At 60.4% G+C, this 57,671-nt stretch carries 54 protein-coding genes and 1 riboswitch (2 of these 55 cut by a window edge); of the genes, 20 read left to right on the top strand and 34 right to left on the bottom strand.

The features are described 5' to 3' along the window. Positions 1-266, bottom strand: the 5' portion of a protein-coding gene (locus GR212_RS20450; RefSeq protein WP_163988789.1) for a GT99 family glycosyltransferase N-terminal domain-containing protein. The gene continues 1,564 nt to the left of window position 1, outside the view; 266 of the gene's 1,830 nt are visible here — the first part of the coding sequence; it begins with the start codon at positions 264-266; its stop codon lies beyond the left edge, outside the window. Between the two features lies 1 nt (position 267). Beyond that, positions 268-1,266, bottom strand: coding sequence for a glycosyltransferase (locus tag GR212_RS20445; RefSeq protein WP_163988788.1), 999 nt, complete (start codon positions 1,264-1,266; stop codon positions 268-270). A 441-nt stretch (positions 1,267-1,707) separates the two neighbouring features. Between GR212_RS20445 and GR212_RS20440 the strand changes: the two genes are divergently transcribed. Then, the gene (locus tag GR212_RS20440) at positions 1,708-3,429 is read left to right on the top strand and encodes an ABC transporter ATP-binding protein (protein WP_163988787.1); all 1,722 of its coding nucleotides are present in this window, start codon (positions 1,708-1,710) and stop codon (positions 3,427-3,429) included. A 165-nt stretch (positions 3,430-3,594) separates the two neighbouring features. Here the strand turns inward: GR212_RS20440 and GR212_RS20435 are convergent, their stop codons facing one another. Continuing rightward, positions 3,595-5,007, bottom strand: a complete 1,413-nt coding sequence (locus tag GR212_RS20435; RefSeq protein ID WP_163988786.1) for a helix-turn-helix domain-containing protein — start codon at positions 5,005-5,007, stop codon at positions 3,595-3,597. A gap of 206 nt (positions 5,008-5,213) precedes the next feature. Here GR212_RS20435 and aceA point away from each other — a divergent pair, with 206 nt between their 5' ends. Further along, positions 5,214-6,503: an isocitrate lyase gene (gene aceA / locus GR212_RS20430; RefSeq protein WP_163988785.1), complete on the top strand. Its 1,290-nt coding sequence runs from the start codon at positions 5,214-5,216 to the stop codon at positions 6,501-6,503. A 26-nt stretch (positions 6,504-6,529) separates the two neighbouring features. Then, positions 6,530-6,775 carry an SMc00767 family acetate metabolism repressor gene (locus tag GR212_RS20425; protein ID WP_163988784.1) on the top strand — a complete coding sequence of 82 codons (246 nt, stop codon included), beginning with the start codon at positions 6,530-6,532 and terminating at the stop codon, positions 6,773-6,775. Positions 6,776-6,966: 191 nt separating this feature from the next. Here GR212_RS20425 and GR212_RS20420 read toward each other — a convergent pair whose 3' ends face one another. The 9 genes from GR212_RS20420 to GR212_RS20380 all read right to left on the bottom strand — a co-directional run bounded on the left by GR212_RS20420 (position 6,967) and on the right by GR212_RS20380 (position 16,176). Then, a complete protein-coding gene (locus GR212_RS20420; RefSeq protein WP_163988781.1) occupies positions 6,967-7,443 on the bottom strand; it encodes a hypothetical protein in 477 nt (158 codons plus the stop codon). Between the two features lie 218 nt (positions 7,444-7,661). Further along, entirely contained in the window at positions 7,662-9,107 is a 1,446-nt protein-coding gene (locus GR212_RS20415) for an aldehyde dehydrogenase (RefSeq protein ID WP_163988779.1), read from the bottom strand. A gap of 22 nt (positions 9,108-9,129) precedes the next feature. Continuing rightward, positions 9,130-9,921, bottom strand: a complete 792-nt coding sequence (locus GR212_RS20410) for a coniferyl-alcohol dehydrogenase (RefSeq protein ID WP_163988777.1) — start codon at positions 9,919-9,921, stop codon at positions 9,130-9,132. 37 nt (positions 9,922-9,958) lie between these two features. Beyond that, entirely contained in the window at positions 9,959-10,978 is a 1,020-nt protein-coding gene (locus GR212_RS20405) for a branched-chain amino acid ABC transporter permease (RefSeq protein ID WP_163988775.1), read from the bottom strand. Further along, the gene (locus tag GR212_RS20400) at positions 10,975-11,871 is read right to left on the bottom strand and encodes an ABC transporter permease subunit (RefSeq protein ID WP_163988773.1); all 897 of its coding nucleotides are present in this window, start codon (positions 11,869-11,871) and stop codon (positions 10,975-10,977) included. The genes GR212_RS20405 and GR212_RS20400 overlap by 4 nt, the downstream gene beginning before the upstream one ends. Continuing rightward, complete coding sequence (locus GR212_RS20395) at positions 11,868-12,596, bottom strand: ABC transporter ATP-binding protein (protein ID WP_163988771.1); 729 nt, start codon at positions 12,594-12,596, stop codon at positions 11,868-11,870. The genes GR212_RS20400 and GR212_RS20395 overlap by 4 nt, the downstream gene beginning before the upstream one ends. Continuing rightward, a complete protein-coding gene (locus tag GR212_RS20390) occupies positions 12,593-13,345 on the bottom strand; it encodes an ABC transporter ATP-binding protein (RefSeq protein ID WP_432444385.1) in 753 nt (250 codons plus the stop codon). Before GR212_RS20390 ends, GR212_RS20395 begins: the two co-directional genes overlap by 4 nt. 7 nt (positions 13,346-13,352) lie before the next feature. Further along, a complete protein-coding gene (locus GR212_RS20385; protein ID WP_163988769.1) occupies positions 13,353-14,663 on the bottom strand; it encodes an ABC transporter substrate-binding protein in 1,311 nt (436 codons plus the stop codon). 61 nt (positions 14,664-14,724) lie between these two features. Beyond that, positions 14,725-16,176, bottom strand: coding sequence for an aldehyde dehydrogenase (locus tag GR212_RS20380; RefSeq protein ID WP_163988767.1), 1,452 nt, complete (start codon positions 16,174-16,176; stop codon positions 14,725-14,727). A 244-nt stretch (positions 16,177-16,420) separates the two neighbouring features. Between GR212_RS20380 and GR212_RS20375 the strand changes: the two genes are divergently transcribed. Continuing rightward, entirely contained in the window at positions 16,421-17,317 is an 897-nt protein-coding gene (locus GR212_RS20375) for an AraC family transcriptional regulator (protein WP_163988765.1), read from the top strand. Between the two features lie 19 nt (positions 17,318-17,336). Here the strand turns inward: GR212_RS20375 and GR212_RS20370 are convergent, their stop codons facing one another. The 6 genes from GR212_RS20370 to GR212_RS20345 form a co-directional block, all read right to left on the bottom strand. Continuing rightward, a complete protein-coding gene (locus GR212_RS20370; protein WP_163988763.1) occupies positions 17,337-18,557 on the bottom strand; it encodes a DUF1501 domain-containing protein in 1,221 nt (406 codons plus the stop codon). 2 nt (positions 18,558-18,559) lie between these two features. Continuing rightward, the gene (locus GR212_RS20365) at positions 18,560-20,068 is read right to left on the bottom strand and encodes a DUF1800 domain-containing protein (RefSeq protein ID WP_163988761.1); all 1,509 of its coding nucleotides are present in this window, start codon (positions 20,066-20,068) and stop codon (positions 18,560-18,562) included. 75 nt (positions 20,069-20,143) lie between these two features. Beyond that, positions 20,144-20,593 carry a periplasmic heavy metal sensor gene (locus GR212_RS20360; protein ID WP_163988759.1) on the bottom strand — a complete coding sequence of 150 codons (450 nt, stop codon included), beginning with the start codon at positions 20,591-20,593 and terminating at the stop codon, positions 20,144-20,146. Then, entirely contained in the window at positions 20,590-21,039 is a 450-nt protein-coding gene (locus tag GR212_RS20355) for a hypothetical protein (protein WP_163988757.1), read from the bottom strand. Before GR212_RS20355 ends, GR212_RS20360 begins: the two co-directional genes overlap by 4 nt. Then, entirely contained in the window at positions 21,032-21,604 is a 573-nt protein-coding gene (locus GR212_RS20350) for an RNA polymerase sigma factor (protein ID WP_163988755.1), read from the bottom strand. Before GR212_RS20350 ends, GR212_RS20355 begins: the two co-directional genes overlap by 8 nt. A gap of 354 nt (positions 21,605-21,958) precedes the next feature. Further along, positions 21,959-22,804, bottom strand: coding sequence for an EF-hand domain-containing protein (locus tag GR212_RS20345; protein WP_163988753.1), 846 nt, complete (start codon positions 22,802-22,804; stop codon positions 21,959-21,961). Between the two features lie 496 nt (positions 22,805-23,300). Between GR212_RS20345 and GR212_RS20340 the strand changes: the two genes are divergently transcribed. Beyond that, a complete protein-coding gene (locus tag GR212_RS20340; protein ID WP_163988751.1) occupies positions 23,301-23,942 on the top strand; it encodes a TetR family transcriptional regulator in 642 nt (213 codons plus the stop codon). Positions 23,943-24,152: 210 nt separating this feature from the next. Here the strand turns inward: GR212_RS20340 and GR212_RS20335 are convergent, their stop codons facing one another. After that, positions 24,153-25,244 (bottom strand): porin, encoded by a 1,092-nt coding sequence (locus tag GR212_RS20335; RefSeq protein WP_163988749.1) that lies wholly within the window; start codon positions 25,242-25,244, stop codon positions 24,153-24,155. Positions 25,245-25,793: 549 nt separating this feature from the next. Between GR212_RS20335 and GR212_RS20330 the strand changes: the two genes are divergently transcribed. The 7 genes from GR212_RS20330 (at position 25,794) to GR212_RS20300 (ending at position 31,792) form a co-directional block, all read left to right on the top strand. Further along, positions 25,794-26,537: a hypothetical protein gene (locus GR212_RS20330; protein WP_163988747.1), complete on the top strand. Its 744-nt coding sequence runs from the start codon at positions 25,794-25,796 to the stop codon at positions 26,535-26,537. 131 nt (positions 26,538-26,668) lie between these two features. Next, a riboswitch (TPP riboswitch) is annotated at positions 26,669-26,800 on the top strand. Between the two features lie 92 nt (positions 26,801-26,892). Further along, the gene (thiC, locus tag GR212_RS20325) at positions 26,893-28,719 is read left to right on the top strand and encodes a phosphomethylpyrimidine synthase ThiC (protein WP_163988745.1); all 1,827 of its coding nucleotides are present in this window, start codon (positions 26,893-26,895) and stop codon (positions 28,717-28,719) included. Between the two features lies 1 nt (position 28,720). Continuing rightward, entirely contained in the window at positions 28,721-29,701 is a 981-nt protein-coding gene (gene thiO, locus GR212_RS20320) for a glycine oxidase ThiO (RefSeq protein ID WP_163988743.1), read from the top strand. Continuing rightward, a complete protein-coding gene (gene thiS, locus GR212_RS20315; RefSeq protein ID WP_163988741.1) occupies positions 29,692-29,889 on the top strand; it encodes a sulfur carrier protein ThiS in 198 nt (65 codons plus the stop codon). The genes thiO and thiS overlap by 10 nt, the downstream gene beginning before the upstream one ends. A 3-nt stretch (positions 29,890-29,892) precedes the next feature. Continuing rightward, positions 29,893-30,666: a thiazole synthase gene (locus tag GR212_RS20310; RefSeq protein ID WP_163988739.1), complete on the top strand. Its 774-nt coding sequence runs from the start codon at positions 29,893-29,895 to the stop codon at positions 30,664-30,666. Then, positions 30,663-31,271, top strand: a complete 609-nt coding sequence (locus GR212_RS20305; RefSeq protein WP_163988737.1) for a thiamine phosphate synthase — start codon at positions 30,663-30,665, stop codon at positions 31,269-31,271. Before GR212_RS20310 ends, GR212_RS20305 begins: the two co-directional genes overlap by 4 nt. Positions 31,272-31,432: 161 nt before the next feature. Beyond that, positions 31,433-31,792 carry a hypothetical protein gene (locus GR212_RS20300; protein ID WP_163988735.1) on the top strand — a complete coding sequence of 120 codons (360 nt, stop codon included), beginning with the start codon at positions 31,433-31,435 and terminating at the stop codon, positions 31,790-31,792. A 106-nt stretch (positions 31,793-31,898) separates the two neighbouring features. On the opposite strand, the gene GR212_RS20295 is transcribed toward GR212_RS20300, so the two are convergent. Then, positions 31,899-32,759: an urea carboxylase-associated family protein gene (locus GR212_RS20295; RefSeq protein WP_163988733.1), complete on the bottom strand. Its 861-nt coding sequence runs from the start codon at positions 32,757-32,759 to the stop codon at positions 31,899-31,901. A 127-nt stretch (positions 32,760-32,886) separates the two neighbouring features. Here GR212_RS20295 and GR212_RS20290 point away from each other — a divergent pair, with 127 nt between their 5' ends. After that, on the top strand, positions 32,887-33,747 hold the full coding sequence (locus tag GR212_RS20290; protein ID WP_163988730.1) for a LysR substrate-binding domain-containing protein: 861 nt from the start codon (positions 32,887-32,889) through the stop codon (positions 33,745-33,747). A 250-nt stretch (positions 33,748-33,997) separates the two neighbouring features. Here the strand turns inward: GR212_RS20290 and GR212_RS20280 are convergent, their stop codons facing one another. Then, positions 33,998-34,882 (bottom strand): LysR substrate-binding domain-containing protein, encoded by an 885-nt coding sequence (locus GR212_RS20280; RefSeq protein ID WP_163988726.1) that lies wholly within the window; start codon positions 34,880-34,882, stop codon positions 33,998-34,000. Between the two features lie 96 nt (positions 34,883-34,978). On the opposite strand from GR212_RS20280, the gene GR212_RS20275 reads away from it, so the two are divergent. Beyond that, complete coding sequence (locus tag GR212_RS20275; RefSeq protein WP_348643492.1) at positions 34,979-35,182, top strand: 4-oxalocrotonate tautomerase; 204 nt, start codon at positions 34,979-34,981, stop codon at positions 35,180-35,182. Positions 35,183-35,228: 46 nt separating this feature from the next. Here the strand turns inward: GR212_RS20275 and GR212_RS20270 are convergent, their stop codons facing one another. Continuing rightward, positions 35,229-35,495 carry a hypothetical protein gene (locus tag GR212_RS20270; RefSeq protein ID WP_163988724.1) on the bottom strand — a complete coding sequence of 89 codons (267 nt, stop codon included), beginning with the start codon at positions 35,493-35,495 and terminating at the stop codon, positions 35,229-35,231. Positions 35,496-35,628: 133 nt separating this feature from the next. Next, positions 35,629-36,090: an Lrp/AsnC family transcriptional regulator gene (locus tag GR212_RS20265; protein WP_163988722.1), complete on the bottom strand. Its 462-nt coding sequence runs from the start codon at positions 36,088-36,090 to the stop codon at positions 35,629-35,631. Between the two features lie 185 nt (positions 36,091-36,275). Between GR212_RS20265 and putA the strand changes: the two genes are divergently transcribed. After that, entirely contained in the window at positions 36,276-39,980 is a 3,705-nt protein-coding gene (gene putA, locus GR212_RS20260; protein ID WP_163988720.1) for a trifunctional transcriptional regulator/proline dehydrogenase/L-glutamate gamma-semialdehyde dehydrogenase, read from the top strand. Between the two features lie 110 nt (positions 39,981-40,090). On the opposite strand, the gene GR212_RS20255 is transcribed toward putA, so the two are convergent. From GR212_RS20255 to GR212_RS20205, 11 genes are all read right to left on the bottom strand, one after another. Then, positions 40,091-41,212: an HPP family protein gene (locus GR212_RS20255; protein WP_163988718.1), complete on the bottom strand. Its 1,122-nt coding sequence runs from the start codon at positions 41,210-41,212 to the stop codon at positions 40,091-40,093. A 49-nt stretch (positions 41,213-41,261) separates the two neighbouring features. Further along, on the bottom strand, positions 41,262-42,161 hold the full coding sequence (locus GR212_RS20250) for a LysR substrate-binding domain-containing protein (protein ID WP_163988716.1): 900 nt from the start codon (positions 42,159-42,161) through the stop codon (positions 41,262-41,264). A gap of 320 nt (positions 42,162-42,481) precedes the next feature. Further along, positions 42,482-43,225: an amino acid ABC transporter ATP-binding protein gene (locus GR212_RS20245; protein ID WP_163988714.1), complete on the bottom strand. Its 744-nt coding sequence runs from the start codon at positions 43,223-43,225 to the stop codon at positions 42,482-42,484. Beyond that, the gene (locus GR212_RS20240; protein WP_163988712.1) at positions 43,222-44,196 is read right to left on the bottom strand and encodes an amino acid ABC transporter permease; all 975 of its coding nucleotides are present in this window, start codon (positions 44,194-44,196) and stop codon (positions 43,222-43,224) included. Before GR212_RS20240 ends, GR212_RS20245 begins: the two co-directional genes overlap by 4 nt. 60 nt (positions 44,197-44,256) lie before the next feature. Then, entirely contained in the window at positions 44,257-45,090 is an 834-nt protein-coding gene (locus GR212_RS20235; RefSeq protein ID WP_163988710.1) for a transporter substrate-binding domain-containing protein, read from the bottom strand. A 152-nt stretch (positions 45,091-45,242) separates the two neighbouring features. Beyond that, on the bottom strand, positions 45,243-45,632 hold the full coding sequence (locus tag GR212_RS20230) for a carboxymuconolactone decarboxylase family protein (protein ID WP_163988708.1): 390 nt from the start codon (positions 45,630-45,632) through the stop codon (positions 45,243-45,245). After that, positions 45,625-46,434: an alpha/beta fold hydrolase gene (locus tag GR212_RS20225; RefSeq protein WP_163988706.1), complete on the bottom strand. Its 810-nt coding sequence runs from the start codon at positions 46,432-46,434 to the stop codon at positions 45,625-45,627. Before GR212_RS20225 ends, GR212_RS20230 begins: the two co-directional genes overlap by 8 nt. 1 nt (position 46,435) lies before the next feature. Continuing rightward, complete coding sequence (locus GR212_RS20220) at positions 46,436-47,512, bottom strand: LLM class flavin-dependent oxidoreductase (protein ID WP_163988704.1); 1,077 nt, start codon at positions 47,510-47,512, stop codon at positions 46,436-46,438. A gap of 39 nt (positions 47,513-47,551) precedes the next feature. After that, positions 47,552-49,063 carry an aldehyde dehydrogenase gene (locus GR212_RS20215; protein ID WP_163988702.1) on the bottom strand — a complete coding sequence of 504 codons (1,512 nt, stop codon included), beginning with the start codon at positions 49,061-49,063 and terminating at the stop codon, positions 47,552-47,554. A gap of 10 nt (positions 49,064-49,073) precedes the next feature. After that, positions 49,074-50,057 carry a flavin reductase family protein gene (locus GR212_RS20210; protein WP_163988700.1) on the bottom strand — a complete coding sequence of 328 codons (984 nt, stop codon included), beginning with the start codon at positions 50,055-50,057 and terminating at the stop codon, positions 49,074-49,076. A 163-nt stretch (positions 50,058-50,220) separates the two neighbouring features. Beyond that, a complete protein-coding gene (locus GR212_RS20205) occupies positions 50,221-52,026 on the bottom strand; it encodes a helix-turn-helix domain-containing protein (protein ID WP_163988698.1) in 1,806 nt (601 codons plus the stop codon). A 167-nt stretch (positions 52,027-52,193) separates the two neighbouring features. Here GR212_RS20205 and GR212_RS20200 point away from each other — a divergent pair, with 167 nt between their 5' ends. The 5 genes from GR212_RS20200 to GR212_RS20180 all read left to right on the top strand — a co-directional run. Then, a complete protein-coding gene (locus tag GR212_RS20200) occupies positions 52,194-52,787 on the top strand; it encodes an amino acid synthesis family protein (RefSeq protein WP_163988696.1) in 594 nt (197 codons plus the stop codon). 360 nt (positions 52,788-53,147) lie between these two features. After that, positions 53,148-53,642, top strand: a complete 495-nt coding sequence (locus tag GR212_RS20195) for an Lrp/AsnC family transcriptional regulator (protein WP_163988695.1) — start codon at positions 53,148-53,150, stop codon at positions 53,640-53,642. Positions 53,643-53,761: 119 nt separating this feature from the next. After that, the gene (locus GR212_RS20190) at positions 53,762-55,258 is read left to right on the top strand and encodes an NAD-dependent succinate-semialdehyde dehydrogenase (protein WP_163988693.1); all 1,497 of its coding nucleotides are present in this window, start codon (positions 53,762-53,764) and stop codon (positions 55,256-55,258) included. A gap of 31 nt (positions 55,259-55,289) precedes the next feature. Next, positions 55,290-56,669 (top strand): aspartate aminotransferase family protein, encoded by a 1,380-nt coding sequence (locus tag GR212_RS20185; RefSeq protein ID WP_163988691.1) that lies wholly within the window; start codon positions 55,290-55,292, stop codon positions 56,667-56,669. A gap of 146 nt (positions 56,670-56,815) precedes the next feature. Beyond that, a protein-coding gene (locus GR212_RS20180) for a PLP-dependent aminotransferase family protein (RefSeq protein ID WP_163988689.1) crosses the window boundary here: on the top strand, positions 56,816-57,671 show its 5' portion. The gene runs 575 nt beyond the window's last position; 856 of the gene's 1,431 nt are visible here — the first part of the coding sequence; its start codon is at positions 56,816-56,818; the stop codon falls past the right edge of the window.

Below are 57,671 nucleotides of genomic sequence, written 5' to 3'. Positions count from 1 at the left end.
CGCCTATCTATCTCTGCTTCCGTCCATTCGCAGAGCGACTTATCGATAAACTCGTTTTCGAACGACGTAGGTTGCAATAACCTTTCACCATAGTCTGTCGCGATCTTAAGTTCTTGCAGTACATATTCATTCGAAAACAGCTTCCAATTCAAATCAGGCGACATTGAATTAAGCATGTCTGCCATAAATTTAGCCACTGAATAATATTCAGTAAACGAGTTTCTAATAGGATGCGGCTCAGCGTAAATAAGAATATTTTTTATCATTTCACGAAATTCTTTCCAGCCATTTCAGTGCAACTGTATCTGAGTCGACCAATCGGCAAACTGCTTTCGCCGCGTTTTCGACTTGCCGTTCACTAAGCTCAAAAGGTCGCAAGAGCGCCTCGGACCATTCATCGAAACCATTAACTTTGCGCAAAAGAGGGGATTCAAATCGCTCTATATCGGGTATAGGCGTAGCAACAACGGCACAGCCAACTGCCGCTGCTTCAAAGAACTTCAAGCCGCTCTTACATCTAGTAAAATTATTAATTTCTAGCGGAGCAATAACAGTTTGAACTTGGGCCATAACCGCTGGAAGCTGATGGAAAGGTACGACTTGCTTTCTGTGCTCGATCCTAGCCTCAAAACCCTTAAAAGGATCGGGCAACTTTATGGGCCCTAATATTAGCATCCTAGCATGCTTATCAGCCTTCAAAGCCTCAACAATCGCAGGAGCAATCGAGGCTAGGTCTGAATCGTGTGTTGCCGTTCCCGCAAAGTAGCCGAAACGATAGGCACGATCTTTATTAGACACCTTTGTTCGATATATATTTGCAATGCCTTGGAAGGCAGGATCCAGCGAGTTGGAAGAGACTACAACATTCTTTGGAGTAAATATTCGGAATACTTCATCCGCAAGCGGACTAGTCGACAATGAAAAATTTGAGAAATATCGTGATGCACTAGCGTTCCTTGCCAAAAATCGAGCAGTATCTGTCAGCGATACTCCTCTAAACCGATGAGCAGGCATGAGTTTAGCAAAGCGGACATCGAATATAAAATCGTCAAAATCAGCTACAATTTTTTCAGATTGCTGTTTTTTATGCAGAAAATTACCTAATATATCGCTTATCATAGGGCGATGAAAAATATATCTATCAAAATCACCAAGCAAATCTATATTTTTTTCAAATCTACTTTGAGAAATAACTGAAACTTTTAGACCATTTCGAGCTAAAGCAGCAGCAACATTAAAGCAGCGATAGCGCGTTGATGGATCCATGAACGGGCGATCTACTTGAGTTGTATGGCTTATAAAGAGTATTGAGCGCAAATTTACACCCTGAATCCTTGATTGAATTGGTCCAATTAACTGTACTACGCAGTGATTGTAAACCCTTATCGGCATCACCCTAATCACTTATTGCATAACCTGCATCTACACCGGCTTTTACAAGGTCAGGCACTAATAAGGGCCATACTTGCGCGGAGGACATATCATTCAAGCTCCGAGTCCCTCTCTTTAACAGGAAGGCCAATACCCATCGCTTACAGAGATGACAGAATTGCACTCGTCGGCTATACCGAGCGCGACTCAAGCAGGAGGAACGCCAGATGAGAAATTTCGGCTCAAACTAACGCTGAACGGCACCGCCGATTCCGGGCTGCTGTTCAGTCCGTCCTTCTCCCATCTTATCCTCGTCGATGCCCATGGAGGGCATTCATGCTACGTCGATTCTTTTCCTATTATGCACGTTATAAAAGGCTGTTTTTCCTCGACTTCGGCTGCGCGGTACTTGCAGGCCTGCTCGAGCTCGGCTTTCCGCTGGCGGTTAAGCTGTTCATCGATCAGTTGCTTCCGAGCCGCGACTGGGGTCTTATTTTCGGCACGGCGGCGTTGCTGCTCGTCGTCTACGCGGTGAACACCGGCCTTTCGGCGATCGTCAACTATTGGGGGCATGCGCTCGGCATCTCGATCGAGTCCGACATGCGGAGGCAAGCCTTCGACCATATCCAGAAGCTGTCCTTCCGCTATTTCGATAACAACCGCACCGGCAATCTGATCACCCACGTCACCAGGGATCTCGAGGAGGTGGGCGAGATTGCGCATCATGGCCCCGAGGACATGTTCATCGCAATCATGACCTTCATAGGCGCCTTTCTTTTGATGTTCAGCGTCCATTGGAAACTGGCGCTGCTGACGACGACCATCGTGCCTTTCATGACATGGCTGGTCAGCCGCTACGGCTCCAAGATGACCCTGAATTCGCGCAGCCTCTTTGGCAAGGTCGGCAACTTCAACACGCGCATGCAGGAAACCGTCGGCGGCATCCGCGTGGTGAAGGCTTTTGCCAACGAGCGATATGAGAGCCAGCTGTTTGCCAGCGACAACGAGGACTACAAGGCGACCAAGCTGGACGGCTATGCCTATATGACGGCGAGCATCGCGCTCAGCTACTTCAGCACGCGCCTGGTGCAGCTCATCGTCATGATGGCTGGCACCTGGTTCGTGATATCGGGTGAACTGAGCTATGGCGGCTTTATCAGCTTCCTGTTGCTCATCAATGTCTTCTTTCGGCCGATCGACAAGATCACGTCTGTGATCGAGACCTATCCCAAGGGCATCGCCGGCTTCAAACGCTTCCTGTCCCTGATCGACACGGAGCCGGACCTTGCCGATCGGCCGAACGCGATTGCCGCCGATCATCTCAAAGGCGATATCGCCTACAAGAACGTCGCTTTCGGCTATTCCGACCAGGCTGCGATCTTCACGGATCTCAGCCTGACGATCGCCGCCGGCGAGACCGTAGCATTCGTCGGCGCCTCCGGCACCGGCAAGACCACCATCTGCTCGCTTCTGCCGCGCTTCTACGACGTGACATCGGGTAGCATCACGATCGACGGCATCGATATCCGTGACATGACGCAAGCCTCGTTGCGCAGCCAGATCGGCATCGTGCAGCAGGACGTCTTCCTGTTCGGCTCGACCATCCGCGAGAACATCGCCTATGGAAAGCTCGGTGCAACCGACGAGGACATTATGAAGGCGCTCCAGCGGGCCTCGCTCGATGAATTCGTGCGCTCCTTGCCCGGCGGCCTCGATACGCCAACGGGCGAGCGCGGCGTCAAGCTTTCAGGCGGACAGAAGCAACGCCTCGCGATCGCCCGCATTTTCCTGAAAGACCCGCCGATCCTCATCCTCGATGAGGCCACCTCGGCACTCGATACGGCCACCGAATACGCGATCCAGCAAGCCTTGTCGGAGCTTGCGAAAGGGCGAACCACGTTGGTCGTCGCGCACCGGCTGTCGACGGTCCGCAACGCGGACCGCATCATCGTCATGGGCGATAATGGCGTCATCGAGCAAGGCTCGCATGACGAGCTGCTCGCTCGTCGCGGCGCTTATGCGCGGCTGCACAATGCGCAGTTCGGTCTCTATGCCTGATCTGCATGCAGCAGGAGCTATACAGAGGAGCCGAGGTTCAACGCCTCGGTCTCCATCATATCCCCGGCGGATCGACCATATTCGAGCGACTACGCATTCGGGCGATTGAGCAACGGCCTCGATCTACCCGGTTGACCTCGTGCTGAAGGAGGCTTGTCAGGGCGATCACTGAAAATCGAACACGCTTAAGCCCGCGGCCATTTCATCGAGGCCAAGCGGGCGCGTGACAGGCGGCTCGGCTCTCGCCAGACAGCCCTGGCGTTCGCATAGACGACAGGCCGGACCGATCAAGACATCGGCGGCGCCCAGCGCTTTCCCATAAATCACCTCGTCGCGATGGGCGATGTCACAGCCGAGGAGAAGCGCCGTGCGGCGGACCCTTTCCCCGAAATCGGCCTGCGGCCCGTCGATCGTCCGCGATATCGTGAGAAAACCCATGCTGTCGGGCATTTGCGCCGCGTCCACCAAGATCTGTCCTGGCTGAGCGAAGGCGGCATGGATGTTGAGCTTGGGACAGCCGCCACCAAAGCGCGCCTGCGGAAAACCCTGGGCGCCTGCCTTGCGCAGACGATGGCCGGCGGTGTCGATCTCCATCAGGAAAAATGGGATGCCCGCGGCGCCCGGACGCTGCAGGCAGGTCAGTCGTGTGGCGGCCTGCTCATAAGACACGCCGAAGCGGGCACCGAGACCATCGATATCATAATGCATACGCTGTGCTGCCGAAAGATAAGCCCCATAGGGCATCAGAAGCGCATGTGAGGCGTAGCGCGCCAGTTCGAAGCGGGCGATGCGATTGGCCTCCGGCGTGGACAGCGCAAGTGCATCGAGTTCAGCCGCAATTTCCTCTCGCATAGCCAGAAGAGAAACTTCGGTCGCTATCTCCCGCAGTTGATCGAAAGGCGACAGCCTCTCCGACAGGAAAAGCCGCATGGAATGGCGATCATAGCGCCGGCGCAGGCCGGGCATGGCGCGCACCGGCAACAGGCGCACCGCGATACCGTGCTCCCCCTTCAGCCAGGCTTTCAACGCGGCGAGCATATCGTCGCCCGGGGAAAGGCGTTCATGCAAGGCCTCGGCGGCATCCTCGATGCGAAGGAAACAATTGGCGCGCGATTGCAGACGGTCATGCACCTCGTCGAGCGGCAGGCGCGGCCCGGCGATGTCGGCAACTCTGCCGTCGCGGGACAGAAGCTCAGCAAGATCGGACAGCCTTGCCGCCTGCTCGCGATAGGCACGATAAAGCCGGATCATGCCGTTTGCCGCATTCGGCGCGGCTTCGGCAAGCTCGATCAGTTCCTGATCGCCAGGGATCTCGCCGGCAAGCAAGGGATCGGCAAACACTTCACGCAATTGCCCCGCACTACCGCCCTGCTCACCCTGCAGTTCGTCGAGATCGACCTTATAGACCGCCGACAGCTTCAACAGCAGTTGCACAGTCAGCGGCCGCTGATTGCGCTCGATGAGATTGAGATAGGACGGCGAGATGTCGAGCGCCTGCGCCATCATCGTCTGCGTCAGGCCGAGCCCCATGCGAATGCGTCGAACCCGCGGCCCGGCAAAAATCTTCCGCTCAACCATATGTCAAACCCTTTACAAAATTCTGCCGGTTCGAAATTTACAAGATTTACAATTTTACTGTGAGTTGATGTCAATGACAACACATCCTAACCCTTTTATATAGCGGGAAACTCCGGTTCTCATAGTCACAACAGCATCGATATTGTAAAAACAGTCATGCGATCAAGATCCATCGCAGGATCGAAAAAAGGTATCAGGAGGACTGCATGACAGATTTTTACAAACTGGTTCCAAGCGCGCCCGCCGGGCGCTTCGATGGTATCGAGCGCCCTTATAAGGCCGAGGATGTGGAGCGGTTGCGCGGATCGATCACCATCCGCCACTCGCTGGCCGAAATGGGTGCGAACCGGCTCTGGCAGCTCATTCATGAGGAAGACTTCGTCAATGCGCTCGGCGCACTGTCCGGTAACCAGGCCATGCAGATGGTTCGCGCCGGATTGAAGGCGATCTATCTTTCCGGATGGCAGGTCGCGGCCGACGCCAATACGGCCTCTGCCATGTACCCGGACCAGTCCCTCTATCCAGCCAATGCAGGTCCGGAACTGGCGAAGCGCATCAATCGAACCCTGCAACGGGCCGACCAGATCGAAACCGCCGAGGGGAAAGGGTTGTCCGTCGATACCTGGTTTGCCCCGATCGTCGCGGATGCGGAAGCAGGTTTCGGTGGCCCGCTTAACGCCTTCGAGATCATGAAAGCCTATATCGAGGCGGGCGCCGCCGGCGTTCATTTCGAGGATCAGCTGGCATCGGAGAAGAAGTGCGGCCACCTAGGCGGCAAGGTTCTCATTCCGACGGCTGCTCATATCCGCAACCTCAACGCAGCCCGGCTGGCTGCCGACGTCATGGGCGTGCCGACCCTCGTGGTTGCGCGCACGGATGCGGAAGCAGCCAAGCTCCTGACGTCGGATATCGACGAGCGCGACCAGCCCTTTGTCGATTATGACGCCGGCCGCACGGTCGAAGGCTTCTATCAGGTCCGCAACGGTATCGAGCCTTGCATTGCCCGCGCCATCGCCTACGCGCCGCACTGCGATCTCATCTGGTGCGAGACGTCGAAGCCGGATCTCGAACAGGCACGGCGGTTCGCCGAAGGTGTGCATCGCGTCCATCCGGGCAAGCTGCTCGCTTACAATTGCTCGCCGTCGTTCAACTGGAAGAAAAATCTGGACGCTGCGACGATCGCCAAGTTCCAGCGGGAGCTGGGCGCGATGGGCTACAAGTTCCAGTTCATCACGCTTGCCGGCTTCCACCAGCTGAATTTCGGCATGTTCGAGCTTGCCCGCGGCTACAAGGCCCGCCAGATGGCCGCCTATTCCGAGCTGCAGCAGGCCGAATTTGCCGCCGAGGCCAACGGTTACACCGCCACAAAACACCAGCGCGAAGTGGGCACCGGCTATTTCGATGCCGTGTCGCTGGCGATCACCGGCGGCCAGTCATCGACAACCGCCATGCACGGATCGACCGAACATGCCCAGTTCAAGCCGGCAGCAGAGTGATATCGAGATCATAGGAGGAGAATGAAATGCCATCCATAGCACGCGTTCGCGAGAGGGCCGAGGAGCAATCTCTCACCATGAATACCGATCAGCAAGCGGTCATCCGCATGTTGGCCAACGAGCTGCATCGCCTCAATCAGGCCGTCATGAATGCGGTCGAGGCCGGCGTTTCCGTCGAGCTTGTCCGCTCGGCACGCCACCATGGCGGTAACGGCAATTGGGGCGATCTGCTGATCCCCGTCGTCGTCGCCAATGCCGTGCATCCGGCCTGACCCGCCACATTGTCGAGCCAAAGCCAGGGCCGCGCCGTGCTTCAACGGCCGGCCCGTTTTCATCGCCCGTCCTCATGGCCCGATCAGGCCACGACGTAATCGCCGAGGCCGACAAACCACCTCGACATCAAGCGGCCAAACGTTATCCCGTCCCATTTGCCTTGCAAGCCAGGTCTCCACGCGGGTGACATTTACTTGCAGTGCGCTGGGGCCTTGAGCGTCTGCACCAACCGCTCGATCAGGGGGCCATAACGCTTCTGCTCGGAAGCCGGATATTCAATCGAGAAATTTCCCATGGCATCGTCACAAAGTGCGATCTCGCGCATATAGAGAATGCGGTCGTCTTTGATCCCGGAGAAGCTCGCCCAGGCGGGCCCTCGCTTCTCGTAGGTGAACTTCCAGCCCTTTTCGGCTTGCAGCTTGCGCCTGAGGTCGCTTTCTGCCCTGAAGCTGTCTTCGGTGATGTTATTGCCCCAGACAGACAATTTCACCGAGCCATCTACACTCTCCAGTCCTACACCATCGCCGTTGTCCGGGATCAGCACCGTCTTGAAATCCGACGGCAGGTCGATCACGTAGCCAAAGCGGCCGTTTTCGTACGGTGTGAAGCTGGCGGCGTTTGCGGACGTGGCGAAAGCGCAGGCAAGAAAGATTGCGCGCAGGAACATGTGATTCCTCCTAAGGTGTCTCCGTTACGAGACCTAGCGAACACACGGCCATGGTCAATGCTCTTCGTGCGAACTGGCACAATGACTGATATCGGGCGCAACGCTGCGGTGAGTGCAGCCGTCGGGGATGGCATATCCTGCCGAATTCTGAAAAAGCTGCTGCAAGCGAGAGCAAGGGCGGCGGCCAACCGACCGTTGGCCACCGCAATTTCCCATGATCAGAAGGGATAGTGTTGTGCCGGATCTTCGATGGTGATCCAGCGCAGATCCGTGAATTCGGCAATAGCCGCCTTGCCGCCGAAACGGCCATAGCCGCTGCCCTTCACGCCACCGAACGGCATTTGCGCCTCGTCATTCAAGGTCGGGCCATTGATATGGCAGATACCGGACTGGATACGGCTGGCGACGGCAAGCGCCCGCTGCACGTCGCGGCTGAAGACGGCGGACGAGAGGCCGTATTCGGTATCGTTGGCGACACGCACGGCCTCGTCCTCATCTGCCACACGGATGATCGGCTTTACCGGCCCGAAGGATTCTTCGGCGTAAACGCGCATATCCGGCGTGACAAAATCGAGCAAGGTCGCCTCGACCACCGTGCCGGTGCGCTTGCCGCCAGCCACCAGTCTGGCGCCCTTGGCCTGCGCGTCCGCGATCAGCTCTTCCATCTTCTTCGCCGCCTCCAGGCTGATCAGCGAGCCGAGGACGACATGGCCGCGCGGATCGCCCGCGGGCAGAGCCCCGGCGCGCGCGGCAAGCTTGGCAACGAAAGCGTCGGCGATCGCCTGATGCACGATGATACGCTCGGTCGACATGCAGATCTGGCCCTGATGCATGAAGGCGCCGAAGATTGCCGCATTGACGGCGCCATCGATATCCGCATCCTCCAGCACGACCAGCGGCGCCTTGCCGCCAAGCTCCAGGAGAGCGGGCTTCAGATGCTTGCCGCTCAGCTCTGCGATGATCTTGCCGACCTTGGTCGATCCGGTGAAATTGACGCGGCGGACGCCTGGGTGGGCAATCAGCGCTTCGACGATCTGAGGCGCATCCTCGGGCGCATTGGTGATGACGTTGATGACGCCGGCAGGCAAGCCGGCCTCCGTGAGCGCCGTTGCGATCAGCCGCTGCGTGCCGGGGCACTGTTCGGAAGCCTTCAGGATCACGGTATTGCCGCAGGCAATCGGCATGGCAATCGCGCGCGTCGCAAGGATCACCGGCGCGTTCCAGGGCGCAATGGCGAGGCAGACACCGGCCGCCTGGCGCACGCCCATGGCGAGCGTGCCCGGCTTGTCGGATGGAATGATCTCGCCGCCGATCTGCGTCGCCATTGCCGCAGCCTCGCGCAGGATATTGGCCGCCAGCATGACGTTGAAGCCCGCCCAGGGTGCCGTTGCGCCTGTCTCCTCCATCATCAGCTTCGTGAACTCGCCGACCTTCGCATCCATGATGTCGGCCGCCTTCGCCAGGATCGCGCGCCGCGGGCCGGGGCCGGTGCTCGACCAGCCGGAAAAGGCATTGGATGCCGCCTCGATCGCGGCGGCGACATCCTCCAGCCCTGCTGCCGGCGCCGTGCTGGCCAGCTCTCCCGTGAAGGGATCCAGGCGGTCATAGGTCCGCCCGCTGGCCGCCGGCCTGTCAGCGCCATTGATGAGAAGCGAAATGTTCATCTCTTGTCTCCTGATGAGGATGCTATGCTAAAAAACCGAGCACGTCGGCATTGATGGAGGCCTCCAATCCGCCGTCAACCGGAAGATTGGCGCCGTTTATCCAGCGCGCGCCGTCCGAGCACAAGAACAGGATTGCAGGCGCGATATCGGCCGACGTCCCGGCTCGACCGACCCGGGTGATATCGCTATCGACACGGGCATCGCCGAGCACCGCACGGAATTGTTTCAGGATCGGCGTCTCGACCGGCCCCGGACTGACGGCGTTGACGCGAATGCCGCGATCCTTGAAGCGTGGCTGGTGCGCGGCACGCATCGTCCAGAGCAGAAGCAGCTCCTTGGAGAGCGGATAGCCCTCCTCGTTCTTCAGGCCATGGTCGCTGACGAGAGACGCCACGTCCGGAAAGCCTTCGATGCCTGTCAACGTCTTCGCCCTTTCCAGATTGGCGCGCCAGCCATAGCCGGCGATCGAGGCGACATTGACGATCGCTCCACCCTCGCGCAGGCGAGGCGCGACGGCTTCCGAAAGAGCGCGAAGGCCATAAAAATTGACCGCCAGCGTCGCCGTGATGCCGGTGCTTCCGGAAAGTCCGGCGACATTGGCCAAGGCATCGATGCGATGGGGCAGCTGCCTGACGATCTCCTGAACGCCGGCCGCGGTCGCGATGTCTCCCTTGATGAAGGCGCTGACACCCGAAGACGGTTCGCGGATGTCGACGCCGATGACGTCGGCACCCATTTGCCCCGCAAGCTCGGCGGCGCGTGCACCGATACCAGAGGCAACGCCTGTAATGAGGATGGTCTTGCCGAAAAGCATGATTTCACCTTTCTCGTGAAACGCGACGCAACCGCCGCTATTGTTTATCCTGGGAGAGATCCGAGACTTTCAGCCGGTAGCCGACCGGCAGAAGCTGCAGATCGAAGCGCCGTTCGATTTCGCCCCATAGACCCCGCGGCACATAGAGAGAAAAGAGGACGGCCGTCGCACCAAGGCCGACCAGATACCAGACCCCTGCTCCGCCGAAGACGGTCTCGATGACGAAGAAGAGGATGGCGCCAAGGATCGCGCCTTCGAACTTGCCGATGCCGCCGACCAGCACCATGAAGATCATGTAGGCGGTCCACTGCACGCTGAAATAGGTCTTTGGCTGGAAGGTGACCGCCGTTGCCAGCCATAGGCCGCCGGCAACGGCAATGCCGAACGCCGCCAGCACGAAGAGCAGCCGTTTCGTTGCGGCGACCCGGACGCCGACGGAGGTTGCCGCGTCTTCGTTGTCGCGGATCGCCTGCATGGCAGCCCCTGCCCGACTGCGCAGCAGAGCAAAAAGCGCGCCGAGCAGGATGACCATGGCTGCCAGTGCCAGCCAATAGATCACCACGCGCCGCGTGCCGCCGTCATAGGCGTTCAACGAGATCAGCGAGGTTCCGGTTTCGCCCTGAATGAGCCGATCGAGATTGACGAGCAAATGGGCAAGCTCGGCGAGCACCCACATGCCGATGGCAAACTCGCCTCCCTTCAATCGTAGCATCAGCCAGGAGAACGGCAGCGATATCGCACCGGTGACAAATGCAGCGGCGATGAGCGAGACGAAGGGATCGAGCCCCGCATCCGCCAGCCGAATGGTGAAATAGGCGCCAAGTCCGAAGAAGATCTGCTGCCCGACGGAGACGAGGCCGCCGAAACCCGCCAGCGCATTCCACATGGCCGCCAGGATCACGTAGATGAAGAGAGCCGTCATGCGGTCAGTGACGCCGACGCTCGATATGGCAGGCAAGGCGGCGAGCAGCCCGATTGCCACGATCATCGCAGCCAGGGTCAACCGCGAGGATGCGGTCCAGCGCTCGACGGATATTCCGGGTGCGATCGTGCTCATGACGGGCTCCGAAGAAGCGTGCGGATTTTGCCAAGTCCGGGAAGGCCAAACTGGTGTAACCGAACGAAAAGAACGAGAAGGAAGGCGATATGGCCGCCGATCAGGAAGCCCTGCGGATGGACTTGAGCGCCGATCGATTGCGCCAGCCCGAGCACGATGCCGCCAAGCAGCGTTCCCCAGAGCGAGCCGGCGCCGCCGATGACCGCCGCCTCGAAGGCAAATAGCAGCTGCGGGCCGCCCGAATAGGGATTGAAAGTCGCCCGCATGGCAAGGAACGCGCCGGCGATGCCGACCGTGACCATGGTGATGGCAGTCGCAATGGCGTTGACGCGGCGCGCATCGATGCCGACGAGGCCGGCCGTATCAGGGTCCTCCGCCGTGGCACGGATGGAACGGCCCATTGCAAAGCGGCTGAGGAAGAACTGCAGGGCGCCGATGATGACGATCGCCGCCACCATCATAAGGACGGCCAGCTTGCCGACGAAAACGTGCCCTGGCAGTTGCCAGGAGGCATAGGATAGATTGCCGATGAAGGGAGCAAGCGAACGCGTATCCGCCCCGAATTGCTCGAACAGCAGGTTGTCGATGACGATCGACAGGCCAAAGGTCGTCAGAATCGGCAGCAGCGTCCCTCCCCGGGCGCTGCGCTCCAGAACGAAGCGCTGCAGAAGCCAGCCAAGTGCGGCCATGACCGGCAGGACGATCAGCAGGCCGGCAAAGGGTGGGATGCCGAGTTTCGATGCCAGCAACCAGAGGCCATAGGCGGCAACGACCGCAAGGCTGCCATGCGCGAGGTTGATGACGCGCATGACCGAGAACATGAAGGACAGGCCGCAGGCAATGACCGCATAATAGCCGCCGAGCAGGATGCCTTGAATGAGGGTATTGATCACGAGACGCTCCTTTCGGCTGTCGCCCGGTGCAGGCCGAAATAGGCCTGGGTCACCTCCGCGCGTGTCACCCCGCTTGCCGGCCTGTCGAGTACGATCCTTCCCTCGAGCATGCAGATGACGCGGCTCGCGACGGTCATGGCACGCGCCAGATCCTGTTCCACAAGCACGACGGTCGTGCCCGATGACAGGAGGCCCTGCAGTTGCTGGTAGACCCGGTCGACCACAAGCGGCGAGAGGCCGAGCGACACCTCATCGATGAGAAGAACGTCCGGATTGCTCATCAGCGCCCGGCCGATTGCGGTGGCCTGTTGCTCGCCGCCAGACAGATGGCCAGTCTTGGCGTGCCGGCGCGGCTTCAAATTCGGAAAGGCGTCGAAAATCCGCTCGATCGTCCATTCGCCCTTGCGGCCGGCGCTTTTGCCGAGCAACAGATTTTCCTCCACGGACATCTGCGAAAACAACCGCCGTCCCTCCGGCACCAGCGCAATGCCTCGGGCGATCCGCTTATGCGAGGGAACGGCCGTGACATCTTCGCCATCGAGCAGGATCTGACCGGATGCCGGCAAATGCGCGCCGGCGATCGAGCGCAGCAGCGTCGTCTTGCCGGCGCCATTGGCGCCAACAAGCGCAAGCACCTGCCCCTTGGCGAGATCGAAACTGACGCCGCGCACCGCCGGCAGCAGCCCGTGACGGACATCGAGATTGCGAACGGAAAGAATGCTCATGCCGGCGTTCCTCCAAGATAGGCACGCACAACTTCGCCATCGCTCATGACGGCCTTCGGATCACCATCGGCGATGATCCTGCCGGCATCCATGCAGACCAGCCGTTCGACGACCTGCAGCAGGACATGGACGATATGCTCGATCCAGACGATGCCGATGCCGCGTTGCCTGAGCTCGAGAATGATGCCGACGAGTTCACTTGCCTCACCGTCCGTCAATCCGCCGCCGATTTCGTCGAGAAGCAGCAGCCGGGGGCTGGTCGCAAGCGCACGCGCCAGTTCCAGACGCTTGCGATCGAGCAGGCCGAGCGTGTCGGCGCGGCGATTGGCAACACCCAGCATGCCGCAAAGCCGCAAGGAATCGACGACGCGCCCATAGACCTCATCGCAGCTTGATGCCTTACCCTGTGAGGCGGCGACAAGGACATTCTCGAATGTCGTCATTCCGCCGAAAGGTTTTGGAATCTGATGCGTCCTGACAAGTCCAGACCGGCAGCGATCTGCCGCCGCCAGGGCGGTTACGTTCCGTCCGTCGAAGGCGATCGTTCCGGCGTTCAACGGAAAGGCTCCCGCCAGAGCGCCCAGCAATGTCGTCTTGCCCGCTCCGTTCGGGCCGACGATGCCGACCGCCTCGCCGCCTCCCATGGAAAAGTCGATGTTTTCGAGAACCACAAGCGCCCCGAAGCGCTTGTGGATGCCTCTTGCCGACAGGAAATCCTGCCCTTGCCTCTGTCGTTCTTGCCGCTGCACGATAGCCTTACCCGTTGTAAGCGATGAGTTTGGTCCCCACAGGCACGTTCGGATCGGTGGCGTTTTCCGTCACGACATAGTCGAGCGCGAATTTCGAGCCGGAAGGTGCCTTGACCCATTGCGTACCGATGATCGGGCCGGGAGAGACATTGGCGACGGGGCCTGCGGTGAAATCCACCTTGCCGGCAATCGTCGTGGTCTTCAGCGTGCTCAGCGCCTTGGCGACAGCCTCCTTGCTCTTGACGTCGGACGCTGCCTTCAGCGCGTCGAAGCCGGCGTCGAGAAGCGAAAGGCTCGCGCCAAGCTGTTGCGTCCATTGCTTGCCGCTCGCCGCCTCATAGCCATCGGCAAGCTCGGGCCCGGATACGCCTGTCAGCGCCGACTTGTAGGGAAAGGCCTTGTGCCAATAGGCAGCGCTGGCGATATTCACACCGAGATCGCCAAGCGCCTCGATGTCGGAAGGGAAGAGCCCGGTCTTGGCGACCTGGCAGATCTTGATCTGCTGGATGAGGCCCTGCTGTGCGGCCTGTCGCCAGAAGGCCGCAAAGTCGGGCGGGATCGGGAAGCTGTTGAAGATCTCGACGCCTTCCTGCCGGAAGAGCGCAATCTGAGAGGAGAAATCCGTCGTCCCCGTCTCGTAAGCGCCTGGATCGACGATGGTGAAGCCGGCCTTGGCAAGCGCCGGCGCCAGATTGGCGCGGATCGCGTTGCCATCGGCATCGTTCGGATACATGACCCCGACCTTCTTGTTGGTCTCGATCAGGTTCCATTGCGAGATGTATGTCTTCAGGAATTCGCCGACGCCGAAACCGAAGTGATAGGTCCATTTGAACGGAGATGGCGCACCCGGTTTCGCGCCGCGGCCGAAATACCAGGCTTCCCACGGCATGACCGTCGACAGGCAGGGCACGCCTGCCGCCTCGCACGCGTCGGCAACCGGGTTGATCGTTTCCGGCGTCGACACCACCAGCATCAGATCAATGGCCTGATTGTTGATCAGATCCTTTGCCAATTGGCCGGCTCGCGACGGGTCGGACTGTGTGTCACGGTCGAGGATCTCGACCTTCCAGGTCTTGCCACCAGCCTGGAGTCCGCCCGCCAATGCCTTTCGCGCAAGATCGAGAACATAGCCGTCGGTCTCGCCGAAGCCGCCGAGCGGTCCTGTGCGCGGGCTGATGAAGCCGACCTTCAGCGTGTCGTCGGCAGCAAAGGCTGCACGCCCGCCCAAGGTCAATGCGGTCGTGCCGGCCGCAGCCACGGTCATGAAGTCACGCCGCGTCAATCCCGCGCTCAAAATCTGCTCTTTGAAACCAGTCATGCGATTTCCTCCCTCTTCCTCGGAGTCCTCTTACCCCGTGTCTCTCATGATCCATCGCGGCTCAGATCGGATAGTCGCGCCTGCCCGAGGCAAGCGTGACCCAGCGCAGCTCCGTGAACTCATCGATCGCCGCCTTGCCGCCGAACCGGCCGTAGCCGCTCGATTTGACACCGCCAAAAGGCATCTGCGGTTCGTCCGCAACGGTCGCTTCATTGATGTGACAGATGCCCGTCTCGATGCGCCGTGCCACCGAGAGCGCCTGATTGATGTCGCGGCTGAAAATGGCTGACGACAGGCCGTATTCGTTATCGTTGGCGACGGTCACCGCTTCGTCGATGCTGTCGACGCGAATGATCGCCGCGAGCGGCCCGAAGCTCTCCTCGCGGTAGATCCGCATGGCCGGCGTGACGTGATCGATGATCGTTGCGTCGATCAGCGTGCCGCGCGCCTGGCCGCCGCAAACGACGAGCGCGCCCTTCTGCGAGGCATCCTCGACCAGCATGCGAACGCGCCTTGCGGCTTCGGCCGTAATCATCGTTCCGAGCGGCGTGTTCCCGTCGCGTGGATTGCCGGCAATCAGCGTCTGGGCTTTCGCCTTGAATTTCTCGACGAATTCATCGGCGACCGCCCCCATGAGGATGATCCGCTCCGTCGACATGCAGATCTGGCCCTGGTTCATGAAGGCGCCGAAAGCGGCAGCCCGCACCGCCTCGTCAATATCCGCATCGGCGAGTACGATGAACGGTGCCTTGCCGCCGAGCTCGAGAAGGCAACGCTTGAGATGGCGCGCGGACGCTTCGGCGATCAGCCGCCCGACGCGGGTCGAGCCGGTAAAATTGATCCGGCGTACCGCCGGATGCGCAATCAGCGCCTCCACGATGGCGGCGGCATCCTTCGGCGCATTGGTGACGACGTTGACGACCCCGGGCGGAAATCCCGCCTCCCGCATGACATCGCCGATCAGGCAGTGGGTCTTGGGACAAAGCTCGGAGGCCTTGAGAATGACCGTATTGCCGCAGGCAAGCGGCATGGCGATGGAGCGCACGCCAAGGATGATCGGCGCATTCCACGGCGCGATCCCCAGGCAGACGCCGGCGGGCTGCCGAACGGCCATGGCGAGGCGTCCGGCCTCGCCGGACGGTATGATCTCGCCGGCAACCTGCGTCGTCATGGCACCTGCTTCCCGCAGGATATCTGCCGCAAGACCACAATTGATCCTGGCCCAGAGCGCGGTCGCCCCGGTTTCGCCAACCATCGTCTCGACGAATTCGGCCGTGCGGGCTGTCAGAATATCGGCCGCCTTGTTCAAAAGCGCCCGTCGCTCGCTGGGCCCAATGTCGGACCAGATGGGAAATGCCGCGGCGGCCGCGTTGGCGGCATATGCCGCATCGGCCAGGGAAGCCGCGGGCGCGACGGTTGCAACATCGCCGGTCGCGGGATCGATGCATTCGAATGTCGATGCATCCGACGCATCAAGTGCTTCGTCATTGATCAGCAGTTTCGCGACGAACATGGCGATTATCCGCTCTCCGGCAGGTCAAGCCTGCAACGATCTGAATGGGGAAAGGCGCGCACGGATCGACGCGGCCGGGATGCAGCCTCGCCAAGCATATGTTCCGTGTGAAAACCTCCTCCCAAAGGCCCATGAGAGGAGATTACGCGGTTGGAGCGGGCTTTGAATGTGATTTTCTGGGTTAATATTGTAAATATCTGGCAATCATGTCACGCTCCGGTCACGTCATGCAAAGGAGGGTGGATTGGTTTCGGATAGCGGCATCCATCTTCACGCTCGTGGGGAATGGCGCGAGCCGTCGCTGACGCATCGCACCATTCGTTTTCAGAAAGGTCTCTACGCCCAGTTTCATCACCTCTTCCTGTTGAAGGCGGGTAAAGCGACATTCGTTCTGGATACAGAGGAAGAGAGAAGCCTACAGGGACCGACCCTCGCCTACCTCCCGCCGCAATCGCGATGCGCGCTGCATATGGCGGCAGGGGCTGCCGGCTTCCTTGTCGGCGCCTCGCCGCAGATCATGGTCGATGCCATCGGCGACCGGGCGGAATCCTACGCGCTCAGGATATTCGGCGAGCAGGCCTGGTTCATGGCCGAACCGAATATCGATGCCGTTAACGAGATACAGCCGCTCACAGCCGGCTTCGTTCGCGAACTGGACGATCCATCGCGGGCCTCCTGGATGGCGATTACAGCCTATATGCGACTGATCCTGATGGCGCTTTGGCGCGCCGGCGGCGCAGAGACCTCAGAGCAGCGCGGACGCGGCGGCAATGCATCGATCCTGCAGAGATATCGCCAGCTTGTGGAAGCCTGGTTCCGGCAGCATCGGCCGATGACGGACTATGCGCGCGAGCTCGGCGTAACCACCGACCGGCTGCATGCCATCTGCCGGAACGCGCTTGGCCGCTCGCCAGTGCAATTGCTGCACGAACGGGTGGTGCAGGAGGCAAAATTGCGATTGGAGCGCTCGGCCCGTACGGTGCAGGAAATTTCGGACGGGCTCGGCTTTCGCGACCCCACCTATTTCAGCCACTTCTTCAAGAGGAAAACCGGCTTTTCGCCGGCCGCCTATCGCAACGTCGCCCGCAAGAGCGAGGTTGCCGAAAGCACCTTGTCATCAGGCTATGCCGACTGGCCCTGACGTCAAGCATCGGAGCTGGTCAGACGATCAGCCCTTTCATCGGCATGACATGATCGGATCCGGGGAAGACATCGCGCGCCAAGACCACGGAAGATGCGCCGAGCAGATCGACCGCGATGCCCTTGACGACGGCGCGCAGGTCTGTGGTGGCGGCAAGATCACGGCCGTCGCGCAATTGCGCCGGTTTCAGACCGGGCCAATCGGCAATCACCCGGCCGCCCCTGATCGCGCCACCGGCAAGAAAGGCAGTCGTTCCTGTGCCGTGGTCCGTGCCTTGCGTACCGTTGACCTGAGCCGTGCGGCCGAATTCGGTCGCAACGAGGATCGCGGTATCCTTCCAGGCGGAACCGAGCTCCTGCTGGAACGCAGCGAACGAATTGTCGAGACCCACAAGCAGTTTGTTGAGCCGATCCACCTCGCCGGCATGGGTGTCCCATCCCTCGAAGGCAAGTGCCGCGACACGGGGACCATCGTCCTGCGCCAGCAGACGGGCCGCACCTCTGGCCATCTGCTCCATGCCGGTCGGATCGCCCGGGCCGCCCCGCGCCTTGACGTCGAGACCGGCGGCGATCTTGCCGGTCGAAATACCCTCGGCAAGAATTTTCGCAAACAGCGGGTCGGTGTGATTGTAGAGATCCATGAGGCGCGGTGGCAGATCGTCGCTGACCGGCTGCAGGTTGGATGGCGACCAGCCCAGAACCGGCGCCTTGCCGCGAATGACGAGCGGTGCATTTGCGCCAACGGACAAGCCGCGAATCTGCGATGCGGCGGGCGAAACCTTGTCGCCCTTGGGCAGCCCCTCCAGCATTCGGTTCAGCCAGCCGGACTCGACACGGCCTGGCGTCTCATAGCCGGATTCCAGCACGTCCTGACCGTCGAAATGCGACCGGTCGCGATAAGGCGTTGCGCTGGCATGCACGACTGCCGCCTGACCTGCGCGATAAAGCCGGTTAAAGTTCGGCATCGACGGATGGAGCGCAAAGAAGCTGTCGAGCGTCAGCGCGGCGTTAGGGCCGCTTGTGGTCATGGCGATCGACTGCCGCAGCATCTGATAATCGGGGTCGCCAACGGGGGGCACCGCCGTCAAACCATCGAGCGCGCCGCGCAGGATGATGGTGATGAAGCGCGGATCGCGTCCACCGGCGGCATGGGCAAAGCGCGGGATGAAGGCCCAGGCAAACAGGGCGCCTGAAGCGCCCAGCACGGCACGACGGGTGGGTGTCATGAGTTCACAGGTCATGGTCAGCGCCTTTGGAATTCGGGGGAAAGATAAGCGATCACCAGCCCTTGTTTGCGGGTCTCGGCACGCGATACGGCCTGGAGCGTTTCACTTGAAAGAAGCGGCCCCAGGCAATCGGAGACGAAACGACGCGGATCGACCTGGGGCGGCACCGCATTCGCGATCATGTTGGCGACATCCATGCGCATGCTGAGACCCTCGCTGGAGGCCCAGGCATCGGCGGTATCGGCAAAGCCGTTGGGTCCGGCAGGCGCCCAGAACGGCTGGCCCATCGCCGTCAGGGTGCCGAGGATGACATTCGGTTTCGGCGTCTCGCCACTTGCCCGTAGAAGTGCGGCCATGAATTCCAGGGGCGAGCGAACCTTTGAGAGCGTCGGGTTCCACGCATCCTCGGAGCTGACCAGGGCGCGATAGACAGCCGATAAATCGCCGTCCGTCTTGCTGAAGGTCGCAGCAACAGTCTGGACAAGCGCAGGCGGCGGGATGTCAGCGACGAAATGCCGGACGAGCTTGGTGGCGATATGTTGCGCGGTGGCAGGGTGGCGGGCAAGATCCCGCAACGCTTCCCGCCCCTGTTCGACGCCCTTGTCCGCATAGGTCAGGCCGAGCAGCGTCTTGTCACCGGGTTCATGAGCGCCCGCGTTGAAAACAAAGGTGCCGGACGCACCGAGCTTGCCGTCGGCGCGTGCTACGGTCCAGCCGGTGATGATCCCGGCAAGCGTCGTCACGTCGGCCTGCGTGTAGCCACCATTGACGCCGAGCGTATGCAGTTCCAGCGTCTCGCGGGCGAGGTTCTCGTTGAGACCGCGCTTCTTATTGGCATTGGCTTTCGAATTGGGACCGATCGACTGCTGATTGTCGAGATAGCCGAGCATCGCCGGATGCGTCTCGACGGCGAGCAGCATGTCGGCGAAACGACCGAAGATATGCGGCCGGATGGCTTCGCGCTCGAAGGCGCCGGCAGCGATATGAACCTCCTCGCTCTTCGACACGGCAACCGCAAAATGATTTGCCCAGAACATGGCGAGCCGCTCGCCAAAGCCGATCAATGGCTGCCGGATGGTGCCGTTGAAGCGGGCCTCCACCTCGGCCACCAGGATCTCCTGAGGAAGATAGGGTATCGAAGGCTTCTCCACCCTCTCAACCGCCTTGCCGACCGCGACAACCATCGCCTCATTGCTCGGCGGAGCTGTCATGGTGTCCGATGGCTGGGCCGATGGCTGTCGCGGTCCCTGTGCCGGCATGTCCCGCGGCATGGCGTTGACGGCGGTTGCGGCCTGTTGTTGCCTCGCCTCTTTGCGCTGTTGCTGGAATGCGTACAGAGAAACCAGAAGATCGGCCGTGGACTGAAGCTGCGGCCCGACCGGAACCGGAACGAAGCGCTCCGTGATCTCCTCCATCAATGCGCCGCGCGGATCCGAGGCGATTGGTGCGATGCCGTTATGGTCTGCGCCTAGCCCAAATCGAGAAAGCGCGAGCGCGGCATTAACATCATTCGATTGCTGAGCCATGTTCCTGCCAAATCCTGCATCAAACATACTCCTTCAACGTAAGCGCCCTTCCGATCCGTCGCTCGGCAAGTATGATCATTTTGTGGCAGCGGTCCTCGGTACGATGCGCCGCACCAGGCTTGCGGCAAGCGCACGGCGCTCGTCGTAAGAGAGCGTTGCGGCAAAATCGACGGCGCGCTGTTCAAGCTTTGTGCGCAACGCAAAATCAGCGTTCCGGGCTCGCGCCAGCGCCGCGGCGAGTTCCTCCGCGTTGAGAGTCGGCTGACCCAGGATGGAGGCGGCATCGACCTTGGCCTGCTGCGCCTCGAGGATGGTCTCGTGTTCGTTCTTGCGCGCCTCGCTCAATGCCGCACGCAGGGCCCTCCGCTGCGACGACGGCAATTGCTCGCCGGCGAGCGGCATCATGCCGGCACGCATTTGCGTCTTGCGGATCCACGTCAATCCACCGCCGGCCAGCGCGCCGATCAGAAACGTGTTGAGCACGAGCAGTGATATGACCACTATGCGAAAGCTGCGATCCGTCATTGGCTATCCTGCACTATGGCCGCGTCCGGCCCGATATCGCCGAACATGGTTGCTGTTCCCTCGGAGGCGACCGAGGTATCGGATGTCAGGCCGGGCGTCAGCACGGCAATAGCGATGCTGCCGGCAAGCGCACCGGCGATGCCGACACCGACAAGGCCGATGCCGGCGGAGCCAAAGCGGAACCAGTTTCGGATCGTCAGGCGGCGCGCGAGCTTTGCCAGAACTTTCTCTTCCAGACCGGCGTCACTGTGTTTGACGACATAGGTGTCGAGCAGCGCATCCAGGCCGGCTGCGCGCGCAAGCGCTTGGGACGCGCCCGGGCTCTTTGCAAAATTCCGCGCGGCCGCACGCTCTGCCTGCGGCCAACGACCGATATCGCCTCCATAGGCAGCAACCAGCGTCTCGAATCTCTCGGCATTCATAGGACCCGCGATATTCTCAACCATCGCCCTCTTCCCTCAACAAAAGCAGTTGCAACGCGCGTCTTCCCCGCGCAAGCAAGCTCTCCAATGCATCGATGCTGACATCCATGATCTCGGCCGCCTCGGCATTCGACAGTGTCTGATAATAAACCAGAACGATTGCTTCCCGCTGCCGGGGTGCGATCATCTGCATGGCTCGCTCCACACGCCGGAACGGATCGTCTTCACTCAGCAGGCCCGCATCCGGCGCCGGCCCTTCATATTCGATCTCGGGCGGATGCTCGGCCAAAACGTCCTTGCGCCGCCTCAGGCGGTCGTAGCAAAGATTGATCGCAACCCGGTGCACCCAGGTGCTGAAGCGGGCATTGCCCTGCCGCCAGCCGCCGGCCTGCCGCCACACCCGTAAAAGCGTCTCCTGCGCCACATCCTCGGCCTCGGTCGCATCGCCAAGCATGCGGGTCGCGACCGCCACGATACGCGGCAGCTGACGCGCCACCATGGTACGCATCGCCGGAGCGTCGCCGGCGGCGATACGTCCGAGCAGATCCTCATCCGGGTCGCCACTCTTGGGGGCGCGATCCCATTTCATCGGCAGTCGCCACCGTTGCGGTTTCGTACGATACGGGCTTCCCGCATCTGGCCCAGGCTTTCGGTTGGCAACCATCGGTCAACCGTCGACTCGAGCAAGAGGCGCCCATCGGATCGCAGCATCTCGGTCAGCGTATCATCCTTCGACATCAAACACAGGCTCACAGTCGTTGAACGATACACTCGTCAAGTTCCGTCGCTCTGAACTCAAGGATTTTCAGATTTTCTTTTCGGGCTTGACGCCCGCCCCAACGAGTGAACGAAAGGAGCCGGCTCACCCGGACGCAGAGGCCCCAAGCGCTCTTGCCCGGATTGCCGGCACTTCGCATGGTCAAATGCGAAAGCTCATATTCGGTCAGAGCGTCAACAGATCGCTGGTCGTCTGATCCTGGTCATTTGCGGTATAGAAGCTGGCGAAATCGGGCAACTGCGATTGCTGTGCCTGCTGCCCCTTCATGGCCGACTCGAACTGGCTTTGCGTCAACGAGCCGGAGCCGGACGTATCGAGACTGTTGAACAGCGCCGTTGCCTGGTCCTCGCTCACGTCGGCCGGACGGGCGGCAACGAACTCGGCTTGGCTGACATTGCCGTCACCATCCGTATCCATCGAGGAAAACGCACTGGAAAGCTCGTCATCCGTCAGCTGTCCGGACGACTGGTGATGGCCATGGTGACCCGCGTGCATGGCTTTGCCGAGCTGCGCTTCGGTGAGCGAGCCGGTATTGCCCTTGTCGAAGCTCTGGAACAGTTGCTGCGCCTGGGTTTCGCTGACGTCGGCCGGCCGTGCGGCCACAAACTCCGCCTCGCTGATACTGCCGTCGCCATTGGTGTCCATGGCGCTGATAAGGTCGCTCTGCTTGCTGCTTTGAGTACCGCTCGCGGACGCATGCTGGGTGCTCGATGTGGCGGAGCTGCCGTCATCGTCCGAATTCAAGGTCGAGCCGTCGGTGCCGCTGTTGGCCTGCAGATTGAGGATGATGTTCATCAGTTGCGCGATCAGCTGTTGCGCCGACGCGATCTGCGAGGAGTCGTCCGAAGAGTCCGAAGAGTCCGAAGAAGATGACGAGCTCGCGCCGGAAGAATTGCCGGAGGAGCTATCGGACAACAACGATGAGATGGAATCATCGTCGGTCGAGGCTGTCGAACGCGACGTCGGATACTGATAATAATTGTTCGATGAAATCGAGGAGATGCTCGTCATTGGGGCCTCCAGATACGAGCGTTGAGAGAAACTCGAATGGCTTACGCGTATGCGACTTTGAACACGACTGTCACTGAGCCCCACCGGAGAAGGTGAAGACCCGGCCTGGATCATCGATATGAGCGGATGGCGGTGCGAACGCTGGAGATCAAGCGCGTTTTGCGCCCCAACTTGATCAATGCGTCGTTTCCAGTGCCGGCGAACTCGGGATCGCCCCGCCAATGCATCTCGCCATCATGGCTGCATCGGCATCTGCACATTTTCGATTTTCACTTCCCAACGGAGCGAAACTGCACACCGAAACTTGCGCGTGGCTTATAGGCGCTTGACGAACACATCCTATTGCGATTTCCTTCCCCGATTTTTAGGGAGTATATAAATATCACCACTGTGCTGAACGTCGATGGGGCAAGGGATCCCGACGACGAGCGGCACTGATGGAACAAGAACAAAAATGAGGGGCACAGCTTGAAGATTGGTTTCTGTGGAGACGTGAATGAGGCGCACTAAGGAGGAGGCGGCGGAAACGAGGAGCGAGATCTTGCACTCTGCAAAGGCTCTGTTTCTCGACAAGGGCTATGAAAATGTCAGCCTGGAGGAGATAGCTGCCGCCGCCGGGGTTACACGGGGCGCGGTGCATTGGCATTTCAAGAACAAGCAGGGATTGATGTTCGCAATCCGCGATGAGGCGCAGCAGCCGTTTCAGGAACTGGCGGAGCGGATGTCCAGGGAATTGCCGCCCAATCCGCTCGATCTTATCGCAGAGACGATAGCGGCGATATTCGACGATGTTCAGGGCGATCCACGCAAGCGCAGCATGCTGAAAGTGATGATGCACCTCGACATGGCGTTTTGCGATGGCACCACGAGCCGCGCCAGCTCCTTCCGACACGACATGCACGAACACTTCGAACGCATCTTCACCCTGATGGACGAGAAAACGAAATTGCCGGCGCCCTGGACGCCGGATACGGCCGCTTCCTCGCTGACCGCCGTCATCGGCGGCCTGATCAGCGAATGGACACTCGACAGGGGCAATTTCCAGCTTGTTCCCTGTGGTCAGATGTTCATCAAAATGGTCTTGAAGACATGGTTCCCGTTGGCACAGACCCAGGAAATGGCGGTCTCCCCGGCCTGATGTCCGGCCACTTTCTCCATGTGACTCGACGCGATTTCGAACGGAAGGCGCCAGGCGCCTTTCCCGGATTGCTCCGGAAATAAAAAAAGGATCCGGAGGGAAAGCCGGATCCTTTACTTTGATCGGAGGTCAACCGATCGATGAAAGAAGCCCAACGGATTGGAACGTCAGGCTTCTCTTACCCGGCAAGGATGCCGGGTAATTCTGTGATTAGAAGCTACGCTCGAAGCGCAGGATACCAGCCCACTGATCCTGGTTTACAGAATCGAAGTTGGTGTAGGAGACTTCCGGCTCGATGAGCAGGTTCTTGACCGGGTTCCACTTGACGTTCGTGGTAGCGGCAAAAATCTTCGAGTCGGTGTAGGCGAGCTGCAGGTTCCACTTCAGCTTTTCGTTGATCGGAACGCCAACGCCGCCCCAGACAGCCCAGTCGCCCCAGCCGCACAGCGCCGGACGATCAGCCGGGCAAGCGGAACGATCGAGGTTGGTGCCTGCGTACTTGTTGAGCTTGTCGCCGTCGGTGTTCCAGCCGCCCATCAAGAAGGCCGAGAATGCGCCGAAGTCAGCGTCTACACGAGCCTTGATGGCGCCTTCTTCGACGATCGAGTCATAACCGCCGACGACCTTGAAGCCCCATGCGCCAGACTTGAAGCCGGCACCGGCAACAACGTCGGGAGCGTAATGGTTGGACTTGTCGTCCGACCACCAGCCAGCGCCATAGGAAGCGCCCGAGCCGCTGGAGTTGGAATCTTCGAGCGAGATCACAGCCGTGAAGCCGTTGCCTGCGTCGTAGTTGTAGGTCAACTGGTTGAGTTCGTACGGGCCGTCATAGATCACGTCGTCGTTGATGACGTCGCCAGCGTAACCGACATACAGGTTGTACTGCGAGTCGAGCTTACCAACCGTGAAGCCGCCGAGGCTGATGTTTGCGAACAGCAGCTTCGTAGAGGTGGAGCCGCCGTCGTTCCAGTCCCAACGCAGAACCATGTTGGTCTTCAGCGGACCGTATTCGGTGTCGGTCGCGGTGTCGACGTTCAGCTCGGCACGAGTGTGCCACAGCGTGCCGACCTTGCTGTTCGGATTGTAGGCATCGTACCATTCACCTTCAGAACGGACGCGGCCGCCGATCTTGAGGCAGGTTTCCGTGCCCGGAATGAAGAAGTAGCCAGCACCGTATGCGTCGCAAATGCGGACGTATTCCAGCGGCTCGGGCTCAGCAGCAACGATCGCGTCAGCTGCGTGGGCACCGGATACTGCTGCCAGCGCAGCAGCGGAGCCGAGAAGAAGGCTCTTGATGTTCATTATAAACTCCTGGTTGTAATATGCATTTCTAATTTACCGCGAGTACAAAGCTGGAAATGCTACCCCGAAGATCGGTTCGGTCTGAAACGCGACCGGGCAGCCCGGCAAATACGCACCTGATGTTGGCTTGAGTCCCCTCGAACCTCCATGATTGACCCCGCGGCAAAGGTTTTGAAATGCCCCTACCGATCCGGCCGACTGCTCGACCGTAAGACAAATTATGTCCTGCTTTTGACTTACAAACAGGCCGTATGTTTGTCAATTATATGAAACGGGCTTTGGCGTTAGACTTGGGCGCTGTTGCCTAAATGCAACTGACGACTCGGGCTGCAACCCGGATACGCTCGATGCCGGCAATGGCCGGGAATATGTCATCAGATCCATGGCCGCCAATGCTTCAACAGGCGTTCGCCCGGCCAGTCAGCGGCCAAATATCGTCTGGCCGCCGCAGCAAAGTTGGGAAACAAAACTCAATAAATCGATACACACAGAAATATCGAATCTCCCTAGATTTCGGCGAATCGCGCCATCGAAGGGGACACATTGCGAATGAACGAGAACCGCCTGATCTTCATAGCGACTCCCTGCTTCGGCGGCCTCGTGACCAAGGATTACATGCAATCGATCTTTTCCCTGATGCAGGCAGGTGCGCAGGCCGGCATACAGCTGACGCTTGCTCTCCTCGGCAATGACGCCTTGATTACCCGCAGCCGCAACACGCTCGTATCGTCCTTTCTGAATGACACCGCAGCCACCCATATGCTGTTTATCGACGCCGACATCAGCTTCGAACCGGATCAGGTGATGCGATTGCTGGAAGCCGACAAGGATGTCGTCGCGGCGATGTATCCCATCAAGGATTACGATTGGAACACGGCCGCCCGCACCAATTCTCAGGATGGCTCCTCGCTTGCTTCCGCCGCGCTTCATTACGTCGGCACGCCTCTGGTTGGCCAAAGCGCCGAACGGGACGGCGATTTTGTCAGTGCCGTCTATGCCGGAACTGGCATGCTTCTCATCAAGCGTACGGTCATCGAGGCGATGACCGAGGCCTATTCGGGGCTGCGCTACAATGCCATTCATGCCTATCCGAGCACGAAGCCATCGCCAGGCACGCAATACGCGCTGTTTGAATGCATGATCGAGGAGGAGACGGGCCTCTATCTCAGCGAAGATTTCGCCTTCTGCCGTCGCTGGCGTGCACTGGGCGGCAAGATCTGGCTCGATACCGCCAGCAAGCTATCCCACACCGGCCCTCACCGCTTCGTCGGCAATACCGCGCCGCGCTACTGACGCGGCGTCAAGCCGCAGCTTTATCAATCTCGCATAGGTTGTCACTTGCATACATGGAAGTCGCGAATCTCCGGGGAATTGCGCTGCTTGCTGCGGGGTTGACAGGAGCGGACGGGAGAGCATAGCCTTCCGTCATTCACCAGGGGGGTCCCGGCAAGGGGCTGAGATACTGCTGGACAATAAGGCTTTGCCTGTTGTGGCGCAGTGACCCGTTGAACCTGATCCAGTTCATACTGGCGTAGGGACGGTGCGAGCGCTCGAAGGCTTCGGATTCCCGTGTGGATTCCATGCCGGCGTCTTTTCATCATTCCGGCTGATTGACTGGGTCTCCAACCGCAACTTGGAGCCTCAAACCATGACCATTGCCGCAAAGAACCTCACCCCGACTGTCACCACCGGCCCGATGCCGGCATCACGGAAGATCTACGTCCCCGGGGACATCCATGCCGATATCCGCGTACCGATGCGCGAGATCAGCGTTCACCCCACATCGGGCGAGCCGCCCGTCATCGTCTATGATTCCTCCGGCCCTTACACCGTCGAAAGCGCGGATATCAGCATCGAGCAGGGCTTGCCGCAGCTGCGCCGAGACTGGGTGCTCGCTCGCGGCGACGTCGAAGCCTATCAAGGCCGCCATGTGCGTCCCGAGGACAATGGCTTCGTCACCGGCGAGCGGCTCACACCGGACTTTCCGGCTAAGCGTCAGCCGCTGAGGGCCATAGACGGCAAGGCAGTGACCCAGCTCGCCTATGCCCGCGCCGGCATCATCACCCCGGAAATGGAATTCATCGCCATCCGTGAGAACCTCGGCCGCAAGGCGAAGGCCGAGACCATGATCCGCGACGGCGAGAGCTTTGGCGCTCATATTCCCGACCATGTCACCCCGGAATTCGTGCGTCAGGAGGTCGCGGCCGGCCGCGCGATCATCCCGGCCAACATCAATCATCCGGAAAGCGAGCCGATGATCATCGGCCGTAACTTCCTGGTGAAGATCAACGCCAATATCGGCAATTCCGCCGTCACTTCCTCCATGGCCGAGGAGGTCGAGAAGATGGTCTGGGCAGCACGCTGGGGCGCAGATACCGTCATGGATCTATCGACCGGCCGCAACATTCATAACATCCGCGAGTGGATCATCCGCAATTCGCCACTGCCGATCGGCACCGTGCCGCTTTATCAGGCGCTGGAGAAGGTTAGCGGCATCGCCGAGGATCTCACCTGGGAAGTCTACCGCGACACGCTGATCGAGCAGGCCGAACAGGGCGTCGATTATTTCACCATCCATGCCGGCGTCCGGCTGCACTACATCCCGCTGACGGTCAATCGCGTCACCGGCATCGTCTCGCGCGGCGGCTCGATCATGGCCAAGTGGTGTCTCCATCATCATCGCGAGAGCTTCCTCTACGAGCATTTCGAGGAAATCTGCGATATCTGCCGCGCCTATGACGTTTCCTTCTCGCTCGGCGACGGTCTACGCCCCGGGTCGATCGCCGATGCGAACGACGCCGCGCAATTTGCCGAACTCGAGACACTGGGCGAACTGACGAAGATCGCCTGGGCGAAAGACTGCCAGGTCATGATCGAAGGACCCGGCCATGTGCCGATGCACAAGATCAAGGAGAACATGGACAAGCAGCTCGCCGTCTGCGGCGAGGCGCCCTTCTACACGCTCGGGCCGCTGACCACCGATATCGCACCGGGCTACGATCACATCACATCCGGCATAGGCGCTGCGATGATCGGCTGGTTCGGTACGGCCATGCTCTGCTACGTTACCCCGAAAGAGCATCTCGGCCTGCCAGATCGCAACGACGTCAAGACGGGCGTCATCACCTACAAGATCGCCGCCCACGCGGCCGATCTCGCCAAGGGTCACCCCGCCGCTCAAGTCCGCGACGACGCATTGTCGCGCGCGCGCTTCGAATTCCGCTGGGAGGACCAGTTCAACCTGTCGCTCGACCCCGATACCGCCCGCAGCTTCCATGACGAAACCCTGCCGAAGGAAGCCCACAAGGTCGCGCATTTCTGCTCGATGTGCGGCCCGAAGTTCTGCTCCATGCGGATTTCGCATGACATCCGCGCCGAGGCACAAAAGGAGGGACTGGAAGCGATGGCGGCAAAATATCGCGAGGGCGGCGACCTCTACATGCCGATCGACGTCACCGCAGAGCCGGCCGAGTGATATGCGCATCCTCGTCAAAGGGGCCGGCGTTGCCGGCCTCGCCGTGGCCCACCAACTGCTTCGACGCGGCGCTGAGGTGACAATATCGGACCCCTGCCCGGATTTTAGCCGAGCCGCCTCGTGGCTTGCAGGCGGCATGCTGGCACCTTGGTGCGAACGGGAAAGCGCCGATGAGGCGTTGCTGGAACGCGGGCGCGATTCGGCCGATCGATGGGAAGCGATCCTGCCCGGCAAGATTGTCCGCAACGGGACGCTTGTCGTCGCGCCCAACCGCGACCAAAGCGAGGTGAAACGCTTCGCCAGCCGCACGACCGGCTATCGTTGGGTCGACGAACACGACATCGCCACCCTCGAACCGTCGCTCGCCGGTCGCTTCCGGCATAGCCTGTTCTTTCCGCAGGAAGCACACCTCCATCCCCGGGAGATATTGCAGTCATTGAAGGACGATCTCCTGGCAAGGGGCGTCGCCTTCGACCACGGGGTAGCGGATGGTGCCGAATTCGAAGCGATCATCGACTGCACGGGAGCTGCCCGCATCGGTCAAGACCGGCCGCTGCGGGGTGTTCGTGGCGAGATGCTCTGCCTGCAGACGCACGAGGTCACCCTTGCAAGGCCTGTGCGCCTGCTGCATCCGCGTTTTCCCGTCTATATCGTGCCGCGCGGCGACGGCCTGTTCATGGTCGGCGCGACAATGATCGAAACGGAATTTCAAGGGCCGATCACGGCCCGCTCGCTGATGGAGCTGCTGAACGCCGCCTACGCGTTGCATCCAGCCTTTGCCGATGCCGCCGTCGTCGAAACCGGCGCCGGCATTCGCCCTGCCTTTCCCGACAATCTGCCACGGGTAACGCGGGAGGACCGAACCGTCCTGATCAACGGCCTTTATCGCCATGGCTTCCTGCTGGCGCCGGCGATGGCTGTCGAAGCAGCAGATCTCGTCTTTTCCGGACACAACAACGACAGGAACCGCCCATGCGCCTGATCATCAATGGCGAAGCTCAAATCGTCGAGGCCGCCACACTTTCGCAGCTTCTGGCCGCCCTCGACTATGAGGGGGAATGGCTGGCAACGGCCATCAACGGCGAACTCATCCACCGCGAGGAGCGCGACGACCACAGGCTCGCCGACAATGACAGGATCGAGATCCTCACGCCGATGCAGGGAGGCTGACCCATGCTCGACCTTTACGGAACCAAGATTGCGTCCCACCTCCTTCTCGGCACGGCACGCTACCCTTCTCCCGCCGTGCTGGCGGACGCGGTGCGGCGCTCCCAAACCGAAATCGTGACGGTCTCGTTGCGCCGGGAAGCGGCCGGCGGCCGCAACGGCGGTGCATTCTTCGACGTGATCCGCGAACTTGGCGTCCATGTTCTTCCCAATACCGCCGGATGCCATGGAGTTTCGGAAGCGGTCCTGACCGCGAAGATGGCGCGCGAGGTGTTTCGAACCAACTGGATCAAGCTCGAAGTGATCGGCAACCACGATACGCTGCAGCCCGATGTCTTCGCGCTGGTGGAGGCGGCCCGGATTCTTGCGGGCGAAGGCTTCGAGGTCTTTCCCTATACGACGGACGATCTTGTCGTCGCCGAACGGCTTCTGGCCGCCGGATGCAAGGTCCTGATGCCCTGGTGCGCACCGATCGGATCGGCGGCAGGTCCGCTCAACCTTTCCGCACTTCGCTCCATGAGGGCGCATTTTCCGGATGTGCCGCTCATCGTGGATGCCGGCATCGGCCGGCCGTCCCATGCGGTCGCCGTCATGGAACTCGGCTTTGATGCCGTGCTTCTCAACACGGCCGTTGCCGGTGCCAGCAATCCGGCGTCGATGGCGGAAGCTTTCGCAAAGGCGATCGATGCCGGCAGACAGGGATTTGCCGCGGGCATGCTGGAGCCGCGCGATATGGCCGTGCCGTCTACGCCCCTCATCGGAAGGGCGGTTTTCCCATGACTCTCGATCCCTTCTACCTGATCGTCGATAGCGCCGCCTGGATCCGGAGGCTGGTGCCGCTCGGCGTCAAGCTGGTGCAGCTGCGCATCAAGGACCGTACGCCGCCGGAGATCCGCATGGAGATAAATGCTTCGAAGGCAGTTTGTGCTGCTCACGGATGCCAGTTGATCGTCAACGACTACTGGCAACTCGCAATCGAGGAGGATTGCGATTTCATCCATCTCGGTCAGGAAGATCTTGCTTCGGCGGACCTCTGCGCCATTCGCCGGGCCGGATTGAGGTTCGGGCTATCGACGCACGATGAAGCGGAATTGGCGACCGCGCTTGCGGCCGAGCCAGACTACATAGCGCTCGGCCCCATCTATCCGACCATTCTCAAAGCCATGCCGTGGGCGCCGCAGGGTCTGGAACGTATCGGCCAATGGAAAGCGCGTGTTGGCGACATGCCGCTGGTCGCGATTGGCGGACTGACCGTCGAACGTCTGGGCGCCGTATTCGGGCACGGGGCCGACATCGCCGCCGTCGTGACCGACATCACTCGCAATACCGACCCCGAATCGCGGACGCGCGAATGGCTCAAGGCAACGCGACCTCCGTCTGGCTGATGAAATCAGGCGCTATATCGTGCACCTTGGGCTGCATTCCGGACCTGCTGCCCGATGAATGGCACATTCATAAAATATTCAGCTGAACATAATCATGCTTAAGACGTTGATTAAATGACTCGCGCATTCGCTGAGCATGAACGACTGCTTTGGAGGTAGTCATGATAAAGAAAACAGTTCTTACGGTTTTGTTGGCCGCGACGGTGGTAGGTGGCGCACTGGCGCCCGCCAGCTTCGCGCAGGCACAACAATATGACGGCCGCCCGCCCTATCGCGGCGACTGGCGCGGCCACGACGACTGGCGTCGTCATCACCACCATGGCAATGGCGGGGTTATCGCCGGCGGCGTCGCCGCTGGCCTCATCGGCGGCCTGATCGGCGGCGCTATAGCCAATGGCGGCGGCGGCCCGGTCTATGCCGCACCTCCGCCGCCCCCGCCCAGATGCTGGTTCGAGAACCGCGCGGTTCAAAACCAGTATGACGATGGCTGGCACTACGAGCGCATTCGCGTTTGTAACTAGGATGCCGGGCGAGTTCGTCCTAGTCGGACGATCCGCCTCTTAAACGATTTGGAATTGCCGGCAGCCGCAGACTGCCGGCGATTTTTTTAGCGACCACGCCGTCGAATTATAACCCGTGCGTGCGGGGATAGGCGTTGCGTTCAGGGAAAACGTAGCCGGCAAGACGTTCGGGCGACGGACGCCAGATTTCCACCCTCAGCGGATAGCAAGGCACCGTATCGCTCGAATGTTCGCTGCCGCAATCGCCACCCGGGCAGGCCGAAAGAGCGCCAAGGAGATCGATCTCCGCAAAAAATTCGATGAAATCGCCCGGCCTTACAGGACTTGCCTTCATGAAATACTGATGTGTGTCCTGCGTGAAGCCGGTGCACATGAAGACGTTCAGCACATCATGAACGTGAAACTCCGCCTCCTGGACCGGAATGTTCATTTCTTTTGCAAGGGCGCGCGACAGATTGGAGTGGCAGCACTGGTGATAGTCGTCCCCCTTCAGCAGCCTATTGGTGTAGGGGTCGCAGCGTGTGCCGATCACGTCATGAACGCCGGCTCCGTCCGCATCCCAACCGTACCAGCCGAGCGTATCGTGCGTGATCGTCGCCATCGGCCGAAGATAGGGCAAGATACTCCAAAGCCGATCGCCGATACCGACATGGGTTGCGTGCAGTGCGCGGGTCTTGCCGCTGAAAAACCGTTCCGAAAGGTCTTTGGCGTTCCACAGATTGAGGTCGCCGACCTGCGAGCCCTCGACGCTGACGATGCGAAAGAAATGCCCCTTCGGCACCCGGAAGCTGCCACCCTCGCGCGGCGGCACGATGACTTCGTCTACCTTGGCCATGCCCTGCCGGGCTGCATGAAGCAGATCCATATCAGCGGGCTGCAGCGTTCCATTCGGATAGACCACGACCGGCGGCTTGCGGCGCCGCTCCTCGGCATCGGCCGGAGCCGGCATATCAAAGAGGCTGTTCATGAGGACTTTACATTCCTTAACGAGTTGGAAGCGAGCCATGCGGCCTTCCAGCAATGTAAGGATATGGGACAGGCGCACAACATCGATTATCCTTGCTCTTTGGCTAAGCCTTGCTTAGCCTTGAGCGATGCAACACCTTCCGCTTGCCTCGCTGCGCGCCTTTGAGGCCGCCGCCCGTCACGAGAGCTTTGTCAAGGCGGCAGCCGAACTCAATCTGACGGCAGCCGCCATAAGCCAGCATGTGCGTGCCGTGGAGAGTTGGCTGGGCGTGGCATTGTTCAACCGCCAGGCGCGAGGCGTCACAGCGACGACGGCGGGCCGCGAATTCGGGGCGGCAGTTACAGCCAGTCTGGGACATATCGAAATCGCCGCGCGGCAAGTACGGCTCGATAGCCCCGACCGACCCGTCAGCGTGGCATGTATTGCCTCGGTCGCCACGCGCTGGCTGATACCCCGCCTGCCCGTCTTCCACAAAGACCATCCCGATATCCGCATCAACATCGTCTACGCGCTGGATGCACGCACACCCGAAGCAGCGGGCGTCGATCTTCTGATCCGCCACGGACAGAGACCGGCGGCGAACGCCGTTTCGCTTTTGTCTGCCGAGACACGGCCGACCTGTTCGGCGGAATACGAACGCCGTCACGGTCCGCTGCATCAACCCGCCGATCTTGCTGCTGCCGATCTCCTGCAGGACGAAACGATGGCGTCCTGGGCAAGATGGTTCGCGCTGGCGGGTGTTTCCCGACCGGCAAATGCAGGGCCGATCTTTGCCGATTTCAGCTTGATGATCGGATCGGTCATCGGCGGCCAGGGCATCGGTCTCTGCCCGACATCCCTGATTGCCGAGGAAATGGCGAATGGCACGCTGGTTACTCTGTTCGACACGCCATTGGATACCGACAAGTCATATTGGCTGCTTCAGGCCAGCCGCCTTTCCCGCGAGGCGGAGATATTTCGCGACTGGCTGATTTCCGTCAGCAAGTAGGCTGTGAGGCCCGCGATCTGCGAGGGACCAGGCGGTGCGCGACCGGCAGGCCGCCTGGCTGCGATGGATATCCTCTCCGCCGTTTTCGGCGAAACATTGCCACGGCCGTTCGGCACGCGCCCGACCGTTACAGCGCCCATGCCTGCCGCAGCAGCCACGGTCTTCAACACCACCTTGGTCACACCCCTCACCCTCCCGTGCGATGATCCGATCTGATCAAAGTCTCACGTGGGCGACAGGAACTCGTTCCTCAGCCGAAGCGGGCAACCAGAAAGTCGATGACACTGCGCAACATCGCCGTCGGGCGCCGATCCGGCGCATAGACCAGATGCATCGGCGTCGGCTTGTAAGACCATTGCGGCAACACCGGCTCCAGCCGGCCGGCATCGAGATCGGCGGCAAGCAGCAACTCCGGCTGCAGCGCGATGCCGGCCCCATGCAACGCCGCAACGCGCAGCGCTGCGCCCTGGTTCGCGGTGAACCTGCCTTTTATCGCGACCTCTCGGGTCTCTCCCTCCGGGCCGACGAGATGCCAGCGCCCCTGCAAGCGCCAATAGGAATGGCCGAGGCACATGTGATCGACGAGATCCTCCGGGGCCTGCGGTCTGCCGCAGCGATCGAGATAGTCCGGCGAAGCCGCAAGAATGCGTCGATAGGGTTTTAGCGGACGCGCCACGAGGTTGGTGTCCGTCAGGACGCCGATATGGATGCCGAGTTCGTAGCCCTCGCCGATCAGATCATGCGGATTGTTGTCGAGCGCCAGATCGACGCTGACGTCGAGATTCCGGTGGAGATAGTCGACAAGCGCCGGCACGAGGCTTTGCGTTCCGAAACTGACGGGCGCGACGAGCCGCAAGCGTCCGCGCGGGGCCGATTGCAATTCCGATGCGGATTGCTCGGCAAGCTCCACCTCCGCCAGTACCGTCTTGCAGCGTTCGTAGTAGAGCTTGCCGACCTCGGTCAGCTGGTGACGGCGTGTCGTGCGGTGAAGCAGGCGTGCGCCCAGCCGCTGTTCGATCGTCCTGACATGTTTGGCGACCATGGTGGACGACACATCGCTGATGTCGGCGGCGGCGGCGAAGCTGCCCTGCTCAACCACTCTGACGAACATCGCCATGCCGGCCAACTTGTCCACGATTACCTACCCGCAAGTTCGGAATGAAACAAATGCGAGCGTATTTATCACCTGACGGTTTTGCAAGATAGTCCGTCGCGCCGAACATCCGGCAACATACCTCAAGGAGACATCATGCCCATCTTGCGCTTGGAAATGCATCCTGGCCGCACTCTGGATCAGAAGCGCGCCTTCGTTCGCGAAGCGACCAGGGCCGCCGTGGAAACACTCGCCTGCCCGCCGGAATCGGTGGAAATCGTGATTACCGAAATCTCGAAGGAGTCATGGGCAACGGCGGGCAAACTGAAATCGGATAGCTGAGGCAACCCGACTTCATGATCGCGGCCTGGCGGTCCCTATCCGATCGTCAGGCCTCGTCCGGCAGGAGGCCTTGCCGCCCCCAGGCCTCCGCCCGATCCATCAGCCGCGCCATCTCCTGCTTGAGAGCGTGGGAGCGGATGATATCGGCGGCATGGTTCTGATTGGTGCGCGGATTGTAAAACACACCGATCTCCTCGCCGCTCTCTCGCCTTGCCACCTCCAGGCGCGACTTCACCTCTTCGACTTCGGCCTTCACCGCAAAGTACCGCTTCATGACCTCGACAAGGTCGTGGTCGCTGACATTGGTCTCCATGCGTACTCCATCATGCTCATTTTAGCGTTTCGCAATGATCTGATTCGGTTGGCGAAATCTAGGCGGCGCGATGAAGTGAGGCATATGACCGGCGCTCAGAGGCGTTGATTGACGTTTTCATGTCACATCGACACTAGGACCAGCTTTCCTTGACCGACTGCATCACCACATTGGTCGATGTGCTGGCAACGAAAGGCAGGCTGGATATCTTTTCGCCAAGAACGATGCGATAGCGGCGGATATCGGAGGTCCGCACCTTCAAAAGATAATCGAAACGGCCCGCGATCATGTGGCATTCTTCGATCTCCTTTATCTTCTTGACCGCGTTGTTGAAGCTGAGCAAAGCTTCCTCGCGCGTATCCGTCAATTTCACCTCGGCAAAGGCAACGTGATCCAGGCCAAGCTTGATCGGATTGAGTATGGCTTTGAAGCCGTCAATGTAACCGGAATCGATCAGCTTCTTCAGGCGTGCCTGGCATGGCGTCTTGGAAAGGCCGACCCGCTCCGAAAGTTCCGTGATCGACATGCGTCCGTCCTCGACCAGTGCGTCGAGGATCTTTTGATCGAACTGGTCAATTTCACTGGATTTGGTCATTCTTGGAGGCATTCCTATTTGAAGTAAGCAATATTGAAGTTCAATATGACTGGAAAGCCGCAGTTTCAAGGCGGAACGCTTTTCTGGAATGCAGTATGTTCTGATCGAAGCAACGGGAGGGCTGCGGGTGGCGATGTCGCCGACATCCGCTCAAGCCATCGGGACCCTTGCACCTTGAGGTTATCATGACTGTCTCTGCCAAACTTGCCACTGAAGAACCGGCTCCGGACTCTGCCCCATTTTCACATTTCGCGCCGCCCATCCGTGAACAAAGCCAGCTCCGCCAGGCAATCACCGCCGCCTACAGGCGCCCCGAGACGGAATGCCTTCCCTTCCTGATCGAGGCTGCCACTTTGCCGGAAGCCACTCGCGAGGCTGCAAAGAAGACGGCCAGGACCCTGATCGAAGCTTTGCGCGCCAAGCACAAGGGCGACGGGGTCGAAGGCCTGGTGCAGGAATACTCCCTCTCAAGCCAGGAAGGCGTCGCACTGATGTGCCTCGCCGAAGCCCTTCTGCGCATTCCCGACACCGCCACGCGCGACGCGTTGATCCGCGACAAGATCGCCGGCGGCGACTGGAGGTCGCATCTCGGCGGCGGCCGCTCGATGTTCGTCAATGCCGCCACCTGGGGATTGGTCGTGACGGGCAAGCTGACATCGACGGTCAATGAAGGCGGGCTGTCCGCCTCGCTGACAAGACTGATCGCGCGCTGCGGCGAACCTGTCATCCGTCGCGGCGTCGACATGGCCATGCGCATGATGGGCGAGCAGTTCGTCACCGGCGAGACGATCGACGAAGCCTTGCGGCGGGCCCGTGCGCTCGAGGCAAAGGGCTTCCGCTATTCCTACGACATGCTCGGAGAAGCCGCGACGACGCATGCCGATGCCGAGCGCTACTATCGCGACTATGAAAATGCCATCCATGCGATCGGCAAGGCATCGGCCGGCCGCGGCATCTATGAGGGGCCGGGCATCTCGATCAAGCTTTCAGCACTGCATCCGCGCTACTCGCGTTCGCAGACGGAAAGGGTGATGAGCGAGCTTCTGCCGAAGGTGAAGGCGCTGGCGCTCCTTTCCAAGAGCTATAATATCGGCCTCAATATCGACGCCGAAGAGGCCGACCGGCTGGAACTGTCGCTCGATCTCCTGGAAGAACTTTGCCTCGATCCCGATCTCTCCGGCTGGGATGGCATCGGCTTCGTCGTGCAGGCCTATGGCAAGCGTTGCCCCTTCGTCCTCGACTTTATCATCGATCTTGCCCGCCGCTCCGGACACCGCCTGATGGTCCGCCTCGTCAAGGGTGCCTACTGGGACGCCGAGATCAAGCGCGCGCAGCTGGACGGCCTGGAAGGCTTCCCCGTCTACACCCGCAAGATCTATACCGATGTCTCCTACGTAGCCTGCGCCAAAAAGCTGCTTTCGGCGACCGATGTGGTCTTCCCGCAATTCGCCACCCACAATGCACAGACGCTTGCCACGATTTACGAAATGGCCGGACGCGATTTTTCCGTCGGCAAGTATGAATTCCAATGCCTGCACGGCATGGGCGAACCACTCTATGAAGAGGTCGTCGGCGCTCAGAATCTCGGCCGGCCCTGCCGCATCTATGCGCCCGTCGGCACCCACGAGACGCTGCTCGCCTACCTCGTCCGCCGCTTGCTGGAGAATGGCGCCAACTCGTCCTTCGTCAACAAGATCGCCGATCCTGATGTGCCCGTGTCCGAGCTGATCGCCGATCCGGTCGAGCGCGTGCGCGCAATGTCCGTCGTCGGCGCGCAGCATGACAAGATCGTTCTGCCCACGGACCTGTTCGGCAATGCACGGCAAAACTCCGGCGGCATCGATCTCTCCAACGAGACCGCGCTCTCCGATCTGTCCGCGCAATTGCAGGCCTCCGCAGCCACGGATTGGATCGCAAAGCCGCTGCTCGCAGACGGCTCCGAACGCGGAACGGCCCGCGCGGTCCTCAACCCCGCCGACCACACCGACGTCGTTGGACACGTCACGGAACTCGAACCGCAGGATGCGCCCGATGTCATGCGGCTTGCGGCTGCGGCTTCCGAGCGCTGGGCAGCCGTGAGCCCGGACGAGCGCGCCACCATCCTGGAGCGCGCTGCCGATCTCATGCAGGGCGACTTGCCCGTTCTCGTCGGCCTGACCATCCGCGAGGCTGGCAAATCGGCCGCAAACGCCGTCGGCGAAATCAGGGAAGCGATCGACTTCCTTCGCTACTACGCCACGCAGGCGCGCACGGTGCTGTCGCCTGGAAGCGTTCCGCTCGGTCCGGTCGTCTGCATCAGCCCGTGGAATTTCCCCCTGGCGATCTTCACCGGCCAGGTTGCTGCCGCGCTGGTCGCCGGCAATCCCGTCGTCGCAAAGCCTGCCGGTAACACGCCCCTGATTGCGGCGCAGGGCATCCGCATTCTGCATGAAGCCGGCGTCCCGCACGACGTCCTGCAGTTCGCACCCGGCAGCGGCAGAATGGGTGCAGCACTCGTCGGCGCGCCCGAAACCGCTGGCGTCATGTTCACCGGCTCGACGGAGGTCGCCCGCCTGATCCAGGCGCAGCTTGCAGAACGGCTCTCCAAATTCGGCAAGCCAATCCCCCTGATCGCCGAAACCGGGGGCCAGAACGGCATGATCGTCGACTCCTCGGCCCTTGCCGAACAGGTTGTCGGCGATGTGATCGCCTCGGCCTTCGACAGCGCCGGACAGCGTTGCTCGGCTTTGCGCGTCCTTTGCCTGCAGGAAGAAGTGGCGGATCGCACCCTGACGATGCTGCGGGGCGCGCTTCGCGAACTGTCGGTCGGCAAGACCGATCGGCTTGCGGTCGATATCGGCCCGGTCATCGACGACAATGCCAAGCGCGGCATCGATGAGCATGTCGAGCGCATGCGCAAGCTCGGATGCAATGTCGAGCAGCTCGACCTTCCCGCGAGCGCCGCCAAAGGCACTTTCGTCGCTCCGACCATCATCGAGCTGAAGAAGCTGAGCGACCTCAAGCGAGAGGTGTTCGGTCCCGTTCTCCATATCATGCGCTATCAGCGCAAGGGGTTGGACAAGCTCATCAATGAAATCAACGCATCCGGTTATGGCCTGACCTTCGGCCTGCATACCCGGCTTGACGATACGATCGCCCATGTCACTGAGCGCGTGCGCGCCGGCAATCTCTACGTCAACCGCAACATCATCGGCGCGGTCGTCGGCGTCCAGCCCTTCGGTGGCCGGGGCCTGTCCGGCACTGGCCCGAAGGCGGGCGGCCCGATGTATCTGCGCCGCCTGGTCGCCTCTTCGACCGAACCATTGCGCGACGCTTCGGTACAAGGCGATCCGGCTGCCGAGCAGTTCATCGCCTGGCTCGAAAGCAAGGGGTCTGCGGACGCGGCAAAGCAGGCGCGTGCCGTCGCCGCCCAATCGTCTCTGGGCTTCAATACCGAGCTTCAAGGCCCGGTCGGTGAATTGAACCTTTACGCGCTGCATCCACGCGGCAGGATCTTGCTTGCTCCGCAGACGGCGCTCGGCCTGCATGTCCAGATCGCCGCCGGGTTGGCGACAGGCAATTCGATCGTCATCGATGCCGCGTCGGGCTTGCAGGGCGAGCTTCACGGCCTGCCTGCGCAGATCGCCAAGCGCATCTCCTGGACGAAAGACTGGGAAGGGGATGGCCCATTTGCCGGCGCGCTCATCGAGGGCAATGCCGAGCGCGTGCAAACGGCGATCAGGACGATTTCGGCAATCCCCGGCCCGCTCGTTCTCACCCAGGCGGCGTCGAGCGAGGAAATTGCCAGGAGCGCCGATGCCTATTGCCTGAACTGGCTGCTGGAAGAGGTGACAACCTCGATCAACACCGCAGCAGCCGGCGGCAATGCCAGCCTGATGACGATCGGATAACATCGGACGCGATCTGATATTCATGCGATGGCCGGCCCCGAAGGGGGCCGGCCATCGTATTTCCTGCGGAAGGCCCGGAGAGCCATGGGGATCCTCGGACCTCGCGCCGATCACGCAGCCCGATTGTCGGATTGTCCAGCCGGGAGAGCACGCGCCACAGCGCTTAGAAGATCGGTCTGAGAGATCAGGCCGAGGATCTTCAATTCCGCGTCTATAATGATGACGGCATGCGTGTGGCCATCGGTCAACACCGGAAGCAGGCTCAATGCCTTGTCCCCGGCTGACGCAGTCGCTGCTGGAGATATATGATCCTTGAACGAAACGGATGCGTGCGCAAGTTCGCGCAAGCCCAAGGTCCCGATTAATCGACCGTCATCGCTCCTCACCGGAAGTGTGCGAATATTGTGCTTCAGGAGAAGGGCCCGGGCGTCTTCCGTCGTGCCGCTTTCCTCGATCGAAATGACGTCTTGTGACATGATGTCCCGGCACAGGATCTTGCCGTTGGAGCGGACAAGCGATTCAAACTCGACCTGTCGCAACAATCTGCCAAGATCACCGCGGTCGATATCGAACGATTCATCAAGGTTGACGAGCGCGGCATCGATATCCTGCTCATTGAAGCCGACACGCCGATCCGACGGCAGGTCGGTGGTTCCATGCAGATTGGCTGCAACCGGCGCCGCAACATGCGGATAGGACCGCCACGATAATTTGTGGAACGCAATGCCCAAAGCGACGAGGACGCAGGAGTTCAGGGCAACCGGGATCAACGGAAAGAGCAAGCCCCAATGCGCCACGGCCGGACCGCCGAGCACGGCGGTCAGCGCCGCAGCCCCACCTGGCGGATGGAGGCTGCGGGTAAACGACATTGCCGCGATCGCCAATGAAACGCCGACACCGATGGCAATGACCGGATCATGGACCACATGGGCGGCAAACACGCCCATGAGCGCTGAAATCGTGTTGCCTCCGATGATCGACCAAGGTTGGGCAAGCGGGCTGGCGGGCACGGCAAACAGCAGCACCGCGGAGGCGCCCATGGGCGCCACAATGAGCGGAAGATCGATACCGTCTCCGAAAAAATACCCGCCGATCATGCCGGTTACGGCGATACTGATCAACGCTCCAAGGCAGGCCAAAAGCCGTTCCCGCAAGGTGGCTCCGGCCAGAATGGGCGTGAAGAGCCGAAAACGCGCGCTGGCTGGTTTCGATTGCGGATCCAGTGATGACATAGCAGAACCTGTAAATGTACCCGTCTCGAATGAGGGCTGTTGAGGAAAGTCAGCGCGAAACCACTGAAGCTCGATTGGCAACCAGTGCCTCGTGAAAGAAGCCGAAGGCTGGCGACTGATTATCTTTGCGGCGGATCAACAGTGTTTCGACCTCGCCGAGGGTGTGGGTCTTGATGTCGCTTGGCCAATGCATCATCTCCAGCACGGATCGGGGCACCACGCCGACGGCGTGGCCAGCGACGACATTTGCCAGAATGGCGTGATAGGACGCGACTTCGACGGTGCGGATTTGTCGGGCCTGCCGAATCCAATGCTCAGCCACGCGACGATAGGTGCAGCCCGGCTCAAGAGCAACGAGCACGTCCGACTGAATGTCTGCCGCGGTACGAACATTGCGGGAGGTGGGCGGAAGGACCAGAAGCAGGTCTTCCGCAAAGACCGAGTTTGCCTGGAGAAGATCAAATTGGCGCTCGGATGAGGCAGAGGCCGTGTCGGACAGATCGGCCGGAACACGGGCGATCAATGCGCAATCGATTTCCTCCGAAAGAACGCCACGGGTTAATTCGTCGGTAGCACCGATCGTCAATCGCAGAGAAATAGCCGGGTAGGTCTGACCAAACTCCTGCAACACCGAAGGAAGACGACTGGCCGCCGTGCTTTCCATCGTACCCACGCGCAGAACCTCGGCAGGTCCAGCCGAAATGACGGCATTTCTTGCGTCCTTGGCAAGCGTCGTCAAACGACGTGCATAGGAGCGGAAAACCCGCCCTTCCCGGGTCAGCGTCATCTTCTTTCCATCGCGGCTGAACAGCGCAACGCCAAGTTCGTCTTCCAGTGCGCGAACGCGGTTGGTGATATTGGACGGCGCGCGACCGATGATTGCCGCGGTACGGGTGACGCTCGATTGTTCTGCGACGACCAGGAAAATTTCGAGGGCTGTGAAATCCATTATCTCTCAAATACGAGAATTAAGATGCCACACTATTCTCGATCTCGAAACCATAATCAAGGTCGCGAAGAGGATCGATTTTCGAAGATTCAATGCCGGCGGAGAAAGAATGCGTGCATGTCGATCAGGAACGAAGACGACGAACCTGGTGGCAACCCATCGCCCGCCTGTCTCGTTTACGAGATAGGCCCGGCCCTTACGGGATTGCAGCAATCTGCCTTCTTGCTTCTTTCGGGGCGATGGCTCAGGCGCCACGGGGCCCATGACGCGGCCGCGATATCTTGCCGGCAATCGTCTTCCTGGCAACGACCGCGATCCGATCAGTGCTTTAGGATCTGGCTCAGGAAGAGCTTCGTTCGCTCATGACGCGGGTTGCTAAAGAAGTCCTGCGGAGCGCCCTCCTCGACGATTTGGCCGGAATTCATGAAGATAACCCGATCGGCAACGGCCCGCGCGAAACCCATTTCATGCGTCACGCATACCATCGTCATGCCGTCTTTGGCGAGACTCGTCATGGTCTCCAGCACCTCCGATACCATTTCCGGATCGAGCGCGGACGTCGGCTCGTCGAAGAGCATGATCTGCGGCTGCATGCATAAAGACCGGGCGATCGCCACCCGCTGCTGCTGGCCGCCGGACAGCTGGACCGGATACTTGTTTGCCTGCTCCGGGATGCGAACCCGCTCAAGGAAGCGCAAAGCGGTCTGCCGGGCCTCGGCTTCCGACTTGCCCTTGATCCACATGGGGCCGACCATGCAGTTCATCAGCACCGTCATATGCGGGAAGAGATTGAAGTGCTGAAACACCATGCCGACGTTCTTGCGCACGTCGCCGACGTTGCGCATCCGGTCATGCAGCGTGATGCCGTTGACGGTTATCTCGCCTTCCTGATGCGCCTCCAGCCGGTTGAAGCAGCGGATAAGCGTCGACTTTCCCGAGCCGGACGGACCGCACACGACGATGCGCTCTCCCTTGCGAACGGTCAGATTGATGTCCGTCAGCACCTTGAAGCTGCCGTACCACTTCGAAACGTTCTTCACTTCGATGATCTTGTCGCCGTTCATCGCACTTTGCTCCTGGCATAATGGCGCTCGATGCGCGACTGGATGAGCTCGAGGCAGATCGACAGGATCCAGTAGAGCATGGCGGCCGAAATCAGCATTTCCATGTGCTGGAAGGTCTTCTGCCCAAGTGTGCGCGCCAGGAACATCAGCTCCCAAACGCCAATCACCGATACGAGCGAGCTGTCCTTCAGCATCGAGATAAACTGATTTCCCGTCGGCGGAATGATGACGGGAAGCGCCTGCGGCAAGATGATCTTGCGCATCGTAACGCCGAAGCCGAAGCCCATCGAGCGAGAGGCTTCCCATTGCCCTCGATCGATACTCTGGATGCCGGATCGAAAGATCTCGGTCATGTAGGCGCCGTAACAAAGCGAAAGCGCCAGAATGCCGGCCGGAACCGCATCGATCACGAAGCCGAGCTGCGGCAGGCCGAGATAGATAAGATAGACCTGCATCAACAGCGGAAGCCCACGGAAAAACGAGGTGTAGAAACTCGCGATCGCATAGGCGAAACCATTGTTCGAAAGTTTTGCCACCGCGCCGAGAATGGCGATCGCCGACGCAATGACGATCGACACCGCCGACACGTAGATCGTGGTAACGAGCCCTTGCGTGATGAGGAATGGAAGCTTTTCCGCAATAAAGGGCAGGCTCAGGTGAAATGTCTCGAAGAATGCCAGGAAGAGGATCAGCAATTCCAGCCACACGATGGCGATTTGCAGCCTGAGCGGCGCAAAGCCGATAAGTACGACATTCAACGCGAATATCACGGCAATGGCGAACGCAATGGCAAAGCGCCCGTAAAGGCCCGACGTCGCGGGATCGCCGATCACCGGGCGCATGAGCTCGCCGAGCGAGGTGCCGGTCAGATTAAACAGCAGGAAAGCCACCAGAACCGTCGCAAAAACTGTCGCGACAAACCACGGCTTATGAACAAGGACTTCGGATTCAACCGTATCGGGATAAAGCATCTCTTTCCCCTTCAACCAGGTCGGCGGCTCGATTGCGCAAGCCGCCGAGATTGATGTCTGCTACTTTACGACCGTATAGTCGACGCCATACCATTTGACCGAGAGCTTGCTCAGTGTCCCATCCGCCTTCATGTCTTTTATCTCATCGGCGATCTTGTCGTTGAACGCCTTGTCCCCGTGCTCGATAGCAACGGCGAGCGGCTCGTAGAACACGGGATCGCCAAGCTGCTTGATGGGATAGTTTGCCTTCTGGGCATCGATAATGCTCGGGAGAGAGGAAACGACCGCATCGAGACGCGTGCCGTCTCCCAGGCGGAGATCGTCGAATGCGGTGGTCGAATTCGCATAGGACTTTACCTCCTTCGGCTTGAACTCATACTTGAAGGCGGGCGCGCCGGCGGCATCCAGTGTCAGGTCCTGCTTGGCGTAGGCCTCGAAGGTGGAGGTCGCCGTCGTTCCGACCACCTTCCCGTCAAGATCGGAGAGCTTGGTGGCCTTGCTGTCCTTGTGAACCGCGACGGCTGCAGGCGTATAGTAATACACTGCCGGAAAATCGAAGATCTCCGCACGCTTTTTCGTCGGCGTCATCGAGCCGACATGCATGTCCCAACGCCCGGCCCAATTGCCTGCGGTGATGATGTCCCAGCCGGGCGTTACGAACTCGACCTTCACGCCAAGGCGTTTTCCGATGTCCTTGGCGACATCGACGTCGAACCCGTCGAGCTCGTTCTTGTCGTTCATGAAAGATTGCGGCGCCCAGTTGGCATCGGTCGCGACTTTCAGGGTCTTTGCCGCCAATACCCGATCAAGGACGGCGCCGGCATTGGCAGGCAAGGCTGCCAATGCGACGGCGAGCGAAGCAGCAACGGCTGCCATTCTTGCAAGTCTATCCATCTATTTTGTTCCCTCTGTTGTCGTTATTTGATTTCAATTCCGATGCAGGATCGTATCCCCACCATCAACACGATCTTGACCCTTCACGGGAGCTTTCGTCTTCCGGCGATATCGAGCAGCCGTGGGCCGCTTGTTCCTCCGAGAGTGAGAAGTCAGCACTCTCCCTTCCGCTGCATGTCGTCCCGAACGGATCGAGCGACGCGAAAGGCCTCCACGCCTGCCGGGATGCCGCAATAGATTGCGATCTGAACCAAAGCTCCGCGAAGCTCGTCATCCGTCAGGCCGTTGCGGATCGCGCCCCGGAAATGGATCCCGAATTCGTGCATGCGGTTGGAGGCCGCCAGCATTCCCAGATTGAGAAGGCTGCGCTGCCTGAGGTCGAGTGCGTCGTCCGTCCAGGCGACACCCCAGCAATATTCGTTGAGCAGGTCCTGGAACGGGCCGGAGAAGGCGTCGGCTCCGCCGATCGCCCGGTCGACATAATCGTCGCCAAGCACCTTGCGCCTGACCGCTTCACCGTTTCGTTTCAAAGCGTCATCCATGGGCCGCCTCCTCTCCCACCAGGAATTGCCGCATCAGCGTCGCGATCCTCTCCGGCGCCTCGATCAGGATCGAATGGCGCAGACCGGGCAAGATCCGAAGCTCGGAGCCGGGAATGCGGTCATGCATGTAGCGGGCCATGCGCGGATTGGAGCCGAGATCATCCTCCCCCGTTGCAATCAGCGTCGGGCAGCGGATTTGGTCGAGAAAGCCACCGAAATCCGTTTCGGCCAGCACCCGGTAGGCTGAGGCATAACACTCGGGATCATTCTCCGCGTCACGCTGCCTTAGCCAGGCGATGATTTCCGGGTTCCGGTCCTGAAACTCTTCCGTCAGCCAGCGCGACAGCGACGCATTGTGATGATCCGCCGGCGTGCCGACACGCAGCGCCGCAAGGCGCTCCAGAACGCGGGAACGTTCCTCAGGCGTGCGGCCGGCGACCGTCGAAAGCAAGACGAGGCGGCGCAGCCGGTCGAGATGGGTCAGGGCCAAACGCTGGGCGATCAATCCACCGAGAGAAAAGCCGGCAAGATTGAAGGTCGAAAAACCCGCCCTGTCGGCAAGGGCCAGCGCCTCGTCGACGAAATCGTCGATTTCGTAGCGTCCCTTTATCCGGCTTGAACCGCCATGTCCCCGCAGGTCGAACGTCAGGACGGTGAAACGGTCCTTGAGGCGCTCGACCACCCCGGCCCAAGCCTCGAGATACGAGCCGACACCATGAATGCAAACAAGAGGATCGCCATGACCATCAATGCGATAGTTGAGCGTGACGTCACCGACGGTATGGCGCTGGGTCTCCGCCATGTCAGCCTACCGCCATCTTGCGCCCCTGCTCCTTCTCGCGCGCGGCGAAGAAGGGCAGGATTTCCTTGACGAAGAGTTCCAGCGTTCGCTTCTGCAACTCAAAGGGCAGGTTGAACGTCAGGCCGAGACAATACTGATCGACGCCTGCAGCCTCATAGACCAGCAATTTCTCGATCGCTTCGTCCGGTGTCCCGAACATCAGGTTCTTGCGAATGTTATCCGGGTTATAATTGTCCTTGCCTTTGACCGCCTCGTAAGGGACCGCTTCCGGGAAGCCTTCCCGTACCGTGCCGATGTTCTGCATGAGGTTTTCGAAGGCGCGGCCATAGTCCATGCTGTGTTGGACAGCGAGTTCCCAGCCATCCGGCTTGTCATAGACGCAGGTCCGGCGCTGCATCATGAAGCGCGGGCGCGGGACTTCCGGATGATCGGCAACCGCCTTGTGAAACTTGTCCGAAAGAACCTGTATTTCCGCCGCGGGCGCCGAAAGCGGAGTGGACAGGATGCTGGCACCATTGGCAATCGCCCAGTCGAACGACCCTGGATCGCGCGCTGCAACCCATATCGGCGGATGCGGCTGCTGCAGCGGCTTCGGCACCGAGGTCGCAACCGGAAATGTCCAATAGTGGCCGTCATGGGCATAGTCGCCCGCCCAGAGCTTCTTAACCGCGGGCACGATCTCTTTCATATAGGCCACCCCCTCCTGCTGGGGCATGCCTCCGGCCATTCTGTCGAACTCATACTGATAGGAGCCACGGGCAATACCGAACTCGAGGCGGCCGTCGGTCAGATGGTCGCAAAGCGCTGCCTCGCCAGCCAGGCGGATGGGGTTCCAATAGGGAGCGACGAGCGTCGACGTTCCCAGGCGAATCTGCTGTGTATGCTGCGCCAGCCAGACCAGCGTCTGGAACGGATTGGGAGAGATCGTGCATTCGATCGTGTGGTGCTCGGCCGTCCACAGCGCCTCGAAGCCGCCCTCGTCGGCGATCCGCGCGAGTTCCAGCAGGTTGCTCTTTGCCCTGGACATAGGAACGTCCGGTGAGAACCGTTCCATGGTCAGCGATACCGCGAATTTCATCTGTTTACCTCCCTTTCGGGTTTGTTTTCTTCTGCGTCTTCACTTCAGGCGGATGACGAACGGGTCCTGCATGGCGCCGGAATAGTCGATGATGATGTTCTTGAGGCGCGAGAACTCCCGCATGACCTCGAAGCCGCCGCGCCGGCCGTAACCGCTCTCCTTGAAGCCGCCATTGGCGGACATGAAGGAGGATGAGCGGTAGGTATTGATCCATACCGTTCCGGCCTCGATCTGGTTGGCGAAGCGCATGGCCCGATCGATGTTCTGCGTCCAGATACCGGAGGCCAGGCCATAATTCGTGTCGTTGGCGAGGCTGATCATCTCTTCTTCGGTCCTGAACGGCATGACGCCGACAACCGGTCCGAAGAGTTCGTCACGCATGAAGGACATGTCGTTCTGCGCCTCGACCATCACGGTCGGCTCGAAATACCAGCCGCGAGAAAGATCCTGAGCTTGCGGCCGCTTGCCGCCAGTTGCGATCCTGGCCCCCTCCCTGACCCCGGACGCGACATAGGTCTCGACCTTGGAAAGCTGGTCGGCCAGCGCCAGCGGGCCGATGTCCGTCTCCGCAACCATCGGGTGACCGACCCTGATGCGCTGCGTACGGGCAACCAATGCATCGATGAAGCGATCATAGACGCTTGCCTCGACAAAGCAGCGGGATCCGGCAACGCAGGTCTGGCCGGCGGCGGCAAAAACCCCCGAGACCACGCCGTTGACCGCATGTTCGATATCGACGTCACCGAAAACGACGTGTGGCGACTTTCCGCCGAGCTCCATCGAACACGGGATGAGATTCATGGCCGCGTTGCCCGCAATGCGACGACCAGTGTTCGTGCTGCCGGTAAAGACGTATTTGGCAACGCCCGGGTGGCGCGTCAGGGCTTCGCCGGCGCTTTTGCCGGTGCCGGTCACCACGTTTACGACGCCCTCGGGAAAACCCGCCTCTGCTATGAGTTCGGCCAGCGCCAGCGTCGATGCCGTTGCATGCTCCGAAGGCTTGATGACGACGGTGTTGCCAATTGCCAGACAGGGCGCGAGCGTCCCCGTCAAAAGCATCAGAGGCGAATTCCAGGGTGTGATCATGCCGACTACGCCGAGCGGTTCGCGCATGTTGAAATTCAGCATGTCGAGCTTGTTGACCGGGATCGTTTCGCCTTGCAGCTTGTCGGCCATGCCGGCGAAGTAATGGTAGCTGTCCGGCATGGCACGCATCTGGGCGCGCATTTCCTTGATCAGTTTGCCGTTGTCGCGCGTCTCGATTTCCGCGAGCTCATCGGCGTGCTGCAGGACAAGATCCGCCAGCCTGCGCACCAGCCTGCCGCGATCGGTCTGCGTCATGCGCCGCCAGGCGGGATTGCGAAAGGCCTTGCCGGCAGCGGCGACGGCATCGTCCACATCCGCGGCATCGGCTTCGGCAAACTCGTACCAGGGCTCGCCGGTGGTCGGATCGTAGCTTGCAATATAATTGCCGCTCTTTGGCGCGACGAAACGGCCGTTAATGAATAGCAGCTGCCGCGAGCCTTCGAGTGATTTGACCGTCGTCTTCATGTTCCTCGTCCTATTCGTGTGAGCTTTGCATCCAGGCATGGGCCTCACCGTCGATCATCGCGACGCGGCCGCCATCGTCGGAATCCATGTAGATGCCGAAGCGCATTTCGCGTCGCTCCCGCACATAGCGGCGCAGCATCGAGCGCAGTTCGTGAGTGGGCACCTGCTCGTAAGGGATCTCATCGACGTGGAAGAATTTCAGTCCGACGGGCAGGTCGGCCGGCATTCCCTCATCCGCAAGGCGCGCGCGATAGATCAGGTAGCCCGGATCGCTGTCGGCGACGTCGAAGACGGAATAGAGGAACGTGTTGTCCGGCAGGAGCCGTAGCGCTCCGCCCCCGTCGACGACCAGCTGGCTGTCCGCCTTTCGCCGCCGTGCCGTTGGAAGCACCCAACCACCCTTGCCATCCGACCGGAGCAGCAGATGATCGTTAGCCTCGATCAGATAGCCTATGATCATCCCGTGCGAGGCGAGCCAACCGGCGGGAAGCGGATCCTTTACGCTCGCATAGCGTCCCCGGCAAAAGCCGAGGGGAGCCGAGGGGCTGGTGCCAAACGCCCGCACCTCTCCGATCAGAACGGCATGATCCCCGGCATCCATGCGATTGAAGACCGAACAATCGAACCAGGTTAGGCTATCCGTCAGGACTGGCGCTCCGGTATGGATGCGATCGTGGTTGACCGACTGGAACTTGTCCGGAGATTTGGAGGCGAAGGTTGCCGAAACGTCGACCTGTCCCTCGTGAAGGATGTTGACGGCGAAGCAATCGGAACCGGTGAAAGCCTGATAGCTCGAGGCGGATTTGGCGACGCAAACCAGCAGCAGCGGCGGATTGAGGGAGACGGAGGTAAACGAATTTGCGGTCATTCCGCGCGGGGTGCCGTCTTCATCGAGCGTCGTGATGACGGTCACGCCCGTCACGAACGTCCCAAAGGCCCGGCGCAATGCGATCGGGTCGATGGAGGTATCCATCATTGCCGCCGTGTCCGCCATGCCCTCGTGCCTCCTCTGTCTTCGTTGAGAGCAAGCTACCGGGGGCGATCCCACGATTCTTCCTCACCATCGGCGGACGAGGACTAAAACTTCTGCTCCGGTTCGTAGGAGGTGAAAATGGCCGGCAAAAACGCCCCTCAAGACATAAGGTACGGCAGGAAAACTAGGCCTTCGAACCAGCCGGCCGATTGTCTATGACACCGTGGAGACGAATTGCCAGTTCGACGGCGAAGCGCTTGTCCGGACTTTCGACATCGACGCCGAAGAGTTCCTGTATGCGTGACAGGCGATACCGAAGCGTCGTCACATGAAGCCCCATCGTATCGGCGCAAGCCTGGCTGCGGCAGCCTTCCTGCAAATAGGTCGATAGCGTCTCGAGATAGGGCGTGCCGTTCTCGCGATCATGATCGGCAATGGCGCCGACGCTTTCCTGCACGAAGCTGCGGATATCGCCAGCCTCCGAGGCTGCAACCAGCATCGGTAGCGGCCCGAAATCCTGCGCCGCGAGCGCTCCGGTCAGGCCAAAAGACCGTCCGATGCGGATCATTCTGCCGCATCGCTCCCAGGCGGGCGGATAGTCGGCAAGCGTCAGGCATCGGCTGCCCGCCACCACGATGGGCTCCTCGTCGAAATAGCGGCCGAGCTCTTCCGCAATACGACGCGTAAGCTTGGCGGTGCGTTCCTGCTTTTTGCCGGCATCGTAAGGAACGAGGCAAACAACGCCGCCATCGACCGCCACAAGGCTTGCCTGCAGTTGTACCTGCTGCATGATCCGCGAAAGCGTGTGGTCCACATCGATGGATGCTCCGCCGAATGCCTTGGTTTTCTCCGGAAAATCGATGACGATCATCTGTTGAGGTACAGAGAAGCTCAGTCCGAGACGCAGCGCCCGCTGAGCAATATCATTGGCATTGCGCCATCGCGCCTCGACAACCTCGAAAAACAATTCGCTCTGCGTGCGGGTCTCGAAGCGAAAACGGATGAAACTACGCATCATCTGGACGCTGAGCGCAAACTTGGCGCTGTCGAGCATAAGCAGATCCAGATCGCTGAACTCCCGCTCCGTCGGGAAGATGATCAGCGCGCCGACCAATTGCATGTCTACGCTCAGTGCCTCGATGCGGGCGGAAAGCTTGAAACGTCTGTTGCCATCGTCGAGAAACAGGCTGGCCGTATCCGCCATGCCGGTCTCGATGGTCTCGCGCGCGGTCTTCATGAGAGATCTGGCAAGACCGTTTGAGGCCATTTCCTGCCAGGCGCTGTCATCGAGCGATGCCGATGGTGATCGGCCCGCAATCAGTTGATTGGCCGTAAAGTCGAGGACGACAAGCGGATTGGCAAACATCGTTCCAACCATGGCCGACAGCGACGAAACGGACCCGTCGCTGAGGACATGCTCAAGAAGCGACGTATGGGTCTTCAATGCTCGCTCAAGCCTCTGGGCTGACCGCTTCTCCGCCTCCAGCCGATGCTCGCGCTCGACCGCTATGGCCCCCAGATGAATGATCGTGCCGAGAAAAGCGAGATCTTCGGCGGAAACGTCGGTGATCTGGCGTGCAATGACGCTCAGCACCATTGGCCGACCCTCCGCGTCCCGGCAGTTCATCGGCATCACGAGCACGGTTCGATAGTCGCGCTCGAACGCCTCTTTGCGGTAGCCCGGAAACTCGGAGGATTCTCTCGCATCACGGATATAGATGGGTTCGTTTCGCTGCAGAGCGATCAGAGAAGGACTTGTCGCCAGTTCCCATTTGTCCGGCAGTTGCCTTTCGATCAACGTCGGATCATGCCGAACGATCACATGCGCATAGCCATGGGCGGCATCGATCCCCATGATGGAGCCAAGCGCCCAATTGGCATGACGGCAGGCGGCAGCGATGAGGTGCTGGAGGATGGTCTGGAGATTGCCGCCGCTGTTGATCTGGCTGGCGACATCACGAAGGGACAATATCTGCGACGTCTGATCCAAATGACCGTTTCTCCCAATCCGGAGCGACATCATGCGTCTCAGCGCCCTTCCCGTCTACTTCGTTCCAGTGGAAGTTTTACCGGCTATTTCCACCAAATCGAGGATGAACAACGCGGCACGCCCGCTAATCTGCACCGGACTTAAACATTCTATAGCGGTACTTGGGCATGGCACTTGAGATTAGAAAAATCTGCACTTTCCTGGAAGAAACGCTGGTGGAAGGCGGAAAGGCTGCGCCGCGTCCGGTGAATATCGTCGTGGTTGCCGCGATCATCCCCAATCCCTGGGCGGGCCGCGGTTTCGTCGAAAATCTGAGGCCGGAAATCATCCGCATTGCCGGCGAGTTGAGCCAGGAAATGACAATCAGGTTGCTGCGCCAGATGCCGGCGGACAAGATCGAGGCATGCGGCAAAGCGGCGGCCGTCGGTGTCAACGGCGAAATCGAGCATGCATCGGCGATGATCCACACGCTACGTTTTGGAAATCCCTTCCGCGAGGCGATCGGTGGCACCAACTACCTGGAATTCGCCAATACCCGCAATGCGCCGGGAGCGCTTCTTTCTCTACCGATGATGCACAAGAGCGAAAATGGAAAGCGCTCGCATTTCCTGACCGCCAGCTTCCAGATAGCCGATGCGCCCGGCCCCGACGAAATCATCGTCGCCATCGGCGCCTCCGACAACGGTCGCGCACATGCGCGCATCGCCGATCGCTTTCAAGATATTGCCGAGATGGAGGCGGAAAAGGCCGCGCTTGGCTGACCTCCTCCCGACCAAAGAAACAGGCATCCATTTTGCCGATACGGCTGATCTGGCGACAGCCGTCATGGCCGCGGCACTTGCTGTCGGGAGGGATGGGTAAGGCTTGCTCTCCTCCGAGCACGGCGAGATCTTAGAAAACTGCCAGGCGCCAGGCCTGGCGTCGTCGAAACCTTCGCGCGCAGATCGACATTCTTCTGCACCAAGCCCCTCAAAGGAAAGCGCCCCCCGCGACAGCGGCCGAAGTGGCTGGCGAGGGTATGCGCGGCGGGACGCTTTCGCCGGTCGAATCCAATGCTTGCCAGCCCAGTCTTCGAATGCCATTGGTCTGAGAATGACAAGTGACACGTAAGCAGCGTTCAAATGAAACTTGATGCTATCGATCTTCGGATACTGGATGCCATTCAACGCGATGGCCGCATCACCAAACTTGCCCTCGCCGACAAGGTCGGACTATCTCCCACGCCATGCTGGCTACGCCTGCGAAAGCTGGAAAAGACCGGAATCATCACGGGCTATCATGCACGCCTGTCGCTGCGCCGCCTCGCCCCGATCGCAAACGTCATGGTCGAGCTCACGCTTTCCAATCACCGCCAAGCCGACTTCGATCGCTTCGAGAGGGCGGTCGCGGCTACTCCCGAGATCGTTGCCTGCTGGGCCGTCGGCGGCGGTGTCGACTACATCTTGAAGATCATGGCAACCAATATCGATGCCTATCAGCGCCTGATAGACGATCTCCTCGATCGCGAGGTCGGCATCGAACGTTACTTCACCTATATCGTGACCAAGACGGTGAAAGAGGAGACGACACTGCCCGTCACCGAACTGCTTTCCGCAGACACTCCTGGCGACGAGTAGAGAAACTCTCTATCGACGTCCCCCTCTTTGGGTTCTTTCTCTCTTCTGCCTGCCAGCAATGGACAATCTCTCGCCGCGTTCCGTGACAGCATTGGGCAACTGGAAAGAGAGGCCCGCCCATGACTGCGCTCCACGCTCGCGCCATCTATCACGAAGCCCTTTCGCGGCTGAACGACCGTCACCTGCTGCGAGATCTTTCCTATGTCGCGGGCCGCTGGGTCGCCGGCAAGACAAACCGGAGCTTTGCGGTCACCGATCCCGCATCGTCCGCGACGCTTGCCTGGGTCGCGAGCCTTGACGGCCAGGAGACCGTGAGCGCCATAGATGCCGCGGCCGATGCGTTTGCCGCCTGGCGCTCGCTTCTGCCGCAACGGCGATCATCGATCCTGCGCAGATGGGGTGAGCTCATGCTCGAAGCGCGCGAGGATCTGGCGCTGATCATGACGCTGGAACAGGGCAAGCCCCTGGCCGAATCCCGCGGCGAGATCGACTATGCTGCAGGCTTCGTCGAGTGGTATGCCGAGGAAGCCAAGCGGATCAACGTCGAAAGCGTGACCAGCCATCTGCCCGATGCCGAAATGTTCGTCCGCAGGGAGGCCTTGGGTGTCGTCGGGATTGTTACCCCCTGGAACTTCCCTTCAGCCATGATCACGCGCAAGGCTGCAGCGGCTCTCGCTGCAGGATGCACGGTCGTCTCGCACCCATCGTCGGAAACGCCATTGTCGGCGCTTGCGCTCGCGGAACTCGGCGAGCGCGCCGGTATTCCCGCCGGTGTTTTCAACGTGGTGACTGGCGACGCGGCGCCCATCGTCGGCGCCATATGCGCGGATGCCCGGGTCAGGGCATTGAGCTTTACCGGTTCGACTGGCATCGGCAAGTTGATCGCGGGCCAATGCGCCACGAGCATGAAGCGGCAGGTAATGGAGCTTGGCGGTCATGCACCGCTGATCATCTTCGACGATGCCGATCTGGATCGCGCCGTCGATATCGCCGTCAATGCCAAATTCGCGACCTCCGGCCAGGATTGTCTTGCCGCCAACCGCATCTTCGTGCAGCGCCCGATCATGGAAGCCTTCGTCGCGGCGTTTGCCAGGCGCATCGAAGCCCTGAAGGTCGGAAGCGGATTGACTGAAGGTGTCGACATCGGTCCTCTCATGCACGAGCGTGCCGTCGCAAAGGTCGAAGAGCATGTGACCGATGCATTGAAGCACGGCGCAAGGCTTGCGGCCGGCGGGAAACGCCACTCTGCCGGCTCGCTGTTCTTCCAGCCGACTTTGCTTGTCGAGCCCTCGCCGGATGCCTTGATCATGCATGACGAGACATTCGGACCGGTCGCCGCCGTGACCGCCTTCGACAGCGAGGACGAAGTCGTCGCCCGTGCCAACGACACGGAATACGGCCTTGTCGCCTATGTCGTGACGACGAACGGCGCGCGACAGCTGCGGCTCGGCAGGATGCTCGAATTCGGCATGGTCGCCGTCAACCGCGTCAAGATCACCGGCGGCCCGATCCCCTTTGGCGGCTGGAAGCAATCCGGCCTCGGCCGGGAAGGCTCCCGTCACGGGATCGAGGCCTTCACCGAGCTCAAATATCTCTGCGTCGACACGACAGCCTGACGCCACGATACAGAAGAAGGAAATCATAAACATGTTGGACAAGCGCAACGAACTGAACGCCTGGGACAGGGACCATTTCTTCCATCCCTCGACCCATATGGGAATGCATGCGCGCGGCGAAACCCCGACCCGCGTCATCGCCGGCGCCGAAGGCGTCTACATCACCGATACCAGCGGCAAGAAAAGCCTCGACGCCTTTGCCGGCCTTTACTGCGTCAATGTCGGTTATGGCCGGCAGAAAATTGCCGATGCGATTGCCGAGCAGGCAAAGAACCTTGCCTACTACCACGCCTATGTCGGCCACGGCACGGAAGCCTCGATCACGCTTTCCAAGATGATCATCGACCGCGCGCCCGAGGGCATGAGCCGTGTCTATTTCGGACTTTCCGGCTCCGATGCCAACGAGACCAACATCAAGCTCATCTGGTACTACAACAATATTCTCGGCCGCCCAGAAAAGAAGAAGATCATCTCGCGCTGGCGCGGCTATCATGGCTCGGGCGTCATGACGGGCAGCCTCACCGGGCTGGAACTCTTCCACAAGGCCTTCGATCTGCCGCGCGCGCCCATTCTCCATACCGAAGCTCCCTATTTCTTCCGTCGGGCCGACCGGTCGATGGATGAGGAGCAGTTCGCGCAATATTGTGCGGACAAGCTCGAGGAGATGATCCTCGCCGAAGGTCCGGAAACGGTTGCCGCCTTCATCGGCGAACCCATTCTCGGCACCGGCGGCATCGTTCCGCCGCCGAAGACCTATTGGCAGAAGATCCAGGCCGTTCTCGATAAATATGACGTCCTGCTTGTCGCCGACGAAGTCGTCACCGGCTTTGGCCGTCTCGGCACGATGTTCGGCTCCGATCACTATGGTATGAAGCCGGATCTGATTACCATCGCCAAGGGGCTGACCTCGGCCTACGCACCGCTGTCGGGCAGCATCGTCTCCGACAAGATGTGGCAGGTTCTGGTGCAAGGATCCGACCAGCTGGGCGCCATCGGACATGGCTGGACCTATTCCGCCCATCCGATCTGCGCAGCTGCCGGCATTGCCAATCTCGAGCTGGTCGATGAACTCGGCATCGTCGAGAATTCAGGCTCCACAGGCACCTATTTCCGCTCCGAGCTTGCCAAGGCCGTCGGCGACCACAAGCATGTCGGAGAAGTGCGCGGCGACGGATTGATGGCTGCGGTCGAGTTCGTCGAGGATAAGGACGATCGCACGTTCTTCGACCCGTCGAAGAAGATCGGCCCGCAGGTGGCCGCAGCGCTGCTTGAGCGCGGTGTCATCGGCCGCGCCATGCCGCAGGGAGACATCCTCGGCTTCGCGCCGCCGCTGTGCCTGACCCGCGAGGAAGCCGATACGGTCGTCAAGGCAGCTGCCGGCGCCATCGAAAGCGTGCTTTCAAACCTCTGACTTGATACCTGACGGGAGACATCCCTCCTTTTTGCGAGATGGTCGCGCGACCCGTCGTTGACAAAGGGCCCCGCGATCTCATTCGGTCATCGCCATCCGATGCCGAATGGTGTACATGGATTTCGATAATTGTACCGGATCAATCCATGTATCGTCATGATTCAAAATACCAGGACAATATTGGCTGGAAACCCGTCCTTCAGCATCGCAAGGGCGCGACCAAGCACAAGCTGCTCACAGACAAGATCATTGCCGATATCGACGAGGGAATTCTGCCGGTTCACACGCAGATGCCGACGCATCGCGATCTCGCCCATGCGCTGGGGATCTCGGTCCAGACCGTGAGTCTCAGCTATAAGGAGGCAGAGCGCCGTGGCTATCTGCGCGGCGAGGTCGGGCGCGGCACCTTCGTTCGCAGCCGTGTCACAGAACGTGCCGACAGCTTCATGCTCGATCGCGATCCGAGCGGCAGCGCCGACCTCTCCATTATCCGGGCCGTCTATACTGAAGCACACGAGCGATCGGCCCGTGAACTCATGCAGGCTCTGGCCGAGAGCGACAATAGCAGTTTCATGCGCCCCTGCCGGCCGATTGCCGGGCTCGATGCCCATCGCGCCGCAGCGCAGGTCTGGCTTGCCGGTCTGTCCGTCGAAACCGATGCCGATCGAGTTCTCATCACCAACGGCGCCGCGCATGGTCTTTTTCTCGCGGTAGCCTCGGTCGTGCGGCCCGGCGAAGTGGTTTTGACAGAGAATCTGACCGATCACGGTATCATCGGTCTTGCCAATGTTCTTGGCTTCACCCTGCGCGGCCTCCCAACCGATCAGGAGGGCATCCTTCCCGATGCCTTCGAGGCTGCCTGCGCGGTCGGAGACGTGACGGCACTCGTCATCGTTTCGTCGCTGGGCAATCCCACCAGCCACGTGATGGGAGCAGAGCGTCGGCGCGCAATCGCAGCACTAGCCCGCCAGTACGGTATCTTCGTTATCGAGGACGAAGTCT

Source organism: Martinezella lusitana, assembly GCF_010668395.1.
In the GTDB taxonomy this organism is placed as follows: Bacteria; Pseudomonadota; Alphaproteobacteria; order Rhizobiales; family Rhizobiaceae; genus Rhizobium; species Rhizobium lusitanum_A.
Note: the sequence above shows the minus strand (reverse complement) of the source record. Positions and strands in the feature narration are given on the sequence as shown.

Coding starts and splice junctions, on each gene's coding strand:
- GR212_RS20445 (WP_163988788.1), bottom strand. CDS start 1,266: ATGGATCCATCAACGCGCTATCGCTGCTTTAATGTTGCTGCTGCTTTA.
- GR212_RS20440 (WP_163988787.1), top strand. CDS start 1,708: ATGCTACGTCGATTCTTTTCCTATTATGCACGTTATAAAAGGCTGTTT.
- GR212_RS20435 (WP_163988786.1), bottom strand. CDS start 5,007: ATGGTTGAGCGGAAGATTTTTGCCGGGCCGCGGGTTCGACGCATTCGC.
- aceA (WP_163988785.1), top strand. CDS start 5,214: ATGACAGATTTTTACAAACTGGTTCCAAGCGCGCCCGCCGGGCGCTTC.
- GR212_RS20425 (WP_163988784.1), top strand. CDS start 6,530: ATGCCATCCATAGCACGCGTTCGCGAGAGGGCCGAGGAGCAATCTCTC.
- GR212_RS20420 (WP_163988781.1), bottom strand. CDS start 7,443: ATGTTCCTGCGCGCAATCTTTCTTGCCTGCGCTTTCGCCACGTCCGCA.
- GR212_RS20415 (WP_163988779.1), bottom strand. CDS start 9,107: ATGAACATTTCGCTTCTCATCAATGGCGCTGACAGGCCGGCGGCCAGC.
- GR212_RS20410 (WP_163988777.1), bottom strand. CDS start 9,921: ATGCTTTTCGGCAAGACCATCCTCATTACAGGCGTTGCCTCTGGTATC.
- GR212_RS20405 (WP_163988775.1), bottom strand. CDS start 10,978: ATGAGCACGATCGCACCCGGAATATCCGTCGAGCGCTGGACCGCATCC.
- GR212_RS20395 (WP_163988771.1), bottom strand. CDS start 12,596: ATGAGCATTCTTTCCGTTCGCAATCTCGATGTCCGTCACGGGCTGCTG.
- GR212_RS20385 (WP_163988769.1), bottom strand. CDS start 14,663: ATGACTGGTTTCAAAGAGCAGATTTTGAGCGCGGGATTGACGCGGCGT.
- GR212_RS20380 (WP_163988767.1), bottom strand. CDS start 16,176: ATGTTCGTCGCGAAACTGCTGATCAATGACGAAGCACTTGATGCGTCG.
- GR212_RS20370 (WP_163988763.1), bottom strand. CDS start 18,557: ATGACCTGTGAACTCATGACACCCACCCGTCGTGCCGTGCTGGGCGCT.
- GR212_RS20365 (WP_163988761.1), bottom strand. CDS start 20,068: ATGGCTCAGCAATCGAATGATGTTAATGCCGCGCTCGCGCTTTCTCGA.
- GR212_RS20360 (WP_163988759.1), bottom strand. CDS start 20,593: ATGACGGATCGCAGCTTTCGCATAGTGGTCATATCACTGCTCGTGCTC.
- GR212_RS20355 (WP_163988757.1), bottom strand. CDS start 21,039: ATGGTTGAGAATATCGCGGGTCCTATGAATGCCGAGAGATTCGAGACG.
- GR212_RS20350 (WP_163988755.1), bottom strand. CDS start 21,604: ATGAAATGGGATCGCGCCCCCAAGAGTGGCGACCCGGATGAGGATCTG.
- GR212_RS20345 (WP_163988753.1), bottom strand. CDS start 22,804: ATGACGAGCATCTCCTCGATTTCATCGAACAATTATTATCAGTATCCG.
- GR212_RS20340 (WP_163988751.1), top strand. CDS start 23,301: ATGAGGCGCACTAAGGAGGAGGCGGCGGAAACGAGGAGCGAGATCTTG.
- GR212_RS20335 (WP_163988749.1), bottom strand. CDS start 25,244: ATGAACATCAAGAGCCTTCTTCTCGGCTCCGCTGCTGCGCTGGCAGCA.
- GR212_RS20330 (WP_163988747.1), top strand. CDS start 25,794: ATGAACGAGAACCGCCTGATCTTCATAGCGACTCCCTGCTTCGGCGGC.
- thiC (WP_163988745.1), top strand. CDS start 26,893: ATGACCATTGCCGCAAAGAACCTCACCCCGACTGTCACCACCGGCCCG.
- thiO (WP_163988743.1), top strand. CDS start 28,721: ATGCGCATCCTCGTCAAAGGGGCCGGCGTTGCCGGCCTCGCCGTGGCC.
- thiS (WP_163988741.1), top strand. CDS start 29,692: ATGCGCCTGATCATCAATGGCGAAGCTCAAATCGTCGAGGCCGCCACA.
- GR212_RS20310 (WP_163988739.1), top strand. CDS start 29,893: ATGCTCGACCTTTACGGAACCAAGATTGCGTCCCACCTCCTTCTCGGC.
- GR212_RS20305 (WP_163988737.1), top strand. CDS start 30,663: ATGACTCTCGATCCCTTCTACCTGATCGTCGATAGCGCCGCCTGGATC.
- GR212_RS20300 (WP_163988735.1), top strand. CDS start 31,433: ATGATAAAGAAAACAGTTCTTACGGTTTTGTTGGCCGCGACGGTGGTA.
- GR212_RS20295 (WP_163988733.1), bottom strand. CDS start 32,759: ATGAACAGCCTCTTTGATATGCCGGCTCCGGCCGATGCCGAGGAGCGG.
- GR212_RS20290 (WP_163988730.1), top strand. CDS start 32,887: ATGCAACACCTTCCGCTTGCCTCGCTGCGCGCCTTTGAGGCCGCCGCC.
- GR212_RS20270 (WP_163988724.1), bottom strand. CDS start 35,495: ATGGAGACCAATGTCAGCGACCACGACCTTGTCGAGGTCATGAAGCGG.
- GR212_RS20265 (WP_163988722.1), bottom strand. CDS start 36,090: ATGACCAAATCCAGTGAAATTGACCAGTTCGATCAAAAGATCCTCGAC.
- putA (WP_163988720.1), top strand. CDS start 36,276: ATGACTGTCTCTGCCAAACTTGCCACTGAAGAACCGGCTCCGGACTCT.
- GR212_RS20255 (WP_163988718.1), bottom strand. CDS start 41,212: ATGTCATCACTGGATCCGCAATCGAAACCAGCCAGCGCGCGTTTTCGG.
- GR212_RS20250 (WP_163988716.1), bottom strand. CDS start 42,161: ATGGATTTCACAGCCCTCGAAATTTTCCTGGTCGTCGCAGAACAATCG.
- GR212_RS20245 (WP_163988714.1), bottom strand. CDS start 43,225: ATGAACGGCGACAAGATCATCGAAGTGAAGAACGTTTCGAAGTGGTAC.
- GR212_RS20240 (WP_163988712.1), bottom strand. CDS start 44,196: ATGCTTTATCCCGATACGGTTGAATCCGAAGTCCTTGTTCATAAGCCG.
- GR212_RS20235 (WP_163988710.1), bottom strand. CDS start 45,090: ATGGATAGACTTGCAAGAATGGCAGCCGTTGCTGCTTCGCTCGCCGTC.
- GR212_RS20230 (WP_163988708.1), bottom strand. CDS start 45,632: ATGGATGACGCTTTGAAACGAAACGGTGAAGCGGTCAGGCGCAAGGTG.
- GR212_RS20225 (WP_163988706.1), bottom strand. CDS start 46,434: ATGGCGGAGACCCAGCGCCATACCGTCGGTGACGTCACGCTCAACTAT.
- GR212_RS20220 (WP_163988704.1), bottom strand. CDS start 47,512: ATGAAATTCGCGGTATCGCTGACCATGGAACGGTTCTCACCGGACGTT.
- GR212_RS20215 (WP_163988702.1), bottom strand. CDS start 49,063: ATGAAGACGACGGTCAAATCACTCGAAGGCTCGCGGCAGCTGCTATTC.
- GR212_RS20210 (WP_163988700.1), bottom strand. CDS start 50,057: ATGGCGGACACGGCGGCAATGATGGATACCTCCATCGACCCGATCGCA.
- GR212_RS20200 (WP_163988696.1), top strand. CDS start 52,194: ATGGCACTTGAGATTAGAAAAATCTGCACTTTCCTGGAAGAAACGCTG.
- GR212_RS20195 (WP_163988695.1), top strand. CDS start 53,148: ATGAAACTTGATGCTATCGATCTTCGGATACTGGATGCCATTCAACGC.
- GR212_RS20190 (WP_163988693.1), top strand. CDS start 53,762: ATGACTGCGCTCCACGCTCGCGCCATCTATCACGAAGCCCTTTCGCGG.
- GR212_RS20185 (WP_163988691.1), top strand. CDS start 55,290: ATGTTGGACAAGCGCAACGAACTGAACGCCTGGGACAGGGACCATTTC.